At 32.5% G+C, this 42,437-nt stretch carries 38 protein-coding genes, 2 tRNA genes and 1 rRNA gene; 20 read left to right on the forward strand and 21 right to left on the reverse strand.

Annotated elements, in window-relative coordinates; translation table 11 throughout:
* Positions 1-64: 64 nt before the first annotated feature.
* From BM183_RS15665 to trmB, 3 genes are all read right to left on the reverse strand, one after another.
* Positions 65-1,117: an IS30 family transposase gene (locus tag BM183_RS15665; protein ID WP_091687853.1), complete on the reverse strand. Its 1,053-nt coding sequence runs from the start codon at positions 1,115-1,117 to the stop codon at positions 65-67.
* Between the two features lie 219 nt (positions 1,118-1,336).
* A complete protein-coding gene (gene trxA, locus BM183_RS15670) occupies positions 1,337-1,654 on the reverse strand; it encodes a thioredoxin (protein WP_091687818.1) in 318 nt (105 codons plus the stop codon).
* A 365-nt stretch (positions 1,655-2,019) separates the two neighbouring features.
* On the reverse strand, positions 2,020-2,661 hold the full coding sequence (gene trmB / locus BM183_RS15675; protein WP_091687819.1) for a tRNA (guanosine(46)-N7)-methyltransferase TrmB: 642 nt from the start codon (positions 2,659-2,661) through the stop codon (positions 2,020-2,022).
* A gap of 345 nt (positions 2,662-3,006) precedes the next feature.
* Here trmB and BM183_RS15680 point away from each other — a divergent pair, with 345 nt between their 5' ends.
* The 10 genes from BM183_RS15680 to BM183_RS15725 all read left to right on the forward strand — a co-directional run bounded on the left by BM183_RS15680 (position 3,007) and on the right by BM183_RS15725 (position 13,669).
* Positions 3,007-3,318 (forward strand): hypothetical protein, encoded by a 312-nt coding sequence (locus BM183_RS15680; protein ID WP_091687820.1) that lies wholly within the window; start codon positions 3,007-3,009, stop codon positions 3,316-3,318.
* Positions 3,319-3,454: 136 nt separating this feature from the next.
* Positions 3,455-4,492: a V0D/AC39 family V-type ATPase subunit gene (locus BM183_RS15685; protein ID WP_170848044.1), complete on the forward strand. Its 1,038-nt coding sequence runs from the start codon at positions 3,455-3,457 to the stop codon at positions 4,490-4,492.
* Between the two features lie 20 nt (positions 4,493-4,512).
* On the forward strand, positions 4,513-6,414 hold the full coding sequence (locus tag BM183_RS15690) for a V-type ATP synthase subunit I (protein WP_091687822.1): 1,902 nt from the start codon (positions 4,513-4,515) through the stop codon (positions 6,412-6,414).
* 26 nt (positions 6,415-6,440) lie between these two features.
* Positions 6,441-6,860, forward strand: a complete 420-nt coding sequence (locus BM183_RS15695) for an ATP synthase subunit C (protein WP_091687823.1) — start codon at positions 6,441-6,443, stop codon at positions 6,858-6,860.
* A gap of 102 nt (positions 6,861-6,962) precedes the next feature.
* Positions 6,963-7,271 carry a V-type ATP synthase subunit F gene (locus BM183_RS15700; RefSeq protein ID WP_091687854.1) on the forward strand — a complete coding sequence of 103 codons (309 nt, stop codon included), beginning with the start codon at positions 6,963-6,965 and terminating at the stop codon, positions 7,269-7,271.
* An 18-nt stretch (positions 7,272-7,289) separates the two neighbouring features.
* On the forward strand, positions 7,290-7,856 hold the full coding sequence (locus BM183_RS15705; RefSeq protein WP_091687824.1) for a V-type ATP synthase subunit E: 567 nt from the start codon (positions 7,290-7,292) through the stop codon (positions 7,854-7,856).
* A 190-nt stretch (positions 7,857-8,046) separates the two neighbouring features.
* Positions 8,047-9,813, forward strand: coding sequence for a V-type ATP synthase subunit A (locus tag BM183_RS15710; RefSeq protein ID WP_091687825.1), 1,767 nt, complete (start codon positions 8,047-8,049; stop codon positions 9,811-9,813).
* Between the two features lie 15 nt (positions 9,814-9,828).
* Positions 9,829-11,217 (forward strand): V-type ATP synthase subunit B, encoded by a 1,389-nt coding sequence (locus BM183_RS15715; RefSeq protein WP_091687826.1) that lies wholly within the window; start codon positions 9,829-9,831, stop codon positions 11,215-11,217.
* 60 nt (positions 11,218-11,277) lie between these two features.
* Positions 11,278-11,892, forward strand: a complete 615-nt coding sequence (locus tag BM183_RS15720) for a V-type ATP synthase subunit D (RefSeq protein ID WP_091687827.1) — start codon at positions 11,278-11,280, stop codon at positions 11,890-11,892.
* 337 nt (positions 11,893-12,229) lie between these two features.
* Positions 12,230-13,669: a D-alanyl-D-alanine carboxypeptidase family protein gene (locus tag BM183_RS15725; protein WP_091687828.1), complete on the forward strand. Its 1,440-nt coding sequence runs from the start codon at positions 12,230-12,232 to the stop codon at positions 13,667-13,669.
* Between the two features lie 140 nt (positions 13,670-13,809).
* Here the strand turns inward: BM183_RS15725 and BM183_RS15730 are convergent, their stop codons facing one another.
* The 18 genes from BM183_RS15730 to rpmH all read right to left on the reverse strand — a co-directional run bounded on the left by BM183_RS15730 (position 13,810) and on the right by rpmH (position 30,124).
* Entirely contained in the window at positions 13,810-14,580 is a 771-nt protein-coding gene (locus BM183_RS15730) for a class I SAM-dependent methyltransferase (RefSeq protein ID WP_091687829.1), read from the reverse strand.
* 136 nt (positions 14,581-14,716) lie between these two features.
* Positions 14,717-14,790: transfer RNA gene (locus tag BM183_RS15735), tRNA-Arg, on the reverse strand.
* A 145-nt stretch (positions 14,791-14,935) separates the two neighbouring features.
* Positions 14,936-15,826, reverse strand: coding sequence for a DUF3881 family protein (locus BM183_RS15740; protein ID WP_091687830.1), 891 nt, complete (start codon positions 15,824-15,826; stop codon positions 14,936-14,938).
* A 336-nt stretch (positions 15,827-16,162) separates the two neighbouring features.
* Positions 16,163-17,227 carry an HD-GYP domain-containing protein gene (locus BM183_RS15745; protein ID WP_170848045.1) on the reverse strand — a complete coding sequence of 355 codons (1,065 nt, stop codon included), beginning with the start codon at positions 17,225-17,227 and terminating at the stop codon, positions 16,163-16,165.
* A 255-nt stretch (positions 17,228-17,482) separates the two neighbouring features.
* Positions 17,483-17,995 carry a DUF4446 family protein gene (locus tag BM183_RS15750; protein WP_091687832.1) on the reverse strand — a complete coding sequence of 171 codons (513 nt, stop codon included), beginning with the start codon at positions 17,993-17,995 and terminating at the stop codon, positions 17,483-17,485.
* 26 nt (positions 17,996-18,021) lie between these two features.
* On the reverse strand, positions 18,022-18,924 hold the full coding sequence (locus BM183_RS15755) for a ParB/RepB/Spo0J family partition protein (protein ID WP_091687833.1): 903 nt from the start codon (positions 18,922-18,924) through the stop codon (positions 18,022-18,024).
* A gap of 32 nt (positions 18,925-18,956) precedes the next feature.
* Entirely contained in the window at positions 18,957-19,715 is a 759-nt protein-coding gene (locus tag BM183_RS15760; RefSeq protein ID WP_091687834.1) for a ParA family protein, read from the reverse strand.
* A 285-nt stretch (positions 19,716-20,000) separates the two neighbouring features.
* On the reverse strand, positions 20,001-20,657 hold the full coding sequence (locus BM183_RS15765) for a response regulator (protein ID WP_091687835.1): 657 nt from the start codon (positions 20,655-20,657) through the stop codon (positions 20,001-20,003).
* Entirely contained in the window at positions 20,657-21,832 is a 1,176-nt protein-coding gene (locus BM183_RS15770; protein ID WP_091687836.1) for a sensor histidine kinase, read from the reverse strand. Before BM183_RS15770 ends, BM183_RS15765 begins: the two co-directional genes overlap by 1 nt.
* A 96-nt stretch (positions 21,833-21,928) precedes the next feature.
* The gene (locus BM183_RS15775; RefSeq protein WP_091687837.1) at positions 21,929-22,384 is read right to left on the reverse strand and encodes a GNAT family N-acetyltransferase; all 456 of its coding nucleotides are present in this window, start codon (positions 22,382-22,384) and stop codon (positions 21,929-21,931) included.
* Between the two features lie 586 nt (positions 22,385-22,970).
* The gene (gene rsmG / locus BM183_RS15780) at positions 22,971-23,690 is read right to left on the reverse strand and encodes a 16S rRNA (guanine(527)-N(7))-methyltransferase RsmG (RefSeq protein ID WP_091687838.1); all 720 of its coding nucleotides are present in this window, start codon (positions 23,688-23,690) and stop codon (positions 22,971-22,973) included.
* An 18-nt stretch (positions 23,691-23,708) separates the two neighbouring features.
* The gene (mnmG, locus tag BM183_RS15785; RefSeq protein WP_091687839.1) at positions 23,709-25,595 is read right to left on the reverse strand and encodes a tRNA uridine-5-carboxymethylaminomethyl(34) synthesis enzyme MnmG; all 1,887 of its coding nucleotides are present in this window, start codon (positions 25,593-25,595) and stop codon (positions 23,709-23,711) included.
* Positions 25,596-25,700: 105 nt separating this feature from the next.
* Complete coding sequence (gene mnmE, locus BM183_RS15790; protein ID WP_091687840.1) at positions 25,701-27,074, reverse strand: tRNA uridine-5-carboxymethylaminomethyl(34) synthesis GTPase MnmE; 1,374 nt, start codon at positions 27,072-27,074, stop codon at positions 25,701-25,703.
* 212 nt (positions 27,075-27,286) lie between these two features.
* Positions 27,287-28,051 carry an RNA-binding cell elongation regulator Jag/EloR gene (gene jag, locus BM183_RS15795; protein ID WP_091687841.1) on the reverse strand — a complete coding sequence of 255 codons (765 nt, stop codon included), beginning with the start codon at positions 28,049-28,051 and terminating at the stop codon, positions 27,287-27,289.
* A gap of 1 nt (position 28,052) precedes the next feature.
* Positions 28,053-29,306, reverse strand: a complete 1,254-nt coding sequence (locus BM183_RS15800; protein ID WP_091687842.1) for a YidC/Oxa1 family membrane protein insertase — start codon at positions 29,304-29,306, stop codon at positions 28,053-28,055.
* 56 nt (positions 29,307-29,362) lie between these two features.
* Complete coding sequence (gene yidD, locus BM183_RS15805; RefSeq protein ID WP_207650155.1) at positions 29,363-29,575, reverse strand: membrane protein insertion efficiency factor YidD; 213 nt, start codon at positions 29,573-29,575, stop codon at positions 29,363-29,365.
* On the reverse strand, positions 29,575-29,925 hold the full coding sequence (gene rnpA / locus BM183_RS15810; protein ID WP_091687844.1) for a ribonuclease P protein component: 351 nt from the start codon (positions 29,923-29,925) through the stop codon (positions 29,575-29,577). Before rnpA ends, yidD begins: the two co-directional genes overlap by 1 nt.
* 64 nt (positions 29,926-29,989) lie before the next feature.
* Positions 29,990-30,124 carry a 50S ribosomal protein L34 gene (gene rpmH, locus BM183_RS15815; RefSeq protein ID WP_091687845.1) on the reverse strand — a complete coding sequence of 45 codons (135 nt, stop codon included), beginning with the start codon at positions 30,122-30,124 and terminating at the stop codon, positions 29,990-29,992.
* A gap of 491 nt (positions 30,125-30,615) precedes the next feature.
* Between rpmH and dnaA the strand changes: the two genes are divergently transcribed.
* The 10 genes from dnaA to BM183_RS15865 form a co-directional block, all read left to right on the forward strand.
* A complete protein-coding gene (dnaA, locus tag BM183_RS15820) occupies positions 30,616-31,974 on the forward strand; it encodes a chromosomal replication initiator protein DnaA (RefSeq protein ID WP_091687846.1) in 1,359 nt (452 codons plus the stop codon).
* A gap of 278 nt (positions 31,975-32,252) precedes the next feature.
* On the forward strand, positions 32,253-33,362 hold the full coding sequence (gene dnaN, locus BM183_RS15825; protein ID WP_091687847.1) for a DNA polymerase III subunit beta: 1,110 nt from the start codon (positions 32,253-32,255) through the stop codon (positions 33,360-33,362).
* A 104-nt stretch (positions 33,363-33,466) separates the two neighbouring features.
* Positions 33,467-33,676 carry an RNA-binding S4 domain-containing protein gene (locus tag BM183_RS15830; RefSeq protein ID WP_091687855.1) on the forward strand — a complete coding sequence of 70 codons (210 nt, stop codon included), beginning with the start codon at positions 33,467-33,469 and terminating at the stop codon, positions 33,674-33,676.
* 18 nt (positions 33,677-33,694) lie between these two features.
* On the forward strand, positions 33,695-34,783 hold the full coding sequence (gene recF / locus BM183_RS15835) for a DNA replication/repair protein RecF (RefSeq protein ID WP_091687848.1): 1,089 nt from the start codon (positions 33,695-33,697) through the stop codon (positions 34,781-34,783).
* Positions 34,784-34,808: 25 nt separating this feature from the next.
* Positions 34,809-36,719: a DNA topoisomerase (ATP-hydrolyzing) subunit B gene (gene gyrB / locus BM183_RS15840; RefSeq protein WP_091687849.1), complete on the forward strand. Its 1,911-nt coding sequence runs from the start codon at positions 34,809-34,811 to the stop codon at positions 36,717-36,719.
* A gap of 195 nt (positions 36,720-36,914) precedes the next feature.
* The gene (gyrA, locus tag BM183_RS15845; RefSeq protein WP_091687850.1) at positions 36,915-39,518 is read left to right on the forward strand and encodes a DNA gyrase subunit A; all 2,604 of its coding nucleotides are present in this window, start codon (positions 36,915-36,917) and stop codon (positions 39,516-39,518) included.
* A gap of 575 nt (positions 39,519-40,093) precedes the next feature.
* On the forward strand, positions 40,094-40,936 hold the full coding sequence (locus BM183_RS15850; RefSeq protein WP_091687851.1) for a fumarate hydratase: 843 nt from the start codon (positions 40,094-40,096) through the stop codon (positions 40,934-40,936).
* 138 nt (positions 40,937-41,074) lie between these two features.
* The gene (locus BM183_RS15855) at positions 41,075-41,623 is read left to right on the forward strand and encodes a Fe-S-containing hydro-lyase (protein ID WP_091687852.1); all 549 of its coding nucleotides are present in this window, start codon (positions 41,075-41,077) and stop codon (positions 41,621-41,623) included.
* A gap of 247 nt (positions 41,624-41,870) precedes the next feature.
* Positions 41,871-41,958, forward strand: a tRNA-Ser gene (locus BM183_RS15860).
* 382 nt (positions 41,959-42,340) lie between these two features.
* Positions 42,341-42,437 (forward strand): 16S ribosomal RNA (locus BM183_RS15865); the annotation flags it as partial.

Here is a 42,437-nt window from a genome sequence, read left to right on the forward strand (position 1 = left end):
TGAAAATTGCAAGTTTAAATGTCGTGTAAATATTTGGTATTCATTATTGTTATCATACACAATGTTATGCTATCTTTACTTCATTTGGAGTTCTATATCCCAGTATCCGTCTCGGATAATTATTAAGCCAATTCTCTATATATTTTATCATAGATGGAGTCACATCATCTATGCTGCCCCCCTTCGGTATAAACCGTCTGATCAGTTTGTTTGTATTCTCATTTGTACCCCGTTCCCATGAACTGAATGGGTGGGCATAATATACCTTGGTCCGGGTCTTTTTCTTCCTTTTAACTGATTTTTCTATGCCTCCAAAATCAAGGAACTCGCTTCCATTATCCACTGTTATTGTTTTAAACATTTCCACAAATCGCTCATACCCATGTTTCTTCTCCAGGCTGTCCAGAGCCTTTTTAACACATTCCTGGGTTTTCCCTGTCATCTTGAAAATGATTTCCTCACGGCTCTTTCTCTCGCTCAATACAAGCAATACAGCCTTACCTTTGTTCTGTCCCCCAATTACACAATCCATTTCCCAGTGCCCGTATTCATCCCTATTCTCGATCTCATCAGGGCGCTCTTCTATGCTGGTGCCTTTCAGATTCTTTAATGCCACTTTCGCCTTCCGGTAGATTCGCCTCTTTCCTTCTTTCTTTAACGGAAGATCTTTATTAGTCAAATGAAGAAATAATCCAGAGTCAATGTAGTTATATAGTGTTTTTGTGCAGATAGATGTCTGAAACTTTCCTTCCAGTCTTATTCTGCCTATGACTGCATCAGGTGAATATTTCTCCTCCACGATCATTCGCTCAATATATCCTGCCAGCTCATGATCATTTCCAATCTTATAATTCCTTCCCTTATTTGCTGCGTTCTCGTCGTATTTACGCTGTGCAGTATCTGCGCAGTAGGTCTTGTACTCCCTTAACTCCGTATCAAGTAGTATTACAGTACCTCTTTTAATCTCACGCTGGATGGTGCGTTCACTCTTTCCAAGCAGCTGGGCTATTTGCCAGGCTTTCTTATTATCCTTGAGGTAAGCTTCAATTTTATATCTTTCGATTTCTGTTAAATGTTTATTTTTTGTGCTGTTTGTGGTAATATGAATTAGACTCATGGTAGTTACTTTTTCCTTTGTAAATGTTTTTGTGGTGATTACATTATACAATAAAGAACTACCATGTTTCTTTTTATATTTAATTATCCGTCACTTAATCTTACAACTTACCAATTTTTTTATCATTCAAAACCAAAAGGCGAAGAATCCAGTATTTAAGTGCTTTCTGAGATCCTTCACCTTTTAAACCCTACGTTACTAAGAGTACTTATATTATATTTACTTTAATTTCTCTAGTCTTTCTGTAATTTGAGCCTTAGGTATAACACCAACTACAGTATCAAGTACCTGGCCATTCTTAATAAATAACAAGGTTGGTATAGTCATAACTCTATATTTCTCAGCAGTCTTTGGTGATTCATCAACATTTAGTTTACCAACTTTAACTGAATCTTTATACTCTTTGGCTACTTCTTCAATAGTGGGTGCAAGCATTTTACATGGTCCGCACCAATCAGCATAAAAGTCTACCAACACCAGTTGGTTTGATTTCAGCACTTCTGCTTCAAAATTTTCGTCTGTAAATTTAAATTCCATAATATTCCTCCTTCTGTACAATACAGATGTCTATGCTTATATTGCCACATCTGTTCTAGATTATGCATTTTAACTTTTTAACATTTGTGTTTATGAGAATCACACTTTTTGGGGCATTTTCTTTTTCTGCAAAGAATTGCTTCTACTTCATCCCATGAGCGCTTAATTAGTATTGCATGCTTGTTTAAACAAACATTACAGCAAAAAATTTTGGATATCTTTAATTTTATTGATTTTTTCATATGAGGCTCCCATTTGATACCTTATCAGATATAGCGGGATATTCACCTGATTTCATACTATTTCTTATCATAACATATTAAGTTAAATATATGAATAGTACCATTACTTTAAGTCATCTGCTTTTATTTTTCCCGGTAAGTTACCAATCTGCATATTGGATTACCCATTGAAGAAAATTTCTCTTCATATTCCGTCATGACATTTCCCCCGGCATATTCGCTATGATGTAAATCATAAGTTTTATTTAGAAGCTTCCAATCTGCAAGTTCTACCTGTTCCAGGGAAAAATCAAATAAATCCCGGTTATCTGTTTTAAATATAACATATCCTTTTGGCACTAATAATTTATCATATCTGGCTAAAAATTCTTTTGAAGTGAGCCTTCTCTTAGCATGCCTGTCTTTTGGCCAGGGATCTGAAAAATTCAAATACACTCTGTCGATTTCATCTTCGTCAAATATATCATTAATATATTCCGCTTCAAATCGAATAAAAAATAAATTATCAATATCTAATTCATTTCTTTTTTCAATGGCACGAATTAATACGCTGGAGTATTTTTCAATACCAATATAATTTATATTCGGATTCTCAATTGCCAGCTGGGTTAAAAATTTACCTTTTCCCATTCCTATTTCTATATGGATGGGATTATCATTTCCAAAGAATTCCTTCCATACACCTTTTAACTTTTCCGGTTCATGGATTACATATTCATTGGAAGAAATGGTTTCTCTGGAGCCTTTTATATTACGCAGTCTCATAAAACTTTTCTCCTATACTCTTCCTGTTAAGAAAAAATTGTATACTCTTTTTTATTATAACACAGACCGGTTTATTGACAAGTTGTTTTTGTATCAATATGAAATTCCATTCATATGAAATAATGGCATCCATTTCTATTTCAATCTTAAAATATTAATAATTCGTTACAATAATGCAGATACTTTTTTTAGCTATTTTTGTTCTCCTTTTTCATAAACATGTTGATATTGCACAATTTTCATAAAATAAACCAGTAATTTTGTCCATATTGACAGTAGCAAAAATGAAAAATGAGAGTATTATTTATTTATGAAATTTAAGTAAAAAATATAGGAGGTTAAGGAATGGAAAAAGTGATTAATCTTCTTTCCGAAATAGAAGAAAAAGCCGATGAAATCATGAAGCGCGCTAACGAAGAGAAAATGGAACTTCATAAGAAATTAGAAGAAGACATAAAGCAGTTAGATAATTCTATAGCTGCAGACAAAGCAGACAGAATACATGCTCTACAAGCGCAAATCAACAAAGAATTGGCTGAGGAACGACAAGCTTTAATCAATGATTGTAATAAACAGCTGGAACATATGGAATCCCAATATCAGCACAATCATGATGCTCTTGTTAATAAAATATTCTTAAGTTTAATACAGTCATAAAGGAGTTAAGTTGAAAAAATATGTTTTTCAACTGGTTGTGCTCCGGCACAAAGTTGCTGCCATATAAAGCCCTAAAGCGCCTAAATTGAGGCTACTTGTTTTGTAAGCGTGCCAAAGCACGCAGATGGGAGTTCTTATGAATCGTTTATTAAACTATAGCGGAATAATTACAAAAGTTAAAGCTATGCAATCTAATTTAATAACTAAAACCGATTTCGAAAGAATAGCGAATCTGGAATCCATTTCTGATTTCATTACCTACTTAAAAAATCATAAAGGATATCATAGCATCTTTTATAATATGGATGAACATCTATTGCACCGGGGCCAGGTAGAAGGGGTTTTTATAAACGCTTTATACCGGGACTTTTCCAGTGTTTATAATTTTGCCAATATGGAACAGAGAAATGCTTTGGATTTAACATTCTTTCGTTATGAAATAAATGTATTAAAGACATGTATACAGCTTGTTTACAACAAAGATAGTGACACCTACGACTTGTCTACTTTTTATACTTTTTTTGAACATCATTCAAAACTCAATATAAGTGCCCTTGCCGCTTCCCAAAGTATGGAGGAATTTGTGGACAATCTAAAAGGAACCGAATATTATTCTTTGTTTAATCATTTACAAAATCGAGATAATATCACCTCCTTTGATTATGAAATGCAGCTTGACATTTATTATTTTAAAAAAATGTGGAAGCTAAAGGATAAGAAATTAAAGGGAGATAATTTAAAAGTTTTCACCCATAGACTTGGTTCAGAAATAGATATTCTTAATATTATGTGGCTGTACCGCTCTAAAAGGTTTTTTAATATTCATACAACGGATTCTTATTCTTATGTGATACCGATTCACTATAAGTTAAAAAATGAACAGTTGATGAAGTTAATAGAGGCTTCCTCCATTGACGAATTTATCGCCCGGCTGAATACTACTTATTATAAAAAAATTAGTTCCACCTTACTGGATGGTACTATGGAGATTTACTATCAAAAAATAATGTTAAGTATAGCTGAGAATAATGCTGCCCGTTACTCTTCATCCATGGCTCCTGTTTATGCCTATCTGTTAAAGAAACAAATAGAAATCAAACGGCTCACCACTGCCCTTGAATGTATAAGATACAAGCTGGAACCGGAAGATACCCTTAGATATGTATTACAATAAATGAATTGGAGGTGTAAACAATGATTGAAAAAATGAAGTTTATAAGCATTACCGGTCCCAAAAATGAATTTGATCGTGTTGTAAATGTATATCTGAATAAATATGAAATACATCTTGAAAATGCTTTAACAGAATTAAGTTCTGTAAAAAACTTAAAACCATTTGTAGAAATCAATCCCTATAAAGAAGTATTAAGTAGGTCTGAAGAAATAATAAAAAAATTAGATAACACCGGGCCTTATAAGAAAAAGGACATGTCTGTAGAAGAGGCTTCTAATTATTTAAATTCCGTTCTTTCTCAATTGGAAGAGTTGAATGCCAAAAAGAAGGAATTAAAGGCACAAAGAAGTCATCTATATGAATTAATCAAGCAAATTGAGCCTTTTCGTCACTTAAACTATGATATCAATAAAATTTTGCAATTTAAATTTATTAAATTTCGATTTGGAAGAATATCTTATGAATATTACACGAAATTCTCCAAACACGTTTATGATAATTTAACTACGCTATTTATTGAATGTGACAGAGATGCTGAATATGTCTGGGGTGTATATTTTGTTCCGGAAAGAGATTCTGCAAAGGTAGATGCTATTTATTCTTCCCTGCATTTTGAAAAAATGTTTTTGCCAAATGAATATGAGGGAACACCGGAAGAAGCTTATAACACTATTATAGAGAAACAAAAGCAGATATCGGATCAAATAGATACTCTGCGTGTACAAATTAAAGAACAATTACAAACGGTTAAAGATGATGTTTTATCCGCTTATAATACCTTAATAACTTTTTCCAATAACTTTGATGTTAGAAAAATGGCAGCCTGTACTAAGAAAAAAGAAGAGAGCAACCTGTATTTTATCTTATGCGGCTGGGTAACGGAAGCAAATTCCAATAGGTTGTTATCCGATATGGAAAAAGAAAATGATATCTATTGTATTGTAGAAGACGATCACGCCAGTTTAACTACAAAACCTCCTACAAAACTTAAAAACCTGAGGATATTCAAACCCTTTGAAATGTTTATAAAAATGTATGGAACCCCTGCATATAACGAAATTGACCCAACCTTCTTTGTAGCTATCACCTATTCCCTGCTGTTTGGTATGATGTTTGGTGATGTAGGGCAAGGTATCTGTTTAATCCTTGGGGGTGCATTGATTTATAAACTTAAAAAATCCAATTTGGCTGCTATTATTGCTTCTGCTGGTATTTTTTCCACCATATTTGGATTTTTATACGGAAGTATCTTTGGATTTGAAGATGTCATACCCCATCTGTGGTTAAATCCAATGGAAAATGTTATGACCGTATTACTGACAGCAGTAGGTTTTGGAGTTGCCTTGATTTTAATTGCAATGATTTTAAATATCATAAATGGTCTGAAAGCAAAAGATACAGAAAGAGTTTTATTTGACACCAATGGTGTTGCCGGACTTGTTTTCTATGGTGCTGCTATTACTTGCATTGCTTTAACTGCAACCGGAAAATCGTTACCTGCAACTATCATACTGGTCATTTTCTTTGTAATACCTTTATTACTTATATTCTTCAAAGAGCCGTTAACTCACTTGATTCAAAAGAAATCCGAAATTTTACCGGATAGTAAAATCATGTTCTTTGTAGAATCATTATTTGAGCTGGTAGAAATTTTACTAAGCTATGTAACCAACACCATTTCCTTCCTTCGTGTTGGCGCATTTGCCATGAGCCATGTGGCTATGATGGGAGTTGTAATGCTTCTGGGACAGGCAGAATCTGCTCATCCTAATATCTTTATCATTATCCTCGGTAACATATTCGTAGCCGGTATGGAAGGGTTAATTGTTGGAATTCAGGTTCTGAGATTGGAATATTACGAAATGTTCAGCCGTTTTTATAAAGGAACCGGTAAAGAGTTTAAACCATTTAAAAATAAATAATTATTCATTTTAGGAGGATTCATATTATGACAGCAAGAATTATTTTAGTTATCACTTTAATATTAAGTATTATAATACCTTTTGGAGCATTTCTTTTAAGTAAAAAAAGAAAAGGCGGCTTTAAAGCTTCTTTGGCATGCAACTCATTTTTCTTCTTTGGAACGTTAATTTTAGCTGATATATTATTATTCAGCGGTAAAATTTCCGCTGCTGAAGTTACAGCTACTGCTGAAGCAGCTACTTCCGGATGGAAATACATTGCTGCTGCTTTATCTACAGGCTTATCCTGTATCGGTGGTGGTATTGCCGTTGCTTCTGCTGCTTCTGCTGCTTTAGGTGCAATCAGCGAAGATTCCAGCATCATGGGTAAAGCACTTATCTTTGTAGCTCTAGCAGAAGGTATTGCACTTTACGGACTAATCGTTTCCTTTACTATCTTAGGATAAAGGGTAGGTTGAAAAACAATGTTTTTTCAACCGGAAAGTTTGAGCTGGCAAACAAATTATTTTCGTTATCCAAGGCGCCAAGGCGCCAGAATCGAGGTTATTATGCGCATGTATTTAATCAGCGATAACGTTGATACCTACACCGGTATGCGCCTGGCAGGTGTAGACGGTGTTATTATACATTCAAAGAAACATTTAAAAGAACAATTGGATAAAGCAATCAGTGATAAAACCATCGGTGTACTGCTCATTACAGAAAAATTAAGTCTTGAGTTTCCCCAGATTATCAATGATGTAAAATTAAATCGAAAACTTCCTTTGATCGTTGAAATACCGGACAGACATGGAACAGGCCGTAAACCGGACTTCATTACCTCTTATGTGAATGAAGCCATTGGAGTTAAACTATAAAGAGAGGAGATTTAAAACGTGACTTTAGATGAGAAATTAGAATTATTCTCCAAAGCAGTTATTGATAGTGCAACAAGCCAAAACATTGAAATCGTTCACCAGTACCAAGAATCTCTTCAGCAATTATATGACGAACATAAACAAAATGCCTTAAAAAAAACAGAAGCTGCTTATCTTGCAGAATCTGAAAATTTAATGCGTGAGAAAAACCGTACACTATCAAGTGAAGCTATAAATATTAAAAGAAAAATAAATGAAAAATCTTCTGAATTAGCTGATAAACTTTTTCAGGATGTAGCTTTAAAATTAGAAGAATATATGAAAACACCTGAGTATTTTGATTTATTAATTACTCAGATTTCCAGAGCAAAAGAATTTGCCAGAGAGGATGAAATTATAATCTATATAAATTCTTCCGATGCAGGAATGAAAAAGCTTCTAGAAACCAATACAGGGGTAAACCTTACCGTAAGTACCAGAGACTTTATAGGTGGAACCAGAGCGGTTATTCATTCTAAAAACATATTGATTGATAATTCCTTCTCAACAAAACTTTCAGAAGCGAAAAATTCTTTTTCCTTCTAAGAATCAATCAAAGCGGATATTCCCGTATGCCTTTAGACAAGTTTATCCGCTTACGCTACTTGCTAAGTAAACCTCATTGCCACTACGTGGCATTTCAGCAGATTAAGTTCCTGCTGAAACAGGCAAGTACGCTTCCCTGATGAGGTTAATATAGCTAGAATAAAGCTAAGAAAGGGGAGTTTTCTCCATTATGAATATAACAGGAAAAATATCCGGCATAAATGGACCAGTTATTTACCTATCCGGTAATCTTGGATTTAAGATGGGTGAAATGGTTTTGGTAGGTAAAGACCGTTTAGTTGGTGAAGTAATTGCTTTAACCAAATCCAAAACAACCATCCAGGTTTACGAAGAAACTACCGGTCTAAAGCCGGGACAGGAAGTAATATCAACGGGAGCTGCCATATCCGTTACTTTGGCACCCGGTATTATTGGTAATATATTTGATGGTATTGAAAGACCATTAAAAGAAATCTCCAAACAATCAGGAGCTTTTATATCCAGAGGTGTTAGTGTTGAATCACTGGATACCGCCAAGATGTGGGATGTTCACATTACTGTCAAAGAAGGGGATAAGATTTATGGAGGTTCCATAATTGCAGAGGTGCAGGAAACTACTGCAATTCTTCACAAATCCATGGTTTCTCCGGACATTTCCGGTGTTGTTACAAAAGTTGCCCCTGACGGCAAATATACCATTACAGATACTATTGTTACCATAAAGGATAACAACGGTGTGGAAAAAGAATTATCTTTAACTCAAAAATGGCCTATCCGTATACCAAGACCGGTAAATAAAAGATTTTCCGCAGACAGGCCTTTAATTACCGGACAACGTATTCTTGATACACTTTTCCCAATTGCCAAGGGAGGTACTGCTGCCATTCCCGGAGGTTTTGGTACAGGTAAAACCATGACACAGCACCAATTGGCAAAATGGTCTGATGCAGACATTATTGTATATATAGGCTGCGGCGAACGTGGAAATGAAATGACTGAGGTTCTTGAAGATTTCTCTAAATTAGTGGATCCTAAGTCCGGAAATCCTCTTCTTGACCGAACCACTTTAATTGCCAATACTTCAAACATGCCCGTTGCTGCCCGTGAAGCAAGTATATATACCGGCATTACTTTGGCTGAATATTATCGTGATATGGGATATCACGTGGCTATTATGGCTGATTCTACCTCCCGGTGGGCTGAGGCTCTTCGTGAATTATCCGGACGTCTGGAAGAAATGCCGGCGGAGGAAGGTTTCCCTGCTTACTTAGCCTCCAGATTATCTGCCTTTTATGAACGTGCTGGTTTTATGGAAAACCTTAATGGCACAGATGGCAGTGTATCCATCATTGGAGCTGTATCACCACAGGGCGGTGATTTTTCTGAACCGGTAACACAGAATACAAAGCGATTTGTAAGATGTTTTTGGGCATTGGATAAATCCTTAGCCTATGCAAGACATTTTCCAGCCATTCAATGGCTTACCAGTTACAGTGATTATTTAAATGACTTGGCTCCCTGGTACCTTACTAATGTAGGAGATAATTTTGTAGAGTGCCGCGGTAAGATTCTGAATATATTAACACAGGAAAGCCAGTTAAATGAAATAGTTAAATTAATAGGCAGTGACGTATTACCTGATGATCAAAAACTTGTATTAGAAATTGCCAGGGTCATCCGGCTTGGTTTTGTTCAACAGAATGCTTACCATCCATCAGATACTTATGTACCCCTAGAAAAGCAATTAAAGATGATGGAAACTATACTTTATCTATACGATAAATCAAAACAATTAATTAATATGAATATGCCAATGTCTGTATTAAGAGCGGAAGATATATATGAAAAAGTTATCTCCATTAAATACGATGTGGCAAATGATGAACTTTATAAATTTGAAGAGTATAAAAAAATGATTGATACATTCTATCATAATGTAATGGAAAAGAATGGATAAGGAGGGACCATACCAATGTCAATAGAATATTTAGGACTTAGTGAAATAAATGGCCCTCTAATCGTTTTAGAGGGTGTTAGAGATGCCTCCTTCGATGAAATTGTAGAAATAACCGTTGAAGGTAATAAGAAAAAAATCGGAAGAATCATTGAAATATATGAAGATAAAGCAGTTATTCAGGTATTCCAGGGAACGGACGATATGTCTTTATTAAATACCCATACTAAGTTAATGGGACACCCTATGGAAGTAGCTCTTTCCGAAGAAATTTTAGGCAGAGTATTTAACGGAATCGGTCAGCCGATTGACGGACTTGGGAATATTATAGGAGAAGAAAAAAGGGATGTAAACGGCCAGCCTTTAAACCCTTGTTCCAGAGAATATCCACGTAATTACATTAAAACAGGTATTTCATCCATAGATTGCCTGACTACTTTAATTCGTGGACAGAAGCTGCCTATCTTTTCCGGAAACGGTCTTCCACATGATCAACTTGCTGCACAGATTGTAAAACAGGCTTCCCTTGGAGAAGACAGCAAAGAAGAATTTGCTATTGTATTTGCAGCAATGGGTATTAAGCATGACGTAGCTGATTTTTTCCGTCGTACATTTGAAGAAAGCGGTGTAAGCTCCCATGTTGTTATGTATTTAAACTTAGCCAACGATCCTGTAGTTGAAAGACTGATAACACCAAAGGTTGCATTAACTGCCGCAGAATACCTGGCATTTGAAAAGAACATGCATATCCTTGTAATATTAACCGATATGACTTCTTATGCTGAAGCCATGCGTGAAGTTTCCTCCTCCAAAGGAGAAATCCCAAGCAGAAAAGGTTATCCCGGTTACCTTTATAGTGAATTGGCTTCTTTGTATGAAAGAGCCGGTATTGTAAAAGATGTAAATGGCTCCGTAACTCAAATTCCTATTCTTACAATGCCAAATGATGATATTACCCATCCTATTCCTGACTTAACCGGATATATTACAGAAGGACAGATTGTATTAGAGCGTTCTTTATATCAAAAGGGAGTATATCCCCCTATTAACATCCTTCCTTCTCTTTCCCGTTTAATGAAGGACGGTATTGGTAAAGGATATACCCGTGAAGACCATCAAGACCTTGCCAATCAGCTATTTTCCTCTTACGCAAGAGTAGGTGAAGCCAGAGCATTAGCAAGTGTTATCGGGGAAGATGAATTATCCGACATTGATAAGAAATATTTAGCTTTTGGTATTGCTATGGAAAAAGAATTCATTTCTCAAGGCCAGGCTGAAGACCGCTCTATTATAGAAACATTGAATAAAGGATGGGAGCTGTTAGGCATTCTTCCAAGAGAAGAACTGGATCGTGTAGATACAAAGATATTGAATCAATATTATAAAGCATCTGTTAGTAACGAATAGCAAATGTTTTGACAAAATAAGAATTCCATATTCTTTGAAGCTTATAGAAAAGAGGTATTTATGAATCCCAATACGTTTCCAACCAAAGGTAACTTAATTTTAGCAAAAAATTCATTGGCATTGGCAAAACAAGGCTATGATTTGATGGATAAAAAGCGTAATATATTAATCCGGGAACTTATGGATTTAATTGAGCAGGCAAAAGATATTCAATCTGAAATTGATACTACCTTTACTGCTGCCTATAGAGCTTTGCAGACAGCTAATATCGAAATGGGAATTCGTAACGTAGAAGATTTAAGCAGTACGATACCGGAAGAAAACTCTATACAAATTAAACAAAGAAGTATTATGGGTACGGAAATTCCTCTGGTGGAATTCGACCGTTCCGGCAGTAAACCAACTTATTCTTTCTTTAATACCAGAGTTTCTCTTGATGAAGCAACCAATCAATTTAAAAAGGTAAAAGAACTGACCCTCCGCCTTTCCATGATTGAAAATTCAGCTTACCGATTGGCTGCCAATATTAAAAAGACCCAAAAACGTGCCAATGCTTTAAAAAATATTACGATTCCTTATTATAGTACTCTTACGGTTAATATACAAAATGCTTTAGAAGAAAAAGAACGTGAAGAATTTACAAGATTAAAGGTAATAAAGCGAAGACATGGATAGATTTCTGAGGCTATTTTGACTTGCAAATTAAAATATATGGATTGCTCTAGTGTATATAACGAGTTTAAATACTTTCTTTATATACGTTAGAGCATTTTTTTTGCCTTCATGCCATAATGTGCAGTATATTGTCATAATCTTTCATATTATTTTAGTAAATGTTTTCTTATTCTTCTTGATACAACCTCTAAAATAATCTATAATATAATTATTATTTTCACATACTATCTATAAATTAGGTTAATATAAAAAGATATGGAATAAATGAGTAAGTTGAAAAATAATTTTTTCAACATCTTGATTTAATACGTGCTAACACACGCAGATAGGAGTTTTCATGAAAAAGTGTTTAATTTTAATGAGTTTAATTTGTATCACATTTAGCAATGTTATAACTGCAAAAGCGGAAGTAATAAATCCTTCTGCTATAAATTACAGTAAGTCTATAGATGAAAAAACAATAGTAAACGCAGAACAACCAAAGGTAAATGCCAGCGCTGCAATCGTTATGGAGGCTTCTACCGGAGCTATTCTATATTCAAAAAATGTACATGATTCTTACTATCCTGCCAGTATTACTAAGATTTTAACTGCCTTACTGGCATTAGAGAATTCATCTTTAGGGGAAACGGTGACTTTCTCAAAAAAAGCTGTCTTTGATGTGGATTTAGACAGCAGCCGTATCGGCATAGATGTTGGAGAGCGGCTTACTATGGAAGAAAGTTTATATGGTATTATGTTAGAATCTGCAAATGAAGTATCCTACGCTGTGGCAGAACATATATCCGGAGATGTGGATTCTTTTTCCGCTCTTATGAATAAAAGAGCAAAAGAATTGGGTGCTACAGATTCCCATTTTATAAATCCTCATGGCCTTCCGGATCCGGATCACTATACTTCTGCATATGATATGGCAGTAATATCAAGGGCTGCGATTAATAATCCTACTTTTCGCAAGATAACAAGCACAAGGACCTTTACAATACCTCCCACCAATATTCAGGAGAAAGCAAGACCATTGGCAAACCATCATAAATTTATTAATGGGGCAATGCCATTTGAAGGCGCTATTGGAGGTAAGACAGGATATACTACTAAAGCAAAATACACATTGGTAACCTTTGCAGAACGTAACGGAATGACCTTAATCAGCGTGGTTATGAGCTGCGATAGTATTAAAGATGAATATTCTGATACTTCAAATATATTAAACTATGGTTTTAATAATTTTTCCGTATATAATATTGCAGAGATGGAAAATCCAATGGATACTGAGTCTATTTCCTTGTTTAGCAATAATAATGCGGTATTTAGTACAACCAGAACTGCATTAAAATTAAACCCTGAAAGTAATATTATCTTACCAAATGGCGCTTCTTTAGAAGATGTAAAGAAAGAAATAGAATTCAAGCCTATAACTAAATTGGTAGAGGGTGAACATATTATTGGTACTATTTCATACTCCTACAATGGAATGTTTGCTGGTTCCTCGGATATTATATTTAATAATGTTGCTTCGGATACCTTATTAAAGTCTTCAATTTTGCCTTTGCAGACTGTAGAATCCGAGAAAGGGGAAGATGGTAAGCCTATAATAGGAAAATCCAATATAAGTATGAAATCCATCGTTATAGGGGTAATAGTAGGCGTAGTTGTTCTGGGTGCCGGATTATATGTTATATTCGTTGAGATTCCTTTCCGAAAACGCAGACAGGCATATCATCAGAAGAGGAACCGAAGAAAGCATTCCTCTGATACATCTTATATTGATTTATAGCATTATACTGATTTATATAGTCTGATTCTGTACACGAGAAGCACCCTGCTATCTCATGAAAAAACAGGGTGCTTCTATTTAACCTAATCTTATGTACCATTCGTAACAATGTAGACTATATTCCTAATTATGCTGCTACATCAGAGTTTCCTTGCCTTAAAGCATACTGAAATTGGTATCATTTTTGCTTTTTTGGTTTTGTCACTGTTATCGTCAACGGATTCCATGGTTTGCTTGTCATTCAGTTCAATCATTTGCTCTACAGCAAATCCGGCTTTTGCCAATGCATTTATATATGTTGAAATTTTTCTATTACATAAAACTATCTCCCTACCGTGAACGGGCATAGTAAAATAAGACTCATCAAAATAGCTTTTGCTGAAAACCAATTGGTCATTTTCTATCACATCTTGCCGCTGGCTACAAGACCAAGCTACACAGTAATTTAGCGTATGATGCCAACTAAATATAAATATACCGTCTTTCTTTAAGAAGGAAGCTATCTTATTGAATGTACCTTGTAAATCAGTTGTCCAACCTATGCCATATATGGAATAGACATAATCAAAATAGTCTTTCGGAATATTAAGCTCCGCTTCCATAGGTGAACAGATAAGCTTTGCGGTATATCCATTTTCTCGCAAGTAATTTTCTGCGTTTTCTAATTGCTTGTGGGATAGATCAACTCCCCATAATTCAGCAGCATTTCTATCAGCGAGATATTTGAGTGAATGACCACTGCCGCAACAGATTTCCAATACTTTTTTGCCGGAAACATCTTTAAACAAATGCAAATCATCCTCAGAAACAAATTTAACACCATATGTAGGAAGTGCGGTTGTGCCAAACCATGAGTCTGCATTTTCGTTCCAATAATTTTTATTATTATCAATGATTTCATTTTGATGCATGGGTGATTCTCCTTGTACGATAAATAATCTGATTCGAAACATAAACATATCCCGCCATCGGATATTTTAAGTATAACATAAACAATCAGGCTGAAACAGATGCAATTTTGCATCTGTTTCAGCCTGATAATCTTGATGCACCTAACTGGATTCGAACCAGCGGCCTACCGCTTAGGAGGCGGTCGCTCTATCCTACTGAGCTATAGATGCAAGATGTCAATAATGGCACCTTTTTTATTATATGTTGAAACCTTTTTAAAGTCAAGGCTGACATATACTATGTTTTATCTATTTTATACTTTATTTTAAACTATTTTTTATATGTGTATAGATTCTATATCTTATTCGGATATTATTACAGGTTGCTTGTTGAAAAATCTATATTTCCCTGAAGCCATATATTTCCTTTAAATCGCCTTCCAATTGCAGGTTCCCCATATAAATCCTTTTGATTAATTATAACCTGTAAAATCGCATCATTACAATTAACAACTAAACCTACGATTTCTTCACCTGTTATTTCATTTATACTTTTATCCATATCCATTATAGTACCTATTACAGTATAATTATCAGATTCTGAGCCAAATGGAGTAAAAGAGGTTTCCACTATAGAATAAATATCTTCATACTTTGCCCTTCTAGAAATCATGGCATACATATCAATGTCATCAATTGTCAGACTATCAATAGCCTCTTGATTGCCTTTTTTTGCTTCAGCTATCAGTTGTCTTCTATATTGAATATCTGCTGTATTACTTTTTGTAAGCTTTTCATTATGCTCTAAAGGAAGCAGTATCTTTCCGGATATTGATAATGCAGATAAATTAATAGGCCATGTCATACCTTTCTTTTCTTTACCTTTGCCTTCATTTAAATAATCCACCACATTCTGAAGATAAAAGATTAAAGAAACCCCTAACCTAACATCATCACACATACCCGTATATGCTTCTGTATCGACTCTTTTAATAATGGATGTTTCTTCTTTGGTACTTATATAATGACTTTTTGAGTATGGATAGTAATGTTCCATATAAAACTTACCATCCAGGTCAACCTCTCCTCTTAAAGTAATACCTATATCTTTAGAAAAGTCTTTCGATATTTCAGTAAAATACTTGCCATTTTGTAGATGAAAAGATTTTTTTTCCGTCGGCTGATCTATGATCATGCTAAATAATCGTTCCAACTCACTTCTATCTGTATATTCACTAAATCCTACTGCTCTTAAATAACTATGCATAATCATTCACCACCTAACTTAATTGTATCATTTAAAAAATACAAAGTATTATTTCTATTTAAATTATTTAATTAATATTTCCCTGTCACTTTATAATATACCTAATACTTATAACACATTTTACTATCATTAGCAATATATAAAAAATTGAATTTTTTATACTTGGATCACTATTTATACCATTCTATTTATAACACTTATTATTACCATTTATTTTTGCTATTTTCTTATTAGTATTTAACTTAATATATAATGAACTAAAACATTAACAAATATAAGAGTTTAATTAAATAGAAATCTAGCTGAATATTTTAATAGAAATTGTATAAATTTGGTTTATAACTCAATTGTATCCCATATGGCTATTTTAGTGTACTTTGTCAAATCTTTTTCCAACCAATAATTATACTTATTACCCTGTATGTCCGTAATCATACGAATTACAGGTCGAGCTGGATTTCTAGGATTTTGTCTTAAAACAATACCGGTTTCACCTTCATTTGTTACAATCCCTATGCCATTTGGGTAATAAGCTATGGAATCTTTAAACGCATTTACCACATCAGGATCGAATTTTATTCCACTCTGATTTATGATATAACGAATTGTGTCATGAACTTTCATTTTAGGCTCCAGATGACCATATACCTTGGAATCAAATTCATCACATACTCCTACAATTTTACTTCCTATCTTAATTTTATCTGCTTTTTTATGAAAAGGATAGCCGGAACCATCTAATCTTTCATGATGACATAATATAATGTCTTTAGAGGATACGGATATCCAACTCTCTCTTATTAGTAGAGAATAACCGTCAATTACATGGCTCATAAGCTCTTTCTGCTGTTCTTTCGTACAATTATTAAAAATACTATCCATGTAATCAAAACTAACTAAATTATAACCAATATCATGTAGTAAACTACCAACGGCTATATCTCGTATTTTTGTTCTGGGGAGTTTCATTTTAATAGCTATTAAAACAGAAAGGGAACACACATTGATACAATGAGAATAAATACTTTCACTTTTCTTCCTGATACCGTATATACTGAACATAACCTCGGGCTCTTTTAATATATCCCGTATAATTTCTTCTGCTATTTTTTTAATTTCTATTAACTCATCGACTGCTTGATATGAATATTTATCAATTATTTCTTTTACATTGGTAAGGCATTGATCTTGAATGAGTAATTCTTGAATTTGTTCATCGTCTACTCCTTCTGATAACTCGTCCTCCACGTATATATAATTTATACCTAATTCTTTTAATCTGTCTATGTATTGTTTTTTTAATACATTTCCATTTGCAATAATTATAGTTCCATTATCGTTTACTATATCTCTTGCCAGTTTTTCAGAACCTTTAATAGAATCAACTAAAATTCTTCTCATTGGCATCTCCTTACTAAAGTAATATTAGCCCATATCTCATCTTTCTTTCCTATCTATTATCTATTAAATACCGCAAAAATACAATAATCCAACTGACCTAATTATTTCAATATTTTCTTACATTTTAGAAATCTTATGTTATATAATTATTGTAGCACCACTGAATTTGGAAGAATAACACATAAAATTATCCTCATCTTACTTTGATAAAGTAAAAAGAGGAATTTTATTAACTCTTTGTTTTACTTCTTACTCTTACTCCATATAATTATTTGAATTAATTGCCTGTTCCAAGGCAAGTTTTTCTTCTTCTGCTAGTACCACATAAGATTCTCCCTTTAATATTTCTTTTATGTATGTATAGCATCCTTCCCTACTGGAATGCATAGAGTTTATAATAAATCCATCATTATTATCATTCAGCAAAGCAAGAGAAAAACTTAATTTTCCCCCCATCTCTTTAAAAGCATCGTATTTTACTATCCCAATTTTTTGATAAGTAGAAAGTAAGGTTTCGCTGATACCTTCTAGCTTTGTTTTAATCTTCTTGTTTTCTAATTTCAGGAAATCTATTTCCGAAAATCTTGAAAGAATGATTTCTTCAAGATCTTTACCATTGGAACCAGACATAAAGCTTTTATAATTCTTTTTTAAGTTTTTATTTTTTACAAATAAAATGATGACTAGTAAAAATAGAATAACTGAAAAACCCACTACCCCTAATAAGACATATCCAATATCAATACCCAATTCTTCAAAAACACTCATTTTTTATCTCCTCGTTTACTGTACTTTTATTCATGCAATGCTTCAAACATTTCAATAATTCGTTCTAACTCATCCGTAGAATAGTATTCTATTTCAATTCTTCCTTTATCCTTTGCTTTCCTTTTTATACTTACTTTAGTTCCGATAATTTTTTTCATTTTTTCCTCTATATTGTGATAAATAAAACTATCTTCTTTAGTAACTGCAATTTCTTCTTTTACTGGCTTGTCCTCTAATATTTTTTTAACTAACTTTTCGATTTCTCTAACACTTAACTTCTCATCAAATACTTTCATTGCAATCTGATACTGTATATCTTTATCTTCAATAGAAAGAAGTGCCCGACCATGACCAGTAGATATCATACCATCTGTAATCATTTGCTGCACTCTTTCATCCAATTTCAGCAATCTCATTGAATTGGTTATAGCTACTCTGCTTTTTGACACTCGTTCAGCAACTTCATCTTGTTTTAAATTAAATTCCTTAATTAAATTTTGATAGGCCATAGCTTCTTCTATGGGATTTAAATCCTGTCTTTGTATATTCTCAATTAAAGCTATTTCCATACTTTCTTGAGGTGTATATTCTTTTATGATTGCCGGTACTTTCTTTAATCCGGCAATTCTTGCGGCTCTCCATCTTCTTTCACCTGCTATGATGGAATAATATTTACCTTTCTTCTGTAAAATTAAAGGTTGAATAATACCATATTGTTTAATAGAATCTGCCAACTCCTGTAAGGTATCCTCTTCAAAACTTTTTCTGGGCTGCCCTCTATTTGGCTCAATTTCATTAATATTAATTAATGTTTCACGTGAAACATTTTCATCTATCTCTTTTTTCCTATCCTTATTTGTATCATTATCAATTTTTTCGGGTATCATAGAATCTAGGCCTTTACCTAAACCTTTTTTTAAAGCTGCCATCTTTCCTCCTACCTTTTCTTATAAATCAAAGTTTATCTATCAATTACCTCATCTGCCAAATCTCTATAACCTTCTGCACCTGCTGATCTTGGATCATATATGTTAATAGGCAGACCATGACTGGGTGCTTCTGCCAAACGTACATTTCTAGGAATAATTGATTTGTATATGTTTTGTTTTAAATTTTCTTTAACGTTCTCTACCACTTGTAAGGACAAATTAGTTCTTGCATCAAACATGGTAAATACTACACCTTCAATTTCTAAGTTCGGATTTAAACGTTTTTTCACTAAATTAATTGTATGTATCAATTGTGTTAACCCTTCTAATGCATAATATTCACATTGAATTGGCACTAAAACAGTATCAGCTGTTGTCATTGCATTTACTGTTAGTGTATTCAGGGATGGCGGACAATCAATTATTATGTAATCATAATTATTTCTTATCTTTTCGATATGTTTTTTTAAAATAAACTCTCTTTCGTCAATTCCTATAAGTTCAATTTCCGCACCGGCCAAGTTTACATTGGACGGCAATATTGATAGATTTTCAAAGAGATTGTCTATAATACAATCCTCAATAGGAGATGCTCCAATCACCAGTTGATAAACAGTATTTTCTAAACTGTTTTTATCCACGCCTAAGCCACTGGAAGTATTACCTTGTGGATCTATATCAATCGTTAATACTTTCTTACCTTTTTCCGCTAAACAGGCCGATAAATTAATTGTGGTTGTTGTTTTACCAACTCCGCCTTTTTGATTAGCAACAGCTATGATACGTCCCATGATATCTCCCCTTTTCTATAAACTATTACAATAATTGTATTATATCATCATTTGTACTATTAATCTATACTTTACGACATTCTTTTATATTTTTTTTGATTCATTTAATGTTTCACGTGAAACATTAGAAATTACTAGAAATTTAGTTCTCCTTAATCTACCTAAGTAAATAGTTATCTTTCCAAATGCATCACCGGTAGACATATTAAAAATTAAATTTAGAATCAAAAAACGTACAAATTATTTCTAACTTGTACGTTCTACCTTCTAATAAGTTTCCATCATTTAAAATAAAGTTACCAGATTGTTTTTAATTGCATATACTGCGGCTTGTGTACGATCAGAAACACCAATTTTCTTAAAGATATTAGAAACATGATTCTTTACTGTCTTTTCACTAATGGATAATTGATATGCAATTTCTTTATTAAATAAACCTTCCGTTAATAATTTGAGAACTTCTATTTCTCTTCTGGTCAATATCTGATCTTCATCCTCTATATTTATTGTTCTATCCTTATTATCAAGCTTTTCCATTAAGGAAGGTACTAGTTCATTTTGAATAAATCTTTCTCCTCTATAGACAGAGGCAATTGCTTTTTTTAGTATAGCTGAATCTGAATCCTTTAAAACATAACCATCTACACCTAACTCAATAGCTTTTTCCAGATATTCAATTTCGTTATGGATAGTTAACATTAAAATTTTACTTGGGCATTTATGTTTCTTTAATGTTTTTAAAACATTTAAGCCATTCATTTGGGGCATATTAATATCTAACAATAAGACTTCCGGTTTATAAGTTTTCATCATATTTAAGCAAGTGACTCCATCTCCGGCTTCCCCTACAACCTCAATATCACCATCTATCTCTAATAATTGCTTTAAACCTTCTCTTACCATACAATGGTCATCTGATATCATTACTTTAATTGTCTTCATTATTTATCCCCCACGTAATTTCTTATTGGTACTACAACCTTTATTTTAGTTCCCTTATTGTAACCGGATTCAATATTTAATTGACCTGATAAAAGAAGAACTCTTTCCTTCATAATCGATAAACCAAATCCAGAGTTAATTTTACCATCTGATACTTTAGGCGAACTTTCATTAAAACCAATTCCATTATCATTAATAGTCAGTACAATGGAATCATCATCATAAAAAAGATCAATTAATATCTTTTTTGCCTTACCATGCTTAATTGCATTATTAGTAGCTTCTTGAACAATTCTAAAAATCGTTAGATTAATAATCGGTAACACATCGTATTTTTCTTCATTTACTTTAAATTCAATATTTACATTATGGCTTGACTTTTTTTCATTGATATATTTTTCAATAGTTGATACCAAACCCAAATCATCTAAGGACATTGGCCTTAAATCATAAATAATATTTCTCATATCAGCAATGGTACCTTTAATAGTTCGAATCATCGTTTGTAATTCAAGCTTGGCCCTTACTGAGTCAATATCTATTAATTTAGTACATAATTCCGTCTTATACATTAAATTTGTTAAATTCTGTACCGTTGAGTCATGTAAATCTCTTGCGATCCGCTTTCTTTCATTTTCATAAGATTCCAGGGCACTAATACCAAAAGAAGAATCTATTTGATTTAGATTAATACTATTTAAATCATAAATATCTTCCTGTAATAAACTATTTTCTGATGTATTTTGATACTGATTATCAATATCATATGTATTCCATTCATTTATACTACAGAAGCAATCTCTTAAATTTTCTAACTCTCTCTTTTTAATTAGATGAAATTCCAAATCCGCTTGTAAATGAACTAATTTAAGATTACATTGTTCAATATCATCATTAATCTTTTTAAATCTACTTTTTTTATCTCTTACTAAAGTAGGAGTAAATAATTCAGCATTTAAATTATTAGAATCTTTATCATCTATAATGCTTATATTTAATTCCTTTAAATTATCTTTTAAAAGTTCCATAGATGTTTGCAGATGTTTAATAATTTCATTTTCTTCATCATTTAAACTGTTTACAAAAAAATATGAACGATCCAAGTTGTTTTTTAATTGATCTTTTGCTAAAACATCGGAAGTATCAATAAAACTATCTTTTTTTATATCTGCCAATCATTGTCACTCTCCTCTCGTTACTATAATACAACAAAATTAGTAAAATTTAAAGAGTTATTTTACAATAAGTTGTCAATATATAAAAGAAAAAGTCTATTTACCGCATTTTTTGAACAAATTACACTTATTTAGATTCATTATAACCCATTTATATTCCTTCTCATCAGGTACATTTTCTATAGCAGTGAATCCTATTTTGGCAAAAAATAGAAATGTGTTTTCATCTGCTTTTACCCAAATTTCCTGCCCATTATTCCTAAATACTCTATCTACCAACATCCGGACAACAAAATCTCCATAATACTTTCCTCGTTCTTCTTTTAAGACTGCAACCTGGCTAATCCAAAACTGTTTATCCATCAAAGTCAATCTTCCGGCAGCCACAATTTTATGTTCTTCATTATAAACTATCACATGCTCTGCTATAGAATCCCATTCATCCATTACACTTTCCACTGTAAAACCCATTTCTTCAACAAATACTTTTTTCCTTATTTTTAAACTATCCGAAAAACCATCCTCAGACCTTAAAAATTTACCTTCTACCATAGGAAACCTCCTTACTTGTCAATCCCTATTTTACTGCATCTATTGAATATTTCTAAGTATTTCTTTTATCAACAAAACAATTTATAATAAAAACTTCTGGTAATACGATTTACCTTGAAAGTCATTGGACTTTCAATAACTTCTATATCTATCTGCTTAAGTATAACTATAAACTTCTACAAATTAAAGTAAAGATATATATTGAATTAGATTTTAATTTATTTTTCCTAATAAATAATAATAATTCATTAAGTATTACCATTATCTATACAACATAAAAAAAGTGTCTATAAAATAATTTCGGTAATAACAACTTTGCTTCACAACACAAATTGAACTCAGAAAATACTTATTTGCCTTTCATAATATTTCCCACAAAACTAAATTAGGATAACAGGGTGTATATGATTAATTTTGCGTAATCCGGCCAACGAGGGTATCAGATGCTAAGCATCTGGGGTAGCAAAATTAATCATATACACCGAGTTATCCTTGAATATATAAATTGAGTCATTATGAAAGCTTTTATAAGCACTTTCTGAGTTCCCAACAAACTACAGAGCAAAGCATCCTACTCCGTTAAATGTTAACATATAGGCTCCCTTGAAGGTTTTCCCGAACTTCTGGGATATTGATTTGGAGTATGATTGGTCTTTTTTATTACAATCAGAGATCTTTCCATATCGGTATTGGGTAGCTGGAATTGTTCTACTTTCTCAAGGGTTCCACCTAAAATATGAATTGCTTTTTTCGATTCTTTCACTTCAGAATCAATATTACCAGCTTTATAAGGAATAAAATAGCCATTTACTTTAACGTAAGGCAGGCAATACTCAGATAAGGTAGATAATTTGGCTACTGCCCTGGAAACACACAAATCATAGTTTTCTCTGTAATGTGAGTCTTTCCCATAATCTTCAGCACGTCCATGTATTGCTGTAATATTAGTTAATTTTAATTGGTTAATTACATCATTTAAGAAATTAACACGCTTATTTAAAGAATCCAATAAGGTTATATTCCAGTTGGGAAATGCAATTTTTAATGGTATTCCAGGAAAACCTGCACCGGTACCCAAATCGATTACCTTAATATTTTCTTTACTTTCATACACCTTAGTAATAGAAAGGCTGTCAATGAAATGTTTATGGATAACTTCTTCGTATTCTGTAATTGCTGTAAGATTCATTACTTTATTACGTTCTATTAAAATTTCATAATATGTCATAAATTGCTGAATTTGCGTATCTGATAATGTTAAGTCCAGTGTATTTAACAAATCAGTAAAAACTGAGATATCATACATAATTGCCTCCAAAAACCCTTATACTTTACTTCTTCTTAAATGCTCCAAGTATACCAACAATACGGATATATCTGCGGGAGAAACGCCGGATATTCTAGAGGCTTGTCCTACAGATATAGGTTTGATTTTATCAAGTTTTTGTTTTGCCTCTATTCTAAGGCTTGGAACTTCATAATAATCCAAATCTTCCGGTATTTTTTTATTCTCCAGCTTTTTATATTGTTCTACTTGTCTTAATTGTCTTTGTATATAACCATCATACTTTATATTAATATTTACTTGCTCTATTACATCTTTAGGTAATTCAGGCCTGCTTTTATCTATTGGTGCAAGGATTTCATAACTTAACTCCGGTCTTCTGATCAATTCTGCTAATGTTGTACCGGTTTTTAATAATGTACTTTCATGTTTCATTAATAAATCCTGAACTTCTTTATTGGCCCCGATTGGTGTATTATTTAATCTTTCAATTTCCTTATTAATGGATGTTTCTTTTTGAACTACTTTTTGATATCTTTCTTCATCAATCAGCCCAACCTTATAACCTATCTTAGTTAACCTAATATCAGCATTATCCTGTCTTAAAATTAACCGGTATTCTGCTCTTGAGGTCATCATACGGTAAGGTTCATGTGTTTCTTTTGTTACCAAATCATCTATTAATACTCCAATATAAGCCTCTGACCGATCCAAGACAATTTGCTCTTTTCCTAATAACTTCATACTTACATTAATACCAGCTATTAAACCTTGAGCTGCAGCTTCTTCGTAACCAGAACTTCCATTAAATTGACCGCCGCTAAATAGTCCTTCTATTTTCATAAACTCTAAAGTTGGTTTTAATTGCATTGGATTAATACAGTCATATTCAATTGCATAAGCATTTCGGACAATTTTTACATTTTCAAGTCCGGAAACACTGCGGTACATTTCATATTGGACATCTTCCGGTAATGAACTGGACATTCCTCCAACATACATTTCATTGGTATAATTACCTTCCGGTTCAATGAAAACCTGATGCCTGTCTTTGTCCGCAAATTTAACAACTTTATCTTCAATAGATGGGCAGTATCTTGGGCCAGTACCTTTAATATTACCAGAGTACAAAGGTGATCTGTGTATATTATTTCGAATTATTTCATGAGTTTTTTCATTGGTGTAAGTAAGCCAGCAGGAAACTTGTTCTTTCCTTATCTCTTCCGGATTGGTAGTAAAAGAAAATGGTACAATTTCTTCATCACCAAATTGTTCTTCCATCTTACTAAAATCTATGGATCTTTTATCAATTCTTGCAGGAGTACCGGTTTTAAAACGGTACATTTCTATTCCCAATGCTTTTAAAGATTCTGTCAAATGATTGGCAGACTGTAATCCATTAGGCCCTGTATAATTACTTACCTCACCATATACACATCTTGCTTTTAAATAAGTACCTGTACACAAAATAACTGCCTTACATGGATAAATTCCACCCGAAAATGTTTTTATCCCCGAAACCTTGTTATTTTCCGTTAAGATTTCCACAACTTCAGCTTGCTTTAAAGTTAAATTTGGGGTATTTTCTAATATTTTTCTCATTGACCTGCTGTAATCCTCTTTATCTGCCTGGGCTCTTAAAGAATGAACAGCCGGTCCTTTTGATCCGTTTAACATTTTGGATTGAATAAAGGTTTTATCAATATTCTTACCCATTTCTCCGCCTAATGCATCTATTTCACGAACCAGATGTCCCTTTGATGTTCCACCGATATTAGGGTTACATGGCATTAATGCAATACTATCCGTGCTGATAGTAACTATTAAGGTATTTAATGATAATCTTGCACATGCTAGTGCAGCTTCACATCCAGCATGACCTGCACCCACAACTACAACATCATATGACTCATAAGTATATGACATTCTTTACTCCTCTTTTCTAATCTTAAAAATTAATACTTATCCTATATATATCTTTTCTTTACCCGTGTATAAGGTATTATTCTTTAATACACATACATAAAAAATCTATTTACCCATACAGAATTTACAAAAGATTGTATTTACCAGATCTTCATCCACAGCTTCTCCTAATATTTCTCCCAGAACTTTATATGCATTCATCATATCAATTGAGAAGAAATCTTCCGGCATGCCATCCTCAATACTTTGATTTACCATAAGTAAGCTATTTTTACTTTCCATTATAGCTTCTTTATGTCTTATATTTGTAATATATATTTCATTGTTTAAATCAATCTTTCCTTGAAAATACATATCTGTAATCCATTTTTCCAATTTATCAATGCCCATGTTTTCTTTTGCAGATATTTGTATAATATCCTTACCTGTTAAAGTTTCCATCTCTTTTGGATCAATAACCATGTTTAAATCAGTTTTATTTAATAAAATAATAGCTTTTCTATTTTTAATAAAATCTATAATTAAATGATCATTTCCATCCAAATTAGTGGAGGCATCCATTACATATATAATTAAGTCTGCATCCTCTGCAGATTTCATAGCTTTCTCAACACCTATTTTTTCAACAATATCCTCTGTATTTCGAATGCCTGCAGTATCTATAACATTCAAACATATACCGCCTATTTGAATGGTTTCTTCCAAGGTATCTCTAGTAGTACCTGCAATATCGGTTACAATTGCCCTATCAGTACCCACTAATACATTCAGTAAGGAGGACTTTCCGGCATTTGGCTTACCAAGGATAACCGTTTTAATACCTTCCTTTAATAAACGTCCATTATCGGAAGACTTTAATAACTTATCAAGTTCAATAACATTAACCTCAATATGTTTAGCTAATTCATTGCTAAAATCATCAAGAGTAATGTGTTCCGGATCATCAAGTGCAGCTTCAATAAAAGCAATATCATCTATAATACTTTGACGAATGTCTTTTATTTTATCTAATACATTGCCTCTTAACTGGTTCAGAGAATTCTTTAAAGCATATTCACTTTTAGCATTAATAATATCACTTACCGCTTCTGCCTGTGATAAATCTATTCTTCCGTTTAAAAATGCACGCTTAGTAAATTCACCGGGATCCGCAAGCCTGGCACCATATTTTAAAACGGTTTCTAATATTTTCTTGGTTACTACAATACCCCCATGACAGTCTATTTCAACAACATCTTCCTTAGTATAGGTATGAGGACTTCTCATAAGCAGTACCATAACTTCATCTATAACCGTATCCCCATCGGCTATATAGCCATAATGGACGGTATGGCTGCTGCAATCTGATAGCTTTTTGCCTTTTTTTGATTTATAAATTTTATCAATAATTGAAAATGCCTCATCACCACTGATCCGAATAATGCTGATTCCCCCATTACTAACTGCAGTAGCAATTGCAGCTATGGTATCGGTTTTCATCTATATCAACCCTTTCTAAGAGCGAATACTCTAATCAACTATATATTAAATGTAATTATTTTTGTAATTTTTACTTTATAGTGAACATAAAATAACGTAAAAATTATAATACGAAAAGATAAAAATTGCTATATGAAAATAAAAACATTTTAGAAAAGAGTGTATCAAAGCATAATACTTTCAATACACCCTTTTTAAAAAACTATATCATTTTATTCTTCTTCACTATTTCCATGGCTTAATTCTCTGTTTTTTTGAAAATTTTGATTGTATTCTCTGTTCTTTTGAGAATTCTGATAACGGTCGCCATAAGAATATTTACTCTTGTTATGCTTATATTCCTTATTTGCAAAGCCCTTCTTTAAAGTTACTACTACTTTTCTATAAGGTTCTTCTCCTTCACTATGAGTTTCCACATATTTATCATTTTGAAGTGCAGAGTGAATAATTCTTCTTTCATAAGGATTCATTGGCTCTAAAGACACTTGTTTTTTAGTTCTCTTTACTTTAAAAGCAATATTTCTTGCTAAATTTTCAAGAGTTTCTTTCCTTCTATTTCTATAATCTTCAGTATCTAATTTGATTTTTAGATAATTTTCACTATCTTTATTCACTACTAAACTAACCAAATATTGCAGAGAATCTAAAGTTTGTCCTCTTTTTCCAATAAGAACACCCATTTCTTCTCCTTCTATATTGATATCTAAGGTGGAATTTTCTTCATCTAACACAGTATCAATATTAGCCGTGATATTCATGGCATGAAATACTTTACCCAGAAACTCTTTTGCAATGCCATCAACAGTAGCTTTAACTCTTACTCGTATTTTAGCTGGCTTATTAAATAGACCTAAAAAGCCGCTGCTTTCCTTTTCAATTACTTCGTATTCCACATTATCACTGGTAGTTTTTAATTGAATCAATGCTTCTGTTAATGCCTCATCAACTGATTTTGCAGTAAAATCTAACCATTCCATACTATTTATCCCCCTTATTATTATTTCTGTTTTTTAGAAGATTCGCATAATCGGCAATACCGCCTGACTTATAAGATGTATCACTATTGCTTTTTGAGGAATCATAGTTCTTTTTTACAGAATTAGCATATCCTGATGTAGATTTATTTACCTGAGGTGCAGTATCAATGGACTTTGTTTGTTTCTTTGCTAACTCTTCAATAGAAGCATTGGGATTAATTCCTTTTCTTGCTCTCTTTTTCTTAGCTTTCATCTTATTTTTCTCTATTAAAGTATCAACATCAATTTTATCCATATGTTTATTAATAACTATTTGTTGAAGAATTGCAAATGCACTACCTGCAACCCAGTATAAACCAATACCCATAGGTAACATAACGCAGAATATACCGGACATAAGGGGCATTACCGTATTCATTGTTGACATGGAAGAAGCCATTGGGTTATCCTTGTCTGTAGGAGTATTAGCTGTCATTAATTTAGTTTGAAGAAATTGTAAACCTGCTGCAAGAACTGGAATTAATATACCAGGGAAAGAAAATCCTGGTTTATCTAGAATATTCAAACCGCCAATGAAACTGTTAATATGCATTATTTCACCAGATTTGCTAGCAATTAAATTCTGTATAGTAGGAAAATGTTCAGCCAGTTCTCCCCATTGTTCTGACGTGAATTTAGAAATAATATCAATAATATGATTAATGGACATAGGGCCACTTGCTATTTCTGTAAACTTAGTAGTACTTACACCAACTTCTGTAGCAGCCTTCGTCAGCACCTCAACATGACCTGGTATATCAACAATTCCATTTGCAATACCCTCATATAATTTATAAATATCGTTAACATATGCAGGTATATTTCTAATAACTGCATATAAAGCAAACATAATCGGTAATTGAATCAGTAATGGAAGACAGCCTGCTGTTGGACTTGCTCCATATTTTTCGTATACAGCCTGTGTTTCAAGCTGCATTTTCTGCATAGATTCCGGATCTCTTTTTCCTTTATATTTTGCATTTATCTTCGTTATCTCCGGATTCATTTTGGAAGATAATTTAGTATATTTTTGTTGTTTAATGGTAAGAGGAATCATTAAACCTCTTGTAATAAAAGTAAATAATATAATAACTAAACCAACATTTGCAATACCGAAGAAACTTAAGAATTCATATAAAGCATTCATTATCAATCCTAATATATATGAAATTGGGGCTAACATTCCGCCACTCTGCGTTAAAAATACACTATACAATTTTTTTTCCTCCTAAGATACCTTTTATTAGAACCGTATTTTCTAATATATAAATTTTATGGAACAGGATCGTACCCTCCCTTTGCAAAAGGATGACACCTAAGAACTCTCCGGACTGCCAAATAGGACCCTTTAAAAGCTCCATACTTTTCCAATGCTTGAATTGCATACAAAGAGCAGGTAGGAGTATATATACAACTTGATCTTACCTTAAGAGGAGAAATAAATCTTCTGTATAAATTTATCAAAAATATTAAAACTCGTTTTATCACGATTTTATCATCTCTTTTAAAATTTGGTGCATTTTTGCCAGATGCAGCAATGCACTGTTTATTTCTTGATAATTTTTTCCTCTTGCGCCTACTCTTGCAATAACAACTATGTCTAAACCACTATTAAACATATCTTCATTCAATCTGTAACTTTCCCGAATTAATCTTGTTACTCTGTGTCTTATAACACTATTTCCAACTTTTTTACTAACGGATATTCCAATTCGATTTTTATCTGTTTGATTTTCTAAAACATACATTATTAGATACTTATTGGCAAATGATTTACCACTATGGTAAATTTCTTTAAACTTTAAGTTGTTTTTTATCGATTCAAAAGATTTCAAATTTTTAGGCCCTTTCTACAAACAAAAGTTTAACTAAGAGAAGAAAAGGCCACAATAATGCGACCTAAGCTGATAATTTATGTCTTCCTTTTGCTCTTCTGCTTGCTAAAACTTTTCTACCGTTTGATGTACTCATTCTAGCTCTGAATCCATGAACCCTGGATCTTGATCTTTTTTTAGGTTGGAATGTCATTTTCATTCAGATGCACCTCCTTTATATATACCAAACCATATCGGGTAAGCGTATTTATTCTATTTTAATTAATTTAAAATATCATGTCTATTATATTCGCAAACTTCTCTCACGTCAAGTCTATATTTTTATATAAGCTACATAAGAAATACTTTGAATATATTAAACATAAATCTAACAATTTTGTTAACAAAAAAAATTAAAAACATTTCGTTAACATAAAGTTATCCACCAGTTGTTGATAAATTGTGGATAACTTGTTAAAATGGTGTTAATATTATATACAATAGTGAAAAATTATCCTTTTCCCTGCTTATATTTTTTGTTGTTTATAATCTTTATAACTTATACACACAATTGTTTATGTTTTATTTTAAACTGTGGATAAACCGAATTTAAAACCCATGATTTTATAGATTTTAGTTGAAGTATCCACAATTTTGTTATAATATATATATTAGGTATGTACGAAATTTTATATTAGGGAGATTAAGGTAATGAATGAAATACAAGATAAATGGGATGAAATACTGGAATATCTTAAAATTGAACATTGTGTAACGGATGTATCTTTTAAAACTTGGCTGCTTCCTTTAAAAGTATATTCCGTTGATGATAATTTAATTACAATTTCAATTGATGATAAAATGATTGGTCCTGACAGTAAAAATTTCATAAGCAGAAAGTATGGCGTTCCTTTAAAGGTAGCGATTTCAGAGATTATGAACCATAATTATAACATAGAATTCGTTTTGAAAAGTCAATTAAAACCTGCAAATACTGCAACGGAGTCAGATAAGAAGAAGAATTCCACTAATAATAATTCTTGTTCTTTTTTAAATCCCAGATATACTTTTGACACTTTTGTTGTTGGTGCAAATAATAATTTGGCTCATGCTGCATCACTTGCGGTTGCCGAATCTCCTGCTGAAATATACAATCCCCTATTTATATATGGAGGAGTTGGTTTAGGTAAAACACACTTAATGCATTCTATTGCACATTATATATTGGAACAAAACCCACAAAGCAAAGTAATGTATGTTACCAGTGAAAAATTCACCAATGAATTAATTGAATCCATTCGTAATGTGAATACGACTCCTACTGAATTCAGAGAAAAGTACCGTAATATAGACGTCCTACTAATTGACGATATACAGTTTATAATAGGAAAAGAAAGTACCCAGGAAGAATTCTTCCATACTTTTAATACTTTACATGAATCCAAAAAACAAATCATAATCTCCAGTGATAAGCCACCAAAGGATATTCTTACATTGGAAGAACGTCTACGATCCCGGTTCGAATGGGGTTTAACAGTAGACATTCAACAGCCGGATTATGAAACAAGAATGGCCATTTTGAAAAAGAAAGAAGAACTGGATGGCTTACAAATTGATAATGAAGTTATGAAATATATTGCAACTAATATTAAATCAAACATTCGGGAATTAGAGGGTGCTTTAACAAAAATAGTTGCATTATCCCGATTAAAGAAAAAAGAAGTAAATGTAACATTGGCGGAAGAAGCATTAAAGGATTTAATATCTCCTGAAGATAAGAAGCAAGTTACACCGGAATTGATTATTGATGTAATTGCAGAACACTTCAATATAACATCAGCAGATATTTATTCTGTTAACAAGAGCCGGAATATTGCATTTCCAAGGCAGATTGCCATGTACTTGAGCCGTAAACTAACAGATTATTCTCTTGCGGAAATCGGTAAGCTTTTAGGCAATAGAGATCATACAACTGTACTTCATGGTATTGACAAAGTTGAAAAAACAATGAAAAAAGATTTAACCTTACAAAATACAATAGATGTATTAAATAAGAAGATAAACCCTTAAAAGTAATTTTAAGTATATAATATTTCTTCCACAACCTGTTGTTAACAGATTGTTATTTTTGTGTTAATTGCCATTGGATAACTATATATCTATATAGGTTTCCAATATCTGGGATCTGCATATTTTTTTTTCTTTACACATAGTTATCCTTCCAGTAAATACTTAGGCTTTAAGGGATAAGACCACTTATACACAAATTAACAGCCCCTATTACTACTGCTACTAAATGTTAATATATATATCTTTACATACAAATTCGAAGGGAGTTATACACAATTATGAAGATTGTTTGTTCCAAAGGCGACTTATTAAATAGTGTTAATATTGTATTAAAAGCAGTTCCTACAAGAACTACTATGCCTATATTAGAATGTATAGTTATTGAAGTTAAAAATGAATCCATTAAATTAATAGCAAATGATATGGAATTGGGAATTGAAACTTTAGTAAAGGGAACCATAGAAGACTCCGGAATCATAGCAATCAATGCTAAAGTTTTTTCTGAAATTGTTAGGAAACTACCGGATAATGATGTTTCTATTGAAACAGATGCTAATAATATGGCAACTATAATATGTGAAAAATCAAAATTTACAATTTCAGGAAGAAACGCCGATGAGTTTCCATTTTTACCTAATGTAGATAAAAAAGATCCAGTTGTTTTATCTCAATTTAATTTAAAAGAAGTGATAAGACAAACTGTATTCTCCATTTCTGATAATGAAAGCAATAAAATTATGACTGGCGAATTATTTGAAATCAATAATGATAAACTGAGAGTGATATCTTTAGACGGTCATAGAGTATCTATTAGAAAAATTATGCTAAATAATCAATATGAGCATATAAAAGTAATTGTTCCAGGGAAAACTTTAATTGAAGTAAGTAAAATTTTATCAGGTGAAGTTGCTGACGAAGTAAATATATATTTTACAGATAAACATATAATTTTTGAATTTGATGATACCATTGTGCTATCCCGTTTAATTGAGGGAGAATATTACAAAATTGATCAGATGTTATCCAGTGATTATGAAACAAAAGTAAATATTAATAAAAAAGAGCTATTAAACTGTATTGACAGATCTACCCTTTTAGTTAAAGAAACAGATAAGAAGCCTATTATTATTAATATTGATGATAAAAAAATGGAATTAAAAATTAATTCTGCTATTGGTTCCATGGATGAAGAAATTGACATTACAAAAGAGGGTAAAGATATACTGATTGGATTTAATCCAAAATTTCTAATTGATGCTTTGAGAGTTATTGATGATGAAGAGGTTGACATTTACTTAATCAATCCGAAAGCACCATGTTTTATAAAAGATAAAGAAGAATCTTATATTTATTTAATTCTGCCGGTTAATTTTAATGCTGCAGTATAAAATTAAATAATTTTTTTTGGATTGCGAAAAGAGACATTGTTTAAAGGTTGAAAGAAAATTAATACAGAAAGAATACCACGATGTGATATGCAATGGGTGCAAAGATGGAAATCATAAAATTGAGAGAAGAATATATAAAATTAGGGCAGGCCTTGAAAGCTGCTGGTCTGGTAGAATCCGGTGTAGATGCTAAATTTGTGATACAAGATGGTTTAGTAAAAGTAAACGGAAGTGTGGAATTACAAAGAGGCAAAAAATTATACTCCGGTGATACAGTAGAGTATAATAATCAAACAATAAGAATTGAAAAATAATAGATAGTTGGTGCATTTATGTTTATAAAATCTCTTGAACTGCAAGATTACAGAAACTATGATAGTCTTTCTATGGAATTTCATAACGGTATTAATATTTTGTATGGAGATAATGCACAGGGAAAAACTAACATTTTGGAAGCTATCTATATATCCGGAACAACAAAATCTCACAGAGGAAGCAAAGATAAAGAAATTATAAAGCTGGGCAAAGATCAGGCTCATATCAGAACTTTTGTTGAACGGGATAATGTTCAGCACAAAATAGATATGCATTTGAAAAAAAATAAACCCAAAGGTGTAGCAATAGACGGAATACCAATTAAAAAGTCCAGTGAATTATTTGGTATTCTTAATTTAATATTTTTTTCTCCGGAAGATTTATCCATTATCAAGAATGGCCCATCGGAAAGAAGAAGATTTATTGATTTAGAATTATGCCAATTAGATAAAGTATATCTCCATAATTTATCTAATTATAACAAAGTGATTACTCAAAGAAATAATTTATTAAAGCAAATCAGTTTTAATAACCAATTAATGGATACACTTAGTATATGGGATATTCAGCTGGTAAAATACGGAACTGAGGTAATGAAAAGAAGAGATCTTTTTTTAAGACAGTTAAATGAAATTGTCTACCACATACATAGTAAATTATCTGGTGGTAAAGAAGAATTATTTATAAAGTATGAACCTAATGTAAACGTAGAAGAGTATAGTAAAAAGTTAGGTAATTCAGTAAGCAGAGATGTGGCTCAAAAGATTACCAGTGTTGGACCTCATCGGGATGATATATGTTTCTTAATTGGTTCCATTGATATTCGTAAATTTGGTTCCCAGGGTCAGCAAAGAACATCTGCTTTATCTTTAAAACTGGCGGAACTGGAATTAGTTAAGAATATGACTCATGATAATCCCGTTTTATTATTAGATGATGTATTGTCTGAATTAGACAGAAAGCGTCAAAATTATTTGCTTAATAGTATTCATGATATTCAAACCATTATTACTTGTACAGGTTTAGAAGAATTCATTGCAAATAGATTGAATTATGATAATATTTATAAAGTGGTAAATGGAACAGTAACAAATGAGGATAGTTAATCCATAGAAAATCAGGAGGCAATATATGAATGCAGAATACGGTGCGGATCAAATCCAGATATTAGAAGGTTTGGAAGCTGTTAGAAAAAGACCAGGTATGTATATCGGCAGTACTGCAGCAAAAGGTTTACATCACTTGGTTTATGAAATAGTGGATAATGCAGTAGACGAAGCTTTGGCTGGATTTTGTGATACAATAACAGTAACCATTAATAAAGATAATTCCATAACAGTAACCGATAATGGACGTGGTATTCCAGTTGGAATTAACCATAAAGCCGGTAAACCTGCTGTAGAAGTTGTCTTTACTATTTTGCATGCCGGTGGAAAATTTGGCGGCGGAGGATATAAGGTTTCCGGTGGTTTACATGGTGTTGGTGCATCTGTAGTTAATGCACTGTCAGAGTGGCTGGAAGTATATGTTCATTTAGACGGTAAAATTCATAAACAAAGATATGAGAGAGGAAAGGTAATGGGTCCTCTTGAAGTGATAGGTGAAACAGATATTACCGGAACAAAAGTTATATTCTTACCGGATAAAGATATATTTGAAGAAACCGTTTTTGATTATGATACTTTAAAACAAAGATTAAGGGAAATGGCTTTCCTCACAAAGAATCTAAAAATTGTCTTAGAAGATGACAGAGTAGAACCTACAGTAGTAAAAGAATTTCACTATGCCGGAGGAATTAAAGAATATGTGGAATATTTAAACAGGCATAAAGATCCTCTATATTCTGAAATTTTATACTGCGAAGGTAAAAAGGATGATGTATATGTTGAAGTTGCCTTGCAGCACAACAATTCTTATACAGAAGGATGCTATAGTTTTGTAAATAACATTACCACACCGGAAGGGGGTACTCACCTTGCCGGTTTTAAGAATGCTTTGACAAAGACCTTTAACGATTATGCAAGAGGACAGAAGTATTTAAAGGACAATGAACAGAACTTAGTGGGTGAAGATATTCGTGAAGGATTAACTGCAATTATCAGTATTAAGATATCTGATCCCCAATTTGAAGGACAAACAAAGCAAAAATTAGGAAACAGTGAAGCACGTGGTGCCGTTGATAGTATTGTAAGTGAACAATTAACTTACTTTTTAGAGCAAAATCCTAGTGTTGCAAAAATAATTTGTGAAAAAGCAATTTTAGCACAAAGAGCCAGAGATGCAGCAAGAAAAGCAAGAGATCTAACAAGAAGAAAAACTGCTCTGGAAGGACTTAGTCTTCCTGGAAAACTTGCAGACTGTTCTGACAAAGATCCTAAAAATTGTGAAATATATATAGTTGAGGGTGATTCTGCCGGCGGTTCTGCAAAGACTGCCCGGTCAAGAGCAACTCAGGCTATTTTACCATTAAGGGGTAAAATATTAAATGTTGAAAAATCAAGACTTGATAAAATATTAGTAAACAACGAAATAAAAGCTATGATAACTGCTTTTGGTACAGGTATATCAGACGATTTCGACATTTCAAAATTAAGATATCATAAAATTATTATTATGACAGATGCAGATGTAGATGGTGCACATATTAGTACATTATTGCTTACATTCCTGTATCGCTTTATGCCGGAATTAATTAAACAGGGACATGTTTACCTGGCTCAGCCGCCTTTATATAAAATTGAAAAAAACAAGATGTTAAAATATGTATATAGTGATGATGAACTGGACCGTGTGTTAACGGAATGGGGAAGAGACGGCAATAATAAAATCCAACGTTATAAAGGCCTTGGGGAAATGGATGCAGATCAGCTTTGGGAAACAACTATGGATCCGGAAAGAAGAGTCCTTCTTCGTGTAACCATTGACGAAGAAGAATCCTCGGAAATTGACATGACCTTTACCACTTTAATGGGTGATAAAGTTGAACCAAGACGTGAATTCATTGAAGCAAATGCTAAGTATGTTAAGAATTTAGATATTTAACTTCAATATAGTCTCAGTTTGTTGATAAAAGTTATGTTTTTAGATATATATGTGAATTAAATTAACGTGTAAAACATCATATTTGTAAAATGCAGTAAAAATCGAAAAATTTCAAAAAAATCTCCATCTTCGCCTTCGGCGAAGATGGTTTATAAGACAAACAAGTTTGACGATTGGATAGATGGAGGAAAATAAATGGACGAGAAAATCTTTGACAAAGTTCATGAGGTTGATCTGAAGAAGACAATGGAAACATCTTATATTGATTATGCCATGTCAGTTATCGCGGCCCGTGCACTTCCCGATGTAAGAGATGGTCTGAAACCGGTACAAAGAAGAATATTATATGCAATGATAGAATTAAACAATGGTCCTGACAAGCCACACCGTAAATGTGCGCGTATTGTCGGTGATACAATGGGTAAATACCACCCTCATGGTGATAGTTCTATTTACGAAGCATTGGTAAAATTAGCACAGGATTTCTCAACAAGATATCCATTAATAGATGGTCACGGCAATTTTGGTTCTGTTGATGGTGATGGAGCTGCGGCTATGCGTTATACGGAAGCCCGCTTAAGCAAAATATCTATGGAGATGCTGTCTGATATTAACAAGGATACCGTAGATTTTACTCCTAACTTTGATGAAACAGAGAAAGAACCAAGAGTACTTCCATCCAGATATCCCAATCTTTTAGTTAATGGTACTTCCGGTATTGCAGTTGGTATGGCAACTAACATTCCTCCCCATAACTTAAGGGAGATTAGTAATGCTGTCTTAAAATTAATTGATAACCGTATTGATGAAGACAGAGATACTTCCATGGAAGAACTATTAGAAATTGTAAAAGGACCGGATTTTCCAACTGGTGCTACTATTTTAGGAACCAGGGGAATTGAAGAGGCATATCGTACCGGACGTGGAAAAATTAAAGTACGCGCGGTTACGGATATTGAAGCAATGCCAAATGGTAAAAATCGTATTATTGTAACGGAATTACCATACATGGTTAATAAAGCAAGATTAATCGAAAAAATTGCTGAACTGATTAAAGATAAAAAAATAGATGGAATTACAGAATTAAGAGATGAATCCGATCGTACCGGTATGAGAATCTGTATTGAGCTTCGCCGGGATGTTAATGCAAATGTAATATTAAATCAATTATATAAACATACTCAGATGCAGGATACTTTCGGCGTTATTATGCTGGCTTTAGTCAACAATGAACCAAGGGTTCTAAATCTGCATGAAATGCTAAAATATTATATACAGCACCAGGAAGAAGTTGTAACAAGAAGAACCCAGTACGATTTAAATAAAGCAGAAGAAAGAGCCCATATATTACAAGGCTTACTAATTGCATTAGATAATATTGATGAAGTTATTAATATTATAAGATCATCTCAAAATGGTAGTATAGCAAAGACCAGATTAATTGAGAGATTTGCCTTGTCAGATGCCCAGGCTCAGGCAATTATTGATATGAGACTTCGTGCTTTAACAGGTCTTGAAAGAGAAAAACTGGAAAACGAGTTTGCAGAATTGACTGCAAAAATTGCGGAATACAAAGCTATCTTAGCCGATATTAAAAAATTACTTGGAGTAATTAAGGATGAGCTTATTATTATTCGGGATAAATACGGTGATGACAGAAGAACTGATATTGGATTTGATGAGTATGATATTTCCATGGAGGATTTAATTCCAAATGAAAATACAGTTATCGCAATGACACGATTAGGCTACATAAAGAGAATGACTGTGGATAATTTTAAGAGCCAGCATCGTGGCGGTAAAGGTATTAAGGGAATGCATACCATTGATGAAGACTTTATTGAAGAATTATTAATGACTTCAACCCATCATTATATCATGTTCTTTACCAACAAAGGCCGTGTATACCGTCTGAAAGCATATGAAATTCCTGAGTCCGGCAGAACTGCCAGAGGAACAGCAATTATTAACCTTCTTCAGTTAGTACCGGAAGAAAGAATAACAGCTATTATACCATTGAAAGAATATCAGGAAAATAAATTCTTATTTATGGCCACAAGAAAAGGTATCGTGAAAAAGACACCGATTAAAGATTATGAAAATATTCGTAAATCAGGATTACAGGCAATTAATCTAAGAGAAGATGATGAATTAATTGAAGTAAAAGCAACCAATAATCAAAAAGATATTATTTTAGTTACAAAACACGGGCAATGCATCCGCTTTAACGAAAGAGATGTAAGAGCAACGGGACGTACTTCCATGGGCGTAATCGGTATGAATCTGGAAGATAATGATGAAATCATTGGAATGCAGATTAATACACAAGGAGAATACCTGCTGTTTGTATCGGAATATGGTATGGGCAAACGTACTATGATTGATGAGTTCTCGGTACAAAGAAGAGGTGGAAAAGGCGTTAAGTGCTATAAGATTACGGAAAAAACAGGTTATGTCGTGGGTGTAAAAGCAGTAAGTGATGATAACGAAATTATGATCATTACCACGGAAGGTATTATAATCCGTTTAATGATAAATGATATTTCAAATTTAGGAAGAATTACTTCCGGTGTTAAACTAATTAATATGGACAATGATATTAAAGTTGCAAGCATTGCCAAAGTCAAAGAAAGCAATGAACAAAAATCAGATGAAGAAGTAATCAAACAATTGGAGCAAGAACTGGAAGAGTCTGAAATTGCAGGTGAAAGTATACCGGAAGAAGATTATGATTTTGAAGAGACAGATGATGAAATATTAAACGAAGATGAAAAATCTGATGAGGGCGAAAACATTTAATTTAAATTTAATCTCTGTTCTAGAAAATAATAATTAATCCATACTCTTTAAAATATTTTTATGGATTTAAGTCAATAGTTGAGGTGGGAATTCTTAGAATTCCACCTCTTTATTGTATTTGTGGATTATTAAAGAATAATACAGCTATTGTGTTAATGGAAGATTATTCGAATATACACTGTTTTATTAGTAAAATACTATTGAAGAATATTACATTAGTAGAGGATTATAAAAAATATAAGCTTATTATTTGTTAGTAAATGCACATAAAAGTGTATAAAATTAAAAAAATATAGAGTTTTGTGGATATACAATAATAAAAATAGGGATAAGGTAAATAAGACTTAATATTAGAGTATTTTAGAATGGAAAACTAATTTGCATAATAATAAATATTAATAACCAATATTTATTTACAGAAATGGATGGAAATAGTATTATGTATTTAAGAAAATTTCTGCAGCCATAAAGGATGGGAAAATAGGTTGAAAAAACTTTTACAACCTACAATTTGTGGAATCCACAAAATATCCATCGTTATTAAAAGGCGCTAAAGCGCTGGAATTGAGGTTAGGATGAGAACTATAAACACTGATACAATAACAGCAAACATAAAGGAAATGTGTGTTGAGGCCAATTATCAATTATCTGAGGATATGAAATGCGGTATCCATAAAGCCTATGATTCAGAATGTTCTTTTTTAGGAAAACAAATACTGGGCCAATTAAAAGAAAATATGGAAATTGCTAAAACAGAAAATATTCCAATATGTCAGGATACCGGAATGGCAGTTGTATTTATTAAATTAGGGCAGGATGTACATGTAGAAGGAGTATCATTAGAACAGGCAATCAACCAAGGAATAAGAGAAGGATATAAGGAAGGTTATTTAAGAAAATCCATAGTAGGAGATCCCCTGATCAGAAAAAATACGAATGATAATACTCCGGGTGTAATCCACTATGAGATAATTCAAGGTGACAAAATGGAAATTACAGTAGCTCCAAAGGGATTTGGCAGTGAAAATATGAGTAGAATATTTATGCTTAAACCTGCTGATGGCGCAGAAGGGGTTAAGAATGCAGTTTTAGAAACTGTAAAATTAGCAGGGCCTAATGCTTGTCCTCCAATGATAGTAGGTGTTGGTATTGGAGGGGATTTTGAAAAGTGTGCTATACTTGCTAAGAAAGCATTAACAAGAAATATTAACGAATATTCAGAAATTGACCATATAAAAAATCTTGAAATAGAATTATTGGATCAAATTAATAAATTAGGTATTGGGCCGGCAGGACTTGGGGGAACCAATACAGCCTTAGGGGTAAATATTGAAACCTATCCTACCCATATTGCCGGATTACCGGTAGCCGTTAATATTTGCTGTCATGTTAACCGTCATATAACAAGAATAATTTAAAAGGTACAAGATAAGTAAAGAAGGTAATTAAAAAAATGATATTTATCAAGAAAACTTTATCAAAAAGAATATTTTATCAACATATTTAAGAAAAAGTAATAGTAATTGTGGATAATAGATTTATTTTGGAGGCGGGACGTGGATAAGTATATTACAACACCATTAAATATAACTGCAATAAATAATTTAAATGCCGGTGATTATGTATATATTACCGGAACTATATATAGTGCCAGAGATGCTGCTCATAAAAGAATGTATGAAAGTATATTGAAAGGTGAAGAAATACCCTTTGATCTTAAAAATAGTATAGTATATTATCTTGGTCCTACTCCTGAAAGAGAAGGCCAGGTTATTGGATCGGCAGGTCCTACTACAAGCAGCCGAATGGATAAGTATACTCCATTGTTAATGGAGCATGGTTTAAAAGGAATGATAGGAAAAGGCAAAAGAAGTGTGGAAGTTATAGACAGCATTATAAAACACAAAGGAGTATATTTAGCAGCAGTAGGTGGCGCAGGAGCATTATTATCAAAAAAGATTATTCGTTCAAAAATAATCGGATATGAGGATTTAGGTACAGAAGCTATCAGAGAAATGTATGTAGAAAATTTTCCAACTATCGTAGTAGTAGATAGTAAAGGGAATAATTTATACGAAACAGCAGTAAAAGAATTTTCCTGCTAATGATTTTAGTATTAAGACTTAATAATTTTAAGAATATATATTCCATATTATTGTAATAATATAATAGAATGGAAATACCAACTCTAATATTATGCCTTAAATCTGTTTATATGCATGAAAGAACAGAAAAAAGTAAAATAGTTTCAGAAAGTTGTTGACAAATGTTTTTTCATTTGCTATACTAACTAATGCGTCTGACGGGAACGTCAGTAAGCTAATTAAATATGTGAATGATAATTCAGATATTGGAGAAATACTCAAGAGGCTGAAGAGGCGCCCCTGCTAAGGGTGTAGGTCGCTCACGCGGCGCGAGGGTTCAAATCCCTCTTTCTCCGTTTTGTTTTTTTCACATATTAAATAGTACGAAAACATCTAATGAATAAGGATGCATTTGATACTAAAAAAATAAAATAATTAAAAAAGTGCTTGACATTCCAACACTCGCATGATAGAATAGTTTCTGCTGACGTGAGGACAGGTAGTCAGCAAAAAACCTTGAACATTGATAACTGAACAGTGAAACAACCCTGAAAATTCTAATAAAATTTTCATATTATAGAAAAGCATTGAACTTGATTCAATGACTGATTTATAACGAACCGTATCTATTTGTTATAGGTACAACCTTAAAAACAGTAATGAATTAATAATTCATTGGATTTAACGTTTGTTTTAATTCTTAAAACAAGCCAATGTTAATTCTGAACGATTAAACTTTAATTTGAGAGTTTGATCCTGGCTCAGGATGAACGCTGGCGGCGTGCTTAACACATGCAAGTCGAACGGAGTTAATAAGCGGAAGTCTTCGGATGGA

The organism is Anaerocolumna aminovalerica, assembly GCF_900115365.1.
GTDB classification, from domain to species: Bacteria; Bacillota; Clostridia; order Lachnospirales; family Lachnospiraceae; genus Anaerocolumna; species Anaerocolumna aminovalerica.

Coding starts and splice junctions, on each gene's coding strand:
- BM183_RS15700 (WP_091687854.1), top strand. CDS start 6,963: ATGCGCATGTATTTAATCAGCGATAACGTTGATACCTACACCGGTATG.
- BM183_RS15765 (WP_091687835.1), bottom strand. CDS start 20,657: ATGAAGACAATTAAAGTAATGATATCAGATGACCATTGTATGGTAAGA.
- BM183_RS15710 (WP_091687825.1), top strand. CDS start 8,047: ATGAATATAACAGGAAAAATATCCGGCATAAATGGACCAGTTATTTAC.
- BM183_RS15695 (WP_091687823.1), top strand. CDS start 6,441: ATGACAGCAAGAATTATTTTAGTTATCACTTTAATATTAAGTATTATA.
- rpmH (WP_091687845.1), bottom strand. CDS start 30,124: ATGAAAATGACATTCCAACCTAAAAAAAGATCAAGATCCAGGGTTCAT.
- BM183_RS15740 (WP_091687830.1), bottom strand. CDS start 15,826: ATGCATAGTTATTTAAGAGCAGTAGGATTTAGTGAATATACAGATAGA.
- jag (WP_091687841.1), bottom strand. CDS start 28,051: ATGGAATGGTTAGATTTTACTGCAAAATCAGTTGATGAGGCATTAACA.
- BM183_RS15760 (WP_091687834.1), bottom strand. CDS start 19,715: ATGGGACGTATCATAGCTGTTGCTAATCAAAAAGGCGGAGTTGGTAAA.
- BM183_RS15730 (WP_091687829.1), bottom strand. CDS start 14,580: ATGCATCAAAATGAAATCATTGATAATAATAAAAATTATTGGAACGAA.
- dnaA (WP_091687846.1), top strand. CDS start 30,616: ATGAATGAAATACAAGATAAATGGGATGAAATACTGGAATATCTTAAA.
- BM183_RS15830 (WP_091687855.1), top strand. CDS start 33,467: ATGGAAATCATAAAATTGAGAGAAGAATATATAAAATTAGGGCAGGCC.
- trxA (WP_091687818.1), bottom strand. CDS start 1,654: ATGGAATTTAAATTTACAGACGAAAATTTTGAAGCAGAAGTGCTGAAA.
- mnmG (WP_091687839.1), bottom strand. CDS start 25,595: ATGTCATATACTTATGAGTCATATGATGTTGTAGTTGTGGGTGCAGGT.
- gyrB (WP_091687849.1), top strand. CDS start 34,809: ATGAATGCAGAATACGGTGCGGATCAAATCCAGATATTAGAAGGTTTG.
- BM183_RS15745 (WP_170848045.1), bottom strand. CDS start 17,227: ATGAGAAGAATTTTAGTTGATTCTATTAAAGGTTCTGAAAAACTGGCA.
- BM183_RS15750 (WP_091687832.1), bottom strand. CDS start 17,995: ATGAGTGTTTTTGAAGAATTGGGTATTGATATTGGATATGTCTTATTA.
- BM183_RS15755 (WP_091687833.1), bottom strand. CDS start 18,924: ATGGCAGCTTTAAAAAAAGGTTTAGGTAAAGGCCTAGATTCTATGATA.
- BM183_RS15665 (WP_091687853.1), bottom strand. CDS start 1,117: ATGAGTCTAATTCATATTACCACAAACAGCACAAAAAATAAACATTTA.
- BM183_RS15690 (WP_091687822.1), top strand. CDS start 4,513: ATGATTGAAAAAATGAAGTTTATAAGCATTACCGGTCCCAAAAATGAA.
- BM183_RS15715 (WP_091687826.1), top strand. CDS start 9,829: ATGTCAATAGAATATTTAGGACTTAGTGAAATAAATGGCCCTCTAATC.
- gyrA (WP_091687850.1), top strand. CDS start 36,915: ATGGACGAGAAAATCTTTGACAAAGTTCATGAGGTTGATCTGAAGAAG.
- trmB (WP_091687819.1), bottom strand. CDS start 2,661: ATGAGACTGCGTAATATAAAAGGCTCCAGAGAAACCATTTCTTCCAAT.
- BM183_RS15725 (WP_091687828.1), top strand. CDS start 12,230: ATGAAAAAGTGTTTAATTTTAATGAGTTTAATTTGTATCACATTTAGC.
- rsmG (WP_091687838.1), bottom strand. CDS start 23,690: ATGTATGATATCTCAGTTTTTACTGATTTGTTAAATACACTGGACTTA.
- dnaN (WP_091687847.1), top strand. CDS start 32,253: ATGAAGATTGTTTGTTCCAAAGGCGACTTATTAAATAGTGTTAATATT.
- BM183_RS15775 (WP_091687837.1), bottom strand. CDS start 22,384: ATGGTAGAAGGTAAATTTTTAAGGTCTGAGGATGGTTTTTCGGATAGT.
- recF (WP_091687848.1), top strand. CDS start 33,695: ATGTTTATAAAATCTCTTGAACTGCAAGATTACAGAAACTATGATAGT.
- BM183_RS15850 (WP_091687851.1), top strand. CDS start 40,094: ATGAGAACTATAAACACTGATACAATAACAGCAAACATAAAGGAAATG.
- BM183_RS15680 (WP_091687820.1), top strand. CDS start 3,007: ATGGAAAAAGTGATTAATCTTCTTTCCGAAATAGAAGAAAAAGCCGAT.
- mnmE (WP_091687840.1), bottom strand. CDS start 27,074: ATGAAAACCGATACCATAGCTGCAATTGCTACTGCAGTTAGTAATGGG.
- BM183_RS15720 (WP_091687827.1), top strand. CDS start 11,278: ATGAATCCCAATACGTTTCCAACCAAAGGTAACTTAATTTTAGCAAAA.
- BM183_RS15685 (WP_170848044.1), top strand. CDS start 3,455: ATGAATCGTTTATTAAACTATAGCGGAATAATTACAAAAGTTAAAGCT.